Raw genomic sequence first — 57,671 nt, forward strand, 5'->3', positions numbered from 1 at the left:
CCTTCAGGAAAGGCGATGTAATAATTCATCCGGGCGGAGGCGGACAGTACGGCTGGCTAGAACTGCCTGAACACCTGAAAAAGAATAAGGCTGAGCCTGCCAGAAAAACCGGCGAGGAAAAGAAAAAGGATTCGAAGGTGATAAAAAAGGAGAAAAAAAAGCCCGGATCTCAGATTTCTTTCTCTGACCTCGAGCAAAAAAAAGCGGTGGAGACATTAAAGACTGATGTTGAAAAGGCCGAAAAAGCAGGAACAAAAAAAACAGAGGAAGAGAGCTCAGAAAAAACTGCGGGTCAGAAATCTCTTTTTGATTTTTAAGATCCTGAATCCCATTGAGAATAAAATATATAAGATAGAAAGTATATTCACTTAACTCTGCACCAAAAACGCCGGGCATTGCCCGGAAACTTCCTTATTACATAATAATATAATTACATAAGACGTCCGTTCAATACTTAAAACGAAGCAACCTAAAATAAAATATAGAAAGTAATTATCAAAGTGCCCAGGTCGTCTAGCGGTAGGGCGACGGTCTCGAAAACCGTTTCTCCTTGGGGGATCGCAGGTTCGAATCCTGCCCTGGGCGTAACAACTAACCGAAAACTGTTTGAAATCTATTTAGAAACATAACTGCTTAAAATATATTTTTTACTGACAGTTACAAAATGCCTTATGAGCTTTATTTATTCCACACGGTCCTAGGCTTCAGAGTCCGTAAAAGGAGTTTTTTTCTCCTGACATTCTTCTGGAAAAATTAACATTATTCCAGTTATATTCGAGTCCTTTCGGAAATAAATATATGGATTTTCACAGGATTTGTCTCATAACTCTTTTTTTGAGGACGCCGACTGTTTAATCAAAGTTGCGCTGGCGCACCCCGCAGCAAGCTAGCGGAGTATTCGACTGAAATAAATTCATTACATACCTGCAGCTTCTTTTTTCAAAGTTCAGATACTCCGGAATGTACAGTCCTGTGAGCAACCAGCCAAAGAGAGGTATTAGCACACAGCCCGGAAAATTAAATTTATAAGCATAGTTTAAATCCTAAGCTTAGAGCATAAACAAAAAACCAATTACTGTTTAAATTAATTAACTAAAACAATACAAAAAAGTTTTAAAATTTAAAGGAAAAGTTTATATATAAAAAGAATAATTACAGAACAACAAGTTATATAACTTGCAAAAACAAAAAAAGTAAAAAAACTAAAACATAAGCCACCAAATAGATCTAAAACCCCTCGATGATTGAGAGAAAAATTTACTTATACTCTCAATCACGATTTTTTATAATATACATATTTAAAATATATAATAACTTAATTGGAAAAAAACCGAGTTTTTTCACAGAAAATAAATTAAAGTTATCATTTCTGAAGGCTAATGAATTAGATAATTTTGAACAATAAAAACTGGATTACTTAAAAATGTAAGGAACTAGTTCATAAAAAAATAAAGTGTTATAACTATGGAAGATTAGGAGAAACATTTGCTGGACTCAGAAGTCATATGGACAGAGTACCGGAAACTGGAAACTGAATTCCTGGATTGTTTGCAGTACGTGCCTTTAATAGAAGACCATTACAACGTATGGTCACAAATGCTTGGCGATATTTTGTTGAAAACAGGGAACTTATTAGATTTATTTTTTGGAAAATTGATATTTGACCCGGTATTTGATGATGTTGAAAGCATTAGAAAGGAGAGAGAAAAGATCAAACTAAATAAACTCCAGTGCGGTATAATTAATTATTACTATGCTTTCAATGAATATTATCGTCTGTATGATAGAGAAATATACATTCTGAACCCCCAAAAAGCTGAAAACGCTATTAAAAAAATCATCCCATTTTCGGACTGGCTACCGGAAAAGCTGATCTCTAAAAATAATCAGCTTGAGTGGTGGGATGCATACACTAAAATAAAGTGTAACCGCTTTACAAATAAAAGGGAAGCAACCCTGAAAGTAACACTTGAGGCACTTTCGGCTTTGTTCGTTCTGCTTTCTTTATATCCAGACACAAAGAAACTGTTAGTATATAAGAGCATTATAAAAAGCAGATATACCGGAGATCATATCAATGTCCTTATAAAAGGAAGTATAAAAAAGAACAAGGGCCTGAAGGAGCATGAAATTATCCTTGTCGAAACACCTCTTTTTGGATATGTTTTTGAGGGTTCGGACAGTAATCGCCAAAAAGAAACCTGTTACTTTGATCATCAATTGGCTGGTATATGTGTGTGAACTCCAAAAAAAGAACGTTTGCAAGTGTGTGAGATCTTTATAACCAATCAAATGTAACCGTATCTCACCGGCATTTTATTTACTTTCTTTTATTTAATACTGAATTCCCTTTTCTCTCTTTTGCAAACTCTATAGTGAATTATAGTGAATAGATGGTTGTCAGGATCTCTTTTTTTCAAAACGTACTCAATATGCAAAGTCAGATTTTGGTTTCAGATATTCTGAGCGTTAAAAATAATAAATATGACCTGGTAATAGGGTAAAAAAAGATTTCAAACTAAGGGGAGATAAATATGAGTTCCAAAGACAACCTTAAAGCTGCATTTACCGGCGAATCGATGGCAAACAGGACATACCTTGCCTTTGCGAAAAAAGCAGACGAAGAAGGATATCCTCAGATAGCCAAACTCTTTAGAGCCGCTGCTGCCGCGGAAACAGTCCATGCTCTCAATCACCTTCAGCGTATGGGAGGGATTGGAACTACAATGGACAACCTGAAAGATGCCATTGACGGGGAAACATACGAATTCACTAAAATGTACCCAGAATTTATAGAAGAAGCAAAGACGGAAGAGGACAAAAGGGCTCTCTGGAGCTTTGAGGTGGCAAATAAAGTAGAAAGGATCCACGCAATGCTATACGAAAAAGCACTGGAAGAAATCGGAAATAACAAAGAAGTTGATTATTACGTATGCTCTGTCTGCGGACATACTATAGAAGGCGAGCCTGAAGGTAACTGTCCGATCTGTGGGGCAGCCGCATCCAAGTTCAACAAAATCGACTGAAAACTGCGACAGGACAGCGGCTTCTTTGGCGGTCAGCATAATAAAGAGAGCTAACGGATAAGAAAAAGCTCTCTATCTACTTTTTACTGCCAAATGACTCTTTTTTTCTGCACAAAAGCAGACTGAAACCCATTAATGACCTTGTCTTGTTGTTTTGTTTTCATGAGAACATCAAGCAAATTACAGATTTAAACAAATTACAAATTGGTTGTTCAAGTTCTCTGGTTATCTGGTTTTTGTGTAGTTCTACTTTCCTAATCTCACAGAGCCATACAAATATCTTTATTTGTAAAACCCAGATAATAGAAGGAAATTGAAAAGGGAGCCCTGAATTCATTGAAACTGAACAAAAAATTGATGAAATATTTTGACCGCAGAAGAACAGGCAAATGGACAGGTGAGGTAAGTACGTATGATTTCACAGTCCGCCTTCTCGGCTTTATCTCCTTTGCAATCCTTGTGATCTTAATACTTGCGGGGATAATCTATTTCCTTTTAATGTACTGAAAAAGGAATAATGACTTTATAAAAATAATAAAGTTTTAAAATTTTTATTCAGAAACACTCTTTTCTGCCGTTAACTATTTAAGAGAGAAGGGCTATTTCACTATCCTTGTAAAGGGGCTGTGGCCTAGCCCGGCATGGCGATGGGCTCCAGCGGATAAATGATGAACAACGGGTCTACCGAGTCTTTCCCGACGGGGCAGGACAATGAGGAACCGTTGGAGCACTGATAGATGCTCACCAGAGAACTGTTAAAGCAGTTGTTCGGAGATACCCGTCGATCGTGAGTTCGAATCTCACCAGCCCCACGTTTTTATTCTTTTTCTTTAATTTTGATATTCACTTTTTGAAATATTCATTTCCTAACCTGTTATATATTTGGAGAAACCGAGTAGGGAAACCTGTAGTTTAGGGAATAATTACTTTCACAAAGCTCCCCCAATGATTATTACCTCCAAAGTATAATCTTCTTCTAAGATCCGATTTTTTATATTCATTTAAAAGACCGAGGTTCTTCTTTGAAGCGAGAAAAAGAAGAAATTGCAGTCCTTGTCAGAGCTACTCCGGAGAAAAGCAAAAGAAACGGGGATGGATATGCTGTTGGAGTGACCGGTATCAACAAACATGGAGAACTCCTCAGGCTTTATCCTTTCAGGTTCAGGTACGGTGAAGGGCTGGTAGACTTCAGGAGAAATGACCTGCTTGAAATTACGGTTACCAGGCCCGAGAATGACCTCAGATTGGAAAGCAGGAAAGTCCTTGACTACGTCAACCTGGAAAGGCATGCAAAGGACAGAGAAATGAAAGAGCTTATCCTGCCGCTGGTGACTTCTTTAGAAAGGCTGAACATCGAAGGGACAAGCCTTGGAGTGGTAAAGCCGAAGCTTCTTAATATTGAGGTGAAGGTAAATAGTCTTGAGATTTTTGACCGGCAGCAGTACTTTGATACGATAGGGAATTTTCTGGAAAAAGGGGAAAAAGCCGGAATGCCCGTTGAGATAAAGTATACTTTCAGGTGCGAAGGAGAAGAAGCCTGCAGAGGACATAAAATAATCCTGCTTGACTGGGAACTCAATGAAACCGTACGGAATATCATAAGGAAAGAGAAGGAACCTCAGGCTGTGAAAAAGAGAATAAGAGAACAGCTCTTTGAACACTTGAAAGAAAAAGAACTCTACTTTATCATGGGGACTCATTTCACGTACGGAACCTGGTTGATCACAGGAATTTTCTATCCTGAAAAAGAAAGTGGTAATCAGAGAAGCATCTTAGATTTCAGGCAGAAGAGAACATCTGCTGAAGTGAAAAAAGAACAGCCTGCGTGATAACAGATAAAATCCAGCAGTGTAATGAACCCTGTAAATAGAGGTGATGAGTTTAAATATCAGTTACAAAAAATAAATACTCATCATTAAAAACGAAGGGGTCCTCTATAAAGAGCAAATCTAACCTTAATAACCTTAAACCTGCACGCATCAGGAAAGCCTTTTCCTGCATAATATTTTCCTTTCTGATACTTATTTTAGCTGTCAGCCCTGCATTTGCGAATGCGGCTGCTGAAGGTTCCGATACTTCAGGCCTCGGTACTACAGGTGTCCAGCAAAACAGTTCCGCAGGTGAAGAGACCGAAAACCCAGATGCAGCGGAAAAAGAGAGTTATGGGAAAATCGAGATTATAACAATCCCGAACGGTTCTGAGATCTACATAAACGAAAAGCCTCTGGGAAAGAAAACCCCGGCTCTCATAGAGAAAGTACCTCCCGGTTTTTATGAAGTAGTATTGAGGAAGGAAGGATATGAAGATGTTTTTGCGCGAGTAAGCGTTGAACCCGGTAAAACGTTTTCACTCACAAAAAAGCTCAGTATAAGCAAACGGGTGTGCAGCATTTCTTCAGTCCCTTCAGGAGCAAGTGTCTACCTTGACGGAAAATACAAAGGAGTAACTCCTGTAGTATTTCACGTAGAGGAAGGACGGCACAAACTGACCATAAAGAAATCTGGATACAGCACGGTTTCAAAAGAGATCAATGCCTCATCTGAGACAGCATCTGTAATAGAGGAAAAACTTCACTTCAGTCTCTTTACTTACTTTACTGCAACCCTGATTATGCTGGTTACGGGCATTATTTTAAAAAGAAATCCCGAAAAGCTAAAATTTAAGTTTCCAATAAAAACTCCGGAAGATGGCAGAGTACTTAAAAAGCTTCAGGAGGGAGCAGGGAAAAGAGAGGTAAAAGTGAGGGTAGAGGAAAAAACGACAAAAGAAACAGAAATAACAAAAGAAACGGAAATCGAAGAAAATAAAAAGCCAGCCAGAGGAGATGAAAAATTGGGTGAAAAAACTCCAGATACTGGTGGTCTTGTAGAATTGGAGAATCTTTCAGAGCCGGACTTTAAGTATACGGTAAAGAAGAAAAGCCAACAAAAATAAAGAAAAAGTCTGATGAAAATCTATAAAAAACCTATTAAAAAATAGGCTAGAAAAATCAATTAAAATTACTTAGAAAAATTAATAAGCAGAAAGTGACCGCTGCCTTATCCGGAAGCCCTCATCCTTCAAGTTCTTTTGCCAGAAAAGCTTCCAGCCGGTCCATGCCTTCTGCAATGTTTTCCAGGCTGTTGGCATAGGAAAAGCGCAGATAGCCTTCTGCCCCGTTTCCGAAGTCTATGCCTGGAGTTACTGCCACCCCTGCCTCGTTGAGTATACGGCGGCTCAGTTCAAGGGAGTCGCTGCCGTACTTGCGGGCGTCGGCAAGGACATAAAAAGCTCCCATTGGCTCTTTGCGGACCTCAAGCCCCATGCCGAGAAGCCTTTTTAGCATGTACTGGCGGCGAGTATTATAGGTCTGGACCATTTCAGCAACGTGTTCCTGAGAACCTTTCAGGGCTGCAATACCTGCTTCCTGCACAAAAGAGTTAGCACAGATAAAGAAGTTCTGGTGGATCTTCTGAAGCGCACGTACACATTCCGGAGGGCAGATAATATAGCCGAGCCTCCAGCCGGTCATTGCATACAGTTTGGAAAAACCGTTCAGGACGAAAGCGTTTTTAGTATATTCAAGTATACTGTGTTCTTCTCCGCTGTAGATCAGGCCCTGGTAGATCTCGTCCGAAACAATAGGAATCCCTCTTTCCTCAGCTATCGCGGCAAGCCCCTGAAGGCTTTCATGAGACATGACATGCCCTCCGGGATTTGAAGGACTGTTGATAAGGATGGCTTTCGTATTCGGGCTCAGGCACTGCCTTACAGTTTCCGGTTCAAGAGCAAAGCCGTTTGCCTCACTTGTGTAAACAAAAACAGGAGTCCCCCCCAGATGCTTTACAAAATTAGGATAGCAGGCGTAGTGAGGGTTTGACATAATTACTTCATCCCTCTTTTCAAGCAGAGCCATAAAAACCATCAAAAGACCCGGGCTTGTCCCCGAAGTAACAATGACCTGACCGGGATCCAGGTCAACTCCAAACTTCTGATAGTAAGACTCAACTATTGCCTCTCTAAGAGCAGGCAGTCCCTGGCTATGAGTATATTTTGTTAATCCCCGACCAATAGCAGCACAGGCGGCTTCACATATGTGGGGAGCAGTAGGGAAGTCAGGCTCTCCGACCTCAAGGTGGATTATATGCCTGCCCTGAGCTTCCAGAGCCTTGGCACTTTCCAGGACTTCCATCACATAGAAAGGGGGAATATCTTCTGATTTTTTTGAAAGGATACATTCGGAGTTTATCGAAAACATAAAAGACCTTCTGAAAAATGATTACTATAAAAGCCATAAGCTAAAAGCAAACAATAACACTGAATATGTACCTGAAACTGCGTATGCTTTCAATATTTAAATATTCTGTGGGAAAAACAAAAAGTCAAAACTGAGGAAATAAAAGGGAAATTAATTTCCAGAAAAAACTGGAAAGAGAAAGTAAACTCTATGGCTGGATAGTTTCTACAGAAACTTAATCTTCCGGCATAATTTTTTCAACAACTTTTACATCCGGCCCATCCCATCCCTGATTTTCAAGTGTCTTCGAAAAATCACGTTGCAGGGTCTGGAACTTTTCAACGTTTTCAGGGACAACATTAAGAAATTCATAATCGCCATAAGCTCCTGTAAAAAAGGAGGCAACCGTTTCTTCGAACTTTTCTTCTATCCTTTGTGGATACCAGAACCCGTATTGAGAAAGCAAAACAAAGTTAGGGTCAGGCACAGGAGTCTCTTCCGGATAGACATAAAGACCTATAAAAACCTCTTCTCCAGACTTCGCAAGAACAAGTTTTTTTTCAAATTCAGGCTTCTGAAGTTTGAGAAACCATTCTCCCTTTAAAAGGTCTTCAGTCTCTTTAATAACCCCATGGGCTTTCAGAATCCTTTCAGCTACCTGCTGAATCTCCAGAAGCATGCTCTTACGCTGTTCCTCAGGCATATTCAGACAGGAGACACAGAACTCTTCTGAGGGAACTCCTGATTGAATATCAGGCTTTTTTCCCTGCGTCTCCCGCTCCTCAGCCTTTTCCTCATAATTTTCAGGATTTTCCTCATCGCTCTGAATATCCTTCCTTTCCGGTCGTGTTTCGATCTCAGGACGTTCTGCCATGCTTAGCACCCCCGTTAATATATAGGACGGAGGTGTCCATAAGCATTGGGATTGATCCATAAAGGTCAGCATTCAGTTCAACCTGTAATCCTGAGTCGGATTTGTTTCAGGAACTATGCATTTCCTAACTTTTAACCAATCCTGTTTCCCTGTTTTCCTCATGAGATGAAACCTCTTTTACATCTTCGGAAGCAAGCCACCTGACTCCAAGATATACAAACGGAGTATCAAGAAGAGCGAAAATTATCTTAAGAGCCCAGAGCGGTAAAACCATATAAAAGATTGAGACTGCTCCAAGCTCGGGAGTCGCATGATAGAAAGCAATAAACGTGAAAATTATAGAGTCGAGCAGCTGGGAAACAATTGTTGAAAGGTTATTTCTGAGCCATAGATATTTCCCATTTGTTTTTTTCTTCCAGAAATTAAAAGCCCATATGTCATAGTGCTGGCTTATAGTGAAGGCGATCATGCTTGCCAGAATAATTCGTAAGGAACTTGAAAAAACGTAATTATAAGCCTCATTATGCGGATATAGGGGGGAAGGAGGCAGGCCAGTGCTTACAAATACGAAAAATGCAGCAATACAAAGTGCAAGAAAGCCTGCATGTACGAAAATTTTTGTTACTTCCTTTCCCCTAACCTCTTCGACTATGTCCGTAATAAGAAAGGTAGGCGGATATCCTAGAAGGCCGACTGAAGTCACGATTCCGAAGATCTCAATTAGCTTGCTGCCGAGAAGGTTCCCAAGGAGTAAAGAGCTGACGAACATCGTCAACAAAAGCTGAATTTTATAATCTATGGGTTTCATGGATTCTCAGGGTTTAAGTTGGGTTTGGGGTTGGTATAGGCGAATATACTATAAGCGAAATGCTTTGATTTACACGATACCGGTTCACCGGGTTTCGGAAGGCGAACTGTAAAGAACGGTTTCAGAAGCAGAAAGTTACCTGAAACGCTCTGCTCTTTTGAAAAGGTTTTGAGGCGATCGGTCTACCTCATCACATATGATCTTATGAGGAATAGAAGAGGGAAGGATAGAGCATGCCTGACTGTCCGTACCTCGCAGTCCCCAGGTATCGTCTGTGAGAAGGAAGTAGGAGTTTTCGAGTCTGACCCCTTTTGCTTTAAGGGAAGAAAGAATTTCCAGGTTTGAGAGGTCTTTTCGAATTTCCTCAGCAGCTTTTACCTGGGTGCCCGGACCTCCTTTTTTTATGGAATAAAACCGGTCATCAGAAAGGACTTTTTCCATCGTGCGAATTACCAACCTATAACAGGTTTTTTTATTTGTGGACATTTTCGGTACTTTCTCAAGATAGAAAACACTGCTTTTGTTACGGGCAATATCAGAGAGGATATCTTCCCGTCTTGAAAAGGATTCAACACGACATGTAGCTGTACTTGAGAAAAAAACAGGAAACTTTTTAGACAGGCTGTCTGCAGCTGCCTGATTCACTTTTTCGCGGGGAATGTACTCGAAGCTAACTCTGGAACCCGAAAACTCCTTTTCTACTTCCTGCACCCTTCCCTGAAAAACTTTTACGGCTTCAGTAGAATCGTTATAAACAACTATTTCTTTATCGCCTTCGGAAAAAATTCCGACAAGAGAGATAGCAAAATCAAGGGCTGAAAGTTCACAATCAAGATTATTGCGAGGATCACCAAGGACTTTGGTTGTTGATTGGTGGATCTGCATATCGTTCCTGAGCACCACGCAGCCGATGTAGGAGTCTTCACCTTCATTATAAGATGAGTCACAGTAGACTTCAAGCATTTTTTAATTCACCTGTTACCAAGAGAATAATTTACGCTAAATGATGAATATATTAAGTATTGTAATGGACTATTGATTAATAGTCTTACATAAGTACTATAACGACTGAAGGAATAAAGTTAAAAAATTTATTAAGAAACTGGAAACAACGACACTTTGTTTCGCATAAAGAACCTCATTAAATAATCTTAAACATGCCAGGCCCTTCTGGCAGTCTTCTGACAAAACCAAACTGCTCATAAAACCCGACGTTTCCTTTGCTGCCATCAAACCTACAAAAGTCCCAGGGAAAGTATGGGTAGTGAACTACCCCTCCCTGCCTGATGGCGAGGAAGGGGCTTCTTGCTTCATCCCTTGAACTACTGTTCACAAGTCCACAAGCCCATCCCCGTAGTTCCTACGGTGTCAGATAACTATAAGATTTTGATCTTGCAGAGAGAATTTTTTGATATTGATTGCAGCATTTATGTCTCTATCATGCTTTGTTTTGCAATCGGGACATACCCATTCTCTATCCTTTAATGTCAATTCTGAATTATGATAACCGCAAACATTACATATCTTAGAAGAAGGCTCAAATTTTCCGATCCTTAGAATAGTCTTTCCTAACCATTCAGCTTTATACTCTAATTTTGTTACAAAACTACTCCACGAAGCATCGGAAATAGATTGAGCCAGACAATGATTTTTTACCATACCTTTTACGTTCAGAGTTTCCAGTGCAATAGCTTGGTTCTCACTGATAAGTTTAGAAGAGATTTGGTGCTGGAAATTGTTTCTCTGATTGCTTATTTTCTCATGGATTTTAGAAAGACGTTGCCTAGCTTTGTTTCGGTTATTAGAACCTTTAACTTTCTTTGAAACTCTCTTTTGCAAACATTTCATTCTTTTAAGAGAATTTTTGAGGTATTTAGGATTCTCAACTTTTTCTCCATTAGAAAGAATTGCAAAATCTTTTATACCTACATCTATGCCTATTGTATTTGATTCTGATATTTCTTGTTTTTCAGGTGTTTCTTTTCCATCGTCAACAAGAATACTTATGAAATATTTTCCTGTACTTGATTTAGAGATAGTTGCAGTTTTCATTTCACCTTCAAATCTTCTGTGAAGAACTGCATTTACTTCTCCAATTTTGGGAAGTTTGATAATATTTCTATCAAAATTTACCGTGTAATGTTGTGGCATTTGATAGGACTGCACTGGATTTTTCTTAGATTTGAACTTTGGGAATCCAGTTTTTTCTCTAAAGAATTTTGTAAATGCTGATTCTACATTTACCAAAGAGGCGAGTAGAGCCTGTGAATTAGCTTTTTTCAACCATTCGTTAGAAGGCTTTATTTCGTGAACTAAAATCTTTTGTAAGTCGAATCTTGATATTGATTTATTTGATTGTTGATATGTTTTTATCTTCTGTTCTAAAGCCCAATTATAGACAAATCTACATGCGCCAAAATGAACTTTGATTAGTTCTTTCTGATCATTGTCTGGGTAGATTCGGTATTTATAGGCTTTTAACATAATAAATATTATATGTTTTAGAGAGATAAATAGATTTTGTTAAACTTGCTTTGTCGGGAAGTTGACGGCTTTCATCCCCCACCTGTCGCTTCGCTCCGAGGAAGGGGACTTCCCGCCTTAAAGTTAAAATAGTTCATAACTGCACACATGATATGTTTTCCAATTCCATGTCCCTGAAATTCGGGCAGTACGATAATGTCCTGGATATATAAGTAAATCCCTCGGTCCCCGATGACTCTTCCAAAGTCTATAATATTGTTTTCTGACATAACATATATGGAAAAAAGAGAGTTGTTTAAAGCGAGTCTAATAGCTTCAGAGTTTTTAGTGCCCCATCCAACTTCAGCACGAAGCTTTTGATATTCTTCAACATCAGGCACGCGCTCTAATAATATGTATTTCTCGTTAAGTTTTTCGTATATAAGAACTATTCCTTACATGTAAGCGAAAAAAACACTATCGATAAGTGAAAAGAGCAGGTTAAAGATTGGGTTTTGAGCAACTACTCCTTAAATGGATACAGGAAAAAAGGAAAAAGATGCAATCAGATAATGATTGCAGCTGTCCTTTCGTCCTTCTCTTCATCGAAATCTGTTACGAGAGCTTCTGTTGTGAGCACCATGCCTGCAATTGATGCAGCGTTCTGAAGCCCGCTCCTTACCACTTTTGTCGGGTCGATTACTCCTGCTTCGAAGAGGTCTTCAAACATGTCTCTTTTCGCATTGTACCCGAAGTGTTCACTGGATTCAGCCTTTATGGTTGCCACCACTTCAGCGCCTTCTCTGCCTGCATTTGCTGCAATCTGGCGGACAGGGTCTTCTATGGATCTCTGGACGATCTTTACACCTACCTGTCTGTCGCCTTCAAGGTTAAGAGAATCAAGGACTGCAGCTGCACGGAAGAGACTTATTCCTCCTCCTGTAACCACCCCTTCCTCAACTGCAGCTTTTGTTGCGTTCAGGGCATCATCGATTCTCATTTTCTTTTCCTTGAGCTCGGTTTCGGTTGCAGCTCCCACCTTGATTACCGCAACGCCACCTCCAAGCTTTGCCTGGCGCTTTTTGAGTTCGGTCTTCCTGTAATCGGCTTCGGCAATATTGACCTGGGCTTCGATAATCCTGACTCTTTCATCGATGTCTGCTTTGTCGCCCCTGCCCTCAACAATAATTGTCTTGTGATTGTCAACCGTGACTTTCCTGGCACTTCCTAGCATGTAATCGCTGAACTCTTCAAGCTTCATGCCCTTTTCTTCACTGATAACCTGCCCGCCGGTAAGGACAGCAATGTCCTCAAGCATCTCCTTTCTCTCGTTTCCGAATCCGGGAGCTTTCACAGCGCAGACCCTGAGGGCTCCGCGAATAATGTTAAGAATAAGGGCTGCCTGGGCATCCCCATCAACATCTTCAGCAATAATAAGGAGGGAACGGCCTTCAGAAGCGACTTTCTCAAGCACAGGCACTATCTGCTTCATGCTGTTAATTTTTTTGTCAGTAATCAGGATATAGGGGTCTTCAAATTCACAAATCATTTTTTCGGTATCGAGAGCCATATAAGGGGAAACAAATCCGCGGTCGAACTGCATACCCTCAACAACATCGAGGCTGGTTTCCATAGTCTTTGAATCTTCAACTGTGATTACTCCGTTGTAGCCGACCCTTTCCATAGCATCGGCGATCAGGTTGCCTATTTCTTCGTCATTGTTTGCAGAGATAGTAGCTACCTGAATGATTTTATCCTTGCCCTTTACCTCCACACTCTTGCCCTTGAGATACCCTACAACTTTTTCCGTGGCAATCTCAATCCCTTTCTTAACTTCTATGGGGTTTGCTCCGGCACTGATGTTTTTCAGGCCTTCCCGGATCATGCTCTGGGCAAGAAGGGTAGCTGTTGTTGTCCCGTCCCCCGTGTTATCCTGGGTTTTGGAAGCGACCTCCTTGACGAGTTTGGCTCCCATATTTTCGAACTTGTCATGGAGCTCTATTTCTTTTGCAATGGTGACACCGTCATTTGTGACCACAGGCTTTGTACTTTTATCCAGAACGACATAACGGCCCTTGGGTCCCAGGGTGATCTTAACGGTATTTGCGACTTTATCCACACCGCTTAAGAGTGATTTTCTCGCACTCTCATCAAACATTATCTGCTTTGAAGCCATCTGTATTCACCTGAATTAAGATCAAATTTACCGAATTAAATCGATTTATCGAAGTCATTATTTGCCTGAATTCATTTTGCCTGACATTGATCTGAGTCATGATTTACTGATTTTCGTGATTGTCTGATATGAGATTCAGAAAATGGCTCATTCAATGTTATTCTTCAACAACTGTTGCCAGGATATCTTTGAAGTCAACAAAAACGTATTTTTCATCGTCGATTTCAATCTCATCGGCCTGGTATCCTCCGTAAATTACATGGTCACCCTTCTTCAGGGGGAGTTCTTTCCCATCTTCAAAGGTCCCCACAGCGATAACAATTCCTTCTTTCTTTTCCTGTCTTGCAGATTCCGGGATATATATCCCACCTTTAGTGACTTCTTCTTTCTTCTGGTGCTTGAGTAATACACGTTCGCCAATAGGTTTGACAATCATTTTTTGTTCCTCCTATATGTAAGCGACCTTAATATTAGCTGAAGATTAACCGGCTGTTATAGGCCAGTATGAATAGGTGAATTATTGAGCTATTTAGCGCCCAACTATCTGCATATAATGCAAAACTTATATTTAAAAATTACCAGCAAAGTTGAGGTCATTTATCAATAAAATAAGTATTATCGCAATAAAATAGATATGATATCTACAAATCTAAATAAAGTTTATATATCTGAATATCTAAAAGAATAAACAGATGGTTCAGCAAATTATCCTCAGAAGCCTTGAAAAACCCCGTATTAAAAGCCTTGAAGAAGACCTTATATGGTTCTGTGACAGCTTTGGCTTTTCTTCGGGCAGGGATATCGAAAACACAGCCAACAGGATAATTTTCAGCCTTATTGAAAAGCTCTCAAATGACATGGAAAGTTCATCAGAAGCTCTGGCTGAAGACCTGGATATGAAAATCTCAAGAATCAACCATCATCTCCGGAACCTTAATGAGTCCGGGCTCCTGTACAGAAAAAAACGCCTGATTTATTTGAGAGGAGGCAGCCTTAAAGCTGCAGTAAGGGAGATGAGGAAGGATTCGGAAAGAATACTGGATGAGCTGGAAAACATAGCTGAAGAAATAGATTTGATGATGGGCCTTAAAAACAGGTAAAAAAACAGAGACATGAGAAGTACTTAAAACAGGATATGGAAAATGCCTAAGAAAGCAAGACATAGAGTACTTAAAAAGTAAAATCTATTAAAAACTATAAAAAATATTAAAAAACTTACATATGGATAATAAACCGAAACAACGGACTCAAACCGGAAAAGAATTCAATAATTACCTCTATTCATTTTCAGTAATGAATAAAGTCTCCATAATTCCCTGTTCTGATTATTCCAACGCAAAAGAAGCAATAGCCCGGGCTATTGACCTGCTCGGAGGTCTTGAAAACGTAATTGATCCGGGAGATAGCGTACTTCTAAAGCCAAATATCCTTGCAGCAAGCCCGCCGGAAACTGCCACAACTACCCATCCGACTGTGGTAGCAGCAATGTGTGAATTCGTGACCAGTGCAGGAGGAAAGCCAGTGGTCGGAGACGGAGCAGGAATCTCAAGACCTGGAGCTACTGCAAAAGCCCTGAAAGTCTCGGAAATAGAAGAGGCTGCCTTAAAAGCAGGAGCAAGGGTTGTGAATTTTGAGACTGCGGGTTTCACCCTTGTAGAAGTTCCAGAACCTCTTCAGTTCCGAAAACTATACATTGCGAATCCTGTCCTTGAGGCCGATGTGGTAATATCTCTTCCGAAACTGAAAACTCATGAGCTTACATATTATACAGGCGCGGTCAAGAACTTCTTCGGAACTCTTCCTCTTAAGTGCCGAAAAGAGACTCACCTTCTTGGAAAACGAGACCTCTTTGGCGAAGCTGTCGCTGATGTATATTCGATTATCAGGCCTGATTTTGCGGTTATGGACGGGATTGTTGGCATGGAAGGAAACGGCCCTTCCCATGGAAAGCCCGTAAACTCAGGAGTAATTTTGGCAAGCCGGGATTGTGTTTCCCTGGATATTGTTGCGGCAGAAATGATAGGCTTTGATCCCCTGAAAATTCCTACGACCGCAGGTGCCCTTAAGAAAGGCTTTGGAAACCAGTGTCCTGTTGTGGTAGGAACACCGTTGAAAGAGGTAAAAAAGAAATTCAAACCATCAAGCGGAGGAGTCAGCACAGCCCCGCCTTTCCTGAAACGCAGCCTCGGAAAATACTATACTATTTACCCCCGAATTAACCAAAGAAAATGTACTCACTGTGCAGCATGCTACAACAATTGCTCTCCTCGTGCCGTGGAGATGCTTGAAGACGGGAGTTTCAGGGTCAATCAGGAGAAATGCATTTTATGCTACTGCTGTCGTGAACTCTGCCCAAATGATGCGGTCGAAATCAAAAAATCACTGCTTGCATCCCTTTTGACAGCAAGAAAATAAATTAATTTATAATATCTGGGCAAGAAAAATAAAGAATCGGAATAAAGAGACCTAAGTAATTAAGAAATTTAAAAACAAGAGCCTAAAATATTTTTACTTTTTGAGACCATTTCAAGAACAAACTCATACTCTACAGTAAAATCAGTTTAGTTCAGGAAGACATGTGATGCCTCCCTGAAATTTTAATTACTGATATTTACGTTCCCGTCTCTCTGCGATCGTACGCTCTCTTTCTAGCCGTTCCCGCTCTTCGTTATCTGTCTCTTTTTCCTCCATCCGTTCAAATCTTTCTTTATCCTGCTCTGCCATTTTCTCTTCTGCGGTTTTTAACTGCGCGCCTCTCTCTCTTTCTGTCCGGGCCATCCTTTCTGATTCTGCCCTGGGCATTCCTCCGGTTGTTTCAGCCGTTCCTCCCTGCCAGTAAGGCTGGTATCCATAGTAAGTATATGTCCTTGAGAGTTCATCGCGGGTTAAGGGCCACCTGTCCTTATCGAAACCTTCTGCGTTTTCCAGGACATCTTTGGAAATGTCAAGGGTGAAGGCGTGCTCATGCACATTACATTTAAGGGAATTCCAGGGAATAGCAAACAGCTTATCGCTCATACCCATGAATCCGCCAAAAGACAGGACTGCATATGCGACCCTGCCGTTGTCGAGATCGATCATTAACTCTTCAATCCTTCCAAGGTCTTCTCCAGCTGTATTGACAACTCTGTCCGACTTTATTGTGCTTGCTGACAAAAAGTCTGGCATCTCCCTGGTCTCCACCCGTGTCTCTACTTCGGTTCTCTCTCTTTCCAGCTGAGCCAGTCTCTCTCTCTCTTCCTGTGCCCGTCTCTCCACTTCGGTTCTTTCTCTCTCAAGTTGAGCCAACCTCTCCCTCTCAGCTTCTGCCTGTCTTCTTGCCTCGGTACACTCTCTCTCCAGTTGAGCCAGTCTGTCCCTGCGGGTTTCTTCCTGTGTATGTACTTCTCTCAGCTCTGCCTCGAGCCGGGTTACTCTTTCTGTCTCTTCCTGCCTCCTTGCCTCTTGGAGCTCTCTCTCCAGTTGAGCCAGCCTCTGCCTTTCGGCCTCTGCCTGTCTTTCTACCTCAATACGGTCTCTCTCCAGCTGAGCCAGCCTCTCTCTCTCATTTTGTGCCTGACGCTCTCTTTCCATCCGTTCTTTCTCTAGCTGCGACAGCTTCTCTTCCTGTTCACCTCTTAGCCCTTCCAGCCTTTCTCTTTCCTGCCGCGCCCTTATCTCTTCATCAGTTTCTACTACTTCCGTTCTCTCTCTTTCTGTCCAGACGACCTTTTTTGTTTCTGCCTCTCTAGTTTCTGTCTCTCTAAGCACTCCTCCCGAAACCGCGGCTTTCTCCATCTTTCTTGTCGAAACTTCTGGTTGTTCTGCTGTTACAATCTCCCAGTAAGGCTGGTATCCATAGTTAGTATAGGTCCTGGAGAGCGTCTCACGGTGTAAGGGCCAGTTGTCCTTATCAAAACCTTCTTCTTTATCGAGGGTCTCTTTAGGAACATCGAGTAGGAACTTGTGTTCATGAACCCTCAGTTGAAGAGCCTGCCATGGAACTGCAAATAATTTGTTGCCTATACCCAGGAACCCACCATGTGAGACTACGGCATATGCTACCTTTCCATCCTGGAGATCAATCATTAACTCTTCAATCTTCCCAACGTCATTTCCAGCTCTATTGACAACCTTGTCCCCTGTTATAGTGCCTGCTGACAGAAAGTCAGGATTTTCCCTGCTTGACGTCCTTTCCATCCTCGCTGCTCTTTCAGTCCTGGTTTCTCCGGGAACTCCGGTTTGTCCCGTTACTTCAGTTTGCCAGTAAGGCTGGTAACCATAGTAAGAGTAGGTTCTGGAGAGTTCCTCACGGGTAGTTAGAGGCCAGTTATCTTTGTCAAAACCCTCTGCATTCTCAAGAGTTTCTTTAGGAACATCGAGTAAGAATTCGTGATCGTGCAATCTCAGTTGAAGAGCCTTCCAGGGTATAGCAAACAGTTTATCGCCCATACCCAGGAATCCGCCAAAAGAGAGCACAGCATATCCTACTCTTCCATCCCGGAGATCGATCATTAGTTCTTCAATCTTCCCAATGTCTTCTCCAGCTCTATTGACAACCTTATCCCCTTTCAGTGTGCTTGCTGACAAAAAATCTGGATTTTCTCGACTTACCATACTTTCAACTCCTTGAGTTCTGAAAATATATATTTTAAAGCCTGCACCCCCAGGCAAAACTTCAAAACGTTTTCTCCAATTAAGTTTTTCTCAACCGCCTGATTTGCCAGTAAGGTTGATGCCTTTACCTGTTTTCGAAATTAAGAAAGGTTAAATGTTACCTGGTCGATTTTCAATCCTTTCTTTTTCTCTTTGCCAGTAAGGCTGGTATCCATAGTAACCGTATACAGTAGAAAGCCACTCACGGTTAGTTATGGGCCAGTTATCCTTATCAAAACCCTCTGCATTTTTCAGAGTTTCTTTGGGAATATCAAGTAAGAATTTGTGCTCGTGAACTCTCAGTTGAAGAGCTTTCCAGGGAATAGCAAATAATTTATCGCCCATACCCAGGAACCCGCCAAAAGACAGGACTGTATATGCTATTCTTCCATCCTGGAGGTCAATCATTAACTCTTCAATCTTCCCTAGATCCTCTCCGGCCCTATTGACAACCTTGTCCCCTTTTATAGTGCTTGCTGACAAAAATTCAGGGTTTTCTCTACCTGCTGTACTTTCTGTCCTGACCATTCTTTCAGACCCGATGGTTTCTCCAGGCAATCCGATTTGTTCTGTTACTCCAGTCTGCCAGTAAGGCTGGTAACCATAGTAAGTGTAGGTTCTGGAGAGTTCCTCACGAGTAGTTAGAGGCCAGTGATCTTTGTCAAAACCTTTTGCGTTCTCAAGAGTTTCTTTAGGAATATCGAGTACAAAGGCGTGATCGTGCACTCTCAGATTCAGGGCCTGCCACGGAATGGCAAATAATTTGTCGCCCATACCCAGGAATCCGCCAAAAGAGAGCACAGCATATCCTACTCTTCCGTCCTGAATGTCAATCATTAACTCTTCAATCTTCCCAAGGTCTTCTCCAGCTGTATTGATGACCTTATCCCCTTTTATCGTGCCTGCTGACAAAAAATCTGGATTCTCTCGATTTGCCATACTTTCAACTCCCTAAGCTTAGAAGATATGTAGTTTAAAGTCTGCATCCCCCAAGGTACAGCTTTAAAACCTCTTCCCCATTGATTATTATTTTTTTAATGTTACTTAAAACTACCGGAGTCATTAAAAATATTATTTTATGTTATCAAGAGAAAAAGAGATAGATAAAATTTAGTAAGAATTTTGAGAAAAAAAGCTATTTTTTTTGTAAATGTTATCCTTTAGATCCAGAGGTAGAGGATTGAAAAACAGGCATCAAATATACCGATAAATAAGCTACTGCAGGTCAAAGTTCTCAGGAACAGGAAAATAAAAGGAGTGAAGCGGTACAAAACTTATTGGTCAAGTATAAAGACCAAACTTTTATTTAGTTCTTAAATTCTCTTAAGAACTTTTTGGAACAGAAATGAAAAAAATGGGCAGGTAATGAAAAAGAATTGGCAATTACATTATAACACTTTCCTTTTTATCTTTTTGAAAGATCTTATAACCCAGAAAGCTGAAAATATATGTTAAAAAGATCTTTGCCCAGACAAATTACCCTGTGCTCGTAAGTGAAGAAGGTGATGAGGTGCTCTATACCTATGTCGATACTGAGTATGCCCCGGAAAAATGCTCTCTTTGTAATGGAACCGGGCTTTCTGAAGGTGGAATCTGTGAAGCCTGTGGAGGACAGGGGAACGTTCTCGTTGCCCAGCCTGCAATAATATGCCCGCTCTGTAACGGATCAGGGAACCTTGAAACAGGAACCTGCAGGGCCTGTGGTGGAAGCGGATGGGCTCTTTTCTGAAGAAAACCAGGAAACGTTTTAAGACTTATGAATAGAAACCTGGAGCCAAACTGTGATTGTTCAGTAACAATTTATCAGGGGACTGCCTTTAGTTCTCCAGATGACTCTTTTTTTCTTTTTGCTTTGCCAGAATATCTTTCTTTTTCTCTTCAGGCAGGCAGTCAAAACAGGTTTCGTATCTTGAAGACTTATACTTTTTTCTGCAAACCGGACAGATATCCATGCCTCTCAAACTTGCAAAATGGCAGCGTTTGCAGAGCACAATCGCATGTTCCAGAGATGCGCATTCCTCCTCTGCTTTTTTGATTTCCTCTTCAATGAGTTCTTCAATCCCGTTTTCCTCAAGCCATTCATGATAAAGCGTTTTAAAGTTTCCTTCGCCTGTATCCTCTACAAGCTGTTCTATAAACTGCTCTTCAAGATCAGTATGGTCAGGCTCGGTTTTATGTATTGTCGAGGCTTTATGCCAGGAAGGATGGCTTTTATGGCGGTGTTTGCCTGTCAGGGTGTACTCAAACTTTTGGTATTTCTGCCTGTATACTTCTCTGAATCTGGCATAAGCGAGATTGTAAGTTCCTGAACGAATTTCTGCCGGAGAAAAAGCTCCGGGAGTATGAACACACAGACGATCAGAAGAGCCGCACCAGGAGCATGTCTTACCTTTAATAAACTTAGCCCTTTTTTCTTTCCATTCCTTAGATGTTCGCTTCATTGGGATACCTGGAATACCGTAATCGCAATAAAAGGTGTTTAAAATCGGATCTGTGGTATTTCGAACTAAAGATCCTTTGACCCTATTTCAGATTCTGGAGAGTTCTCTGACTATCAGAACCGGAGTCCGGATAATCCATTGAGCAGACTTTCTCTGATCTCCCTACATAATATTCAAAAAGTTCTCTACCCCAAGCAAGGCTGCTAGGTTCGAAACTGAGCAGGTATTGCCCTTCGAATTTCCCCTTTTTATTGAAAAAACCGAAAAACAACGCATTTTCCGAAATAGCAATCAATGCAGGAATTTCAAGTGGGGACCCTGAATACACAAAAATAGAGGCATTTTCATTCATCAGGATTCTCTCTCCCGCATAACGGAAATCCCCTGCAAACCTGTCAAATGAATCTTTGCTAAGGAGAAGCTGAATATTAAAACCTTTTTCTGCGAATTTTAGAGAAAAAGACGGAATCTGAGGGTGAAAATAAGAGAAAAGAAGCATAACCTTTGAAGACCCGATAAAACGATTAACCAGTTCGGGAAATATATCAAACCCTTGAGCAAGCCCGGGTTCGATAAGCTGACTTTTTTTAAGATCTCCTATCCTTTTTAACAGGTGAAAAGGGATAGAATCCAGTTTCCTGTGACTCCAGAAGTAATCATTGTCCTCAAACATGCTGGCTGCATCCAACAAGGGTCTGGCTTTTTTGACCAGTATGTCACCTATTATGGAAAGATAATATACATCTTCTTTCTGAACAATTAACCCTTCTTCTTTCAATTTTTTGATCTGAGGAAGCAGAGAGATTCTGGAGATCTGAAGCAGATCAAGGATTTCATCAATATTCCTGGGCCCTTCTGCCAGCAGTAACAACAAATTTTTCCTTTTTTCGGAAAACAAAAGGAGATTGACAAGTTGTAGCTTCATCTGGTTTATGCCTTCTAATGTAAATCAGCATCAATTGGTAGACACAATAGTATAAAGATCTCAAATAAATATAACATTGGTATAATCATTAGTGTACAGATATAAATGTTATCTTGAGTCTGAAGATCAGAAAAAGATCAAGAAGTTAGGTAAAAAAGAGAATATGTCTACTACAAGTCATCATCAGCCAGCTCAAATCGGAACGAAAAAGACATATTTAAAAAATACTATATTAAAGTAAAAACTTTAATTCAAAATTAACCCGAAAAGTAGAACTTTGGGGAGAAGGAGGATATTCTCATTAATAAAACATTTCCTGTACTACTTATACTGGTATTAACTTTTATAGCCGGATGTGCCGAGAAGCAAACAGGTATCCTGGAGAATCAAACAGATATCTCAGAGAATGCGACCATAACCCACAGGACATACGGAGCTTTCACACTCCCGGAAATGCAGCTGCAGGAATTAACAGTAAACAGCACGACGGTTGTGTTTACAACATCGGATAACGACGGAAATTTCAAGAAAACATACGAAAAGCCTTTCAACGAAACTGCCTTCAGAGAACTTATCGATTTATTTGAAGAAAATGGGTTCCTTCAGATGGAAGAAAGCTATGTTCCGCAGGAAGGGCAGCCTATAGTTACAGATGTTGGTACACTCGAAATTAGCCTGCTAGAGGAAACCCGTACAAAGACCGTAACTGTAGATCCTTATTATTCCGAATATATGCCCGAAGGTCTTCAGGAAATAGATGCCACACTGGTTGAACTGAGGGGTTACGCCCTGTCCACATCTCCTGAAGAAGCTGAAAGGATAGCCGAGACCTGGATAGAAACCTCACCCACTTACAGTTTTGATGGTTTTGACCTCAAACTAGAAAGCCATGAGGTAATCGAGACATTCCCAGAGCAGCATATACTTAATTACACTTTTACTAGCAGGCACGGTGGCTACGGAAACCGGACAGACCAGATTGTAACCGAAGTTCTCACACCTCACAGCATAGAAGTCATTGTTTCCGAAGGAGCAGTAAGATCTGCTGTAATCGATGGAGAATGGGATGAAATTGCCCAGCGACCCCTTGAAGAAGATCCTGATACTGCCGACAATACTACAGGAGTTTCAGGAGCTGAAGGAGATCTTGTAGAAATGAAGTATCCGGTATCCGAAGAGAAAACACCCTGGGACAGCTGGTATAAAGAGGGAAACATCCAGTTTATTAAAGCTCCCACGCAGGCAGAACTGATAGTCGCTTATTACGGAACCGTGTACGATATAGAGGTTTCCGATACCCAAACGGTTGAAGACTGTGATCCTGGCTATCCGTGCGGTGAGTTTTACATAGTAAAAGTAAAAGAAAACGATTCCGCAGAGATGAGAGACCTGGGATGGACAGTCTTCAGGAATGATTAAGTCCTGAAGAAAAAAGGTCCTGAATAAAAAGAAAGTATTGGAAAAGAAAACCGAGAAAAAAAGCACCCTGGTTATTCGGGGTGCTTTTCCATTCAATTTTCATTTATCAGGTTTTCCTGTTAGACTCTCTATTCGTGCCTTTTACATTTGACTTTTCGTATGCAGGCTTTTCCTATAGGACTTTTTCCACCGGACTTATTTTGTTCAGGCAAAGTAAAAAACTCTACTCAAATTCGAAAAGAAAGTCAGTCGTCACTGCTGCTGCCGGTGGCTCTTGGAGTCCTCGGAACAGGAGGATAAGAGCACCTTGAGAGAGCTCCATAGACAAACTGGGTGGGAGCCATCCAGACTATTCCCGTACCTTCAAAAGTCTGAAGAGCTCCATCGCCACTTGTAAGGTTCCCGACAAGACTCTTGGCAGACCTCTCAACCGTAAAGTTAAGGGAAGCCGACCTCAGGAACACAAAATTACCATCCACCTGCAATCTCTCGTTATTAAGTTCATACTTCAGAACCTCTGAAGGAGGCACAGGAACTGCAAGGACACATAGTCCTGTCCCGCTAATTTTTGTCTGGAACCAGCCTTCTCCCCCAAACAATCCGGAGGAGAGGTTTTTCTGGGATGAAACCTCCACATTGATCCCGTTTTCACAGCAATAGAACATTCCCTTATCTACAATAATCGCATCATTGTTCAGCTCCAGGAGTATGTAGTGACTGAAGCCCGGTTCAAGGAAAATCTCTCCTGTACCCGAATAAGTAGGAGTAAATGCAGACTCGTTGGTAAGCTTATTTTTAATTAATTTTTTCGCAAGTCCCCCGACTCCCCCAGTCTCACATGAAGCACAAATATTCCCCTTGTGGAAGTACAGAGCTCCTCTTTCGGTAGTTACCGCACTGTTTGTAAGAGTGATTTTTACCTGCTTGAGGCTCATGCCTGCTTTCTCAAGATAATAAAGATTTTCCGCAAGGCAGACATCCCTGAGTCCACGCAGTGTTTTATACTCAAGGATCTCTACCTTTATTCCGTTTTTCTCAATGCATTCCAGAACATTGATGTTATCATAGAATTTTTGCTCGATTATAGGCTCTCCACCTTTGAATTTACTTAAAGATAGTCTTACGGATTGTGCTTAACTCCAGAGAATATTTGCTGGATTTAGCTTCCGATTTAAGTAAATATATTAATAGAAGTATTATAATATTTTTGTACAGTATTCGCTTTGTGTTGTCGGAACAGGAGAATTAGCGAACAGACACAATCGAAGGAATGCATTTAAATTGGAAGCTCTCCGGCCAGTAAATTGAATAAAAAAGAAGTCGGAGCCGGTAATAAAGTCACATTAGATCTTAACTTCCACCGCCTCCCTTCATAAGTGTCCCCAGCAGTTCTTTTGCATTACTTTCCAGTTCTTTTACATCGCTTTCCAGTTTTTTTACATCACTTTTTCACTCATCAGAGAGTTGCTATTCCCTGCTGTCAAACATCAAATTACGAGACTCCCGTTATCAGGAGAAGAGACCTCAAGGAGTTCACTGAGTTCACGAACTGTTTCTTGACTCACTTCTCCGCCAAGAATCCATGCAAAATTGAACACCTGATGGCTGGGGTAAATTGGTTCTGGTTGAATGATCTGCAGGTAAGAGCGTGCAGACTCGGGCAGTTCACCATTGGGCTCTGTCAGGATAAGGAACCCATGTTTTCCCATATGGGACAGCACTCCGCTTGGAACTGTTATCCTCCAGTCGGGAGTTCCCAGAAGAAGATTGTGCCCGGGCTCCGCATAGCCCCATCCGACGCTGCGAGGTCTGTAACCTACAAGCCAAGAAGTCCGATGCCCGCTGTCCTTATATCCAGCCCACCTTACTGCCATTTCCTGGGGTGTGCTTCCAGGGATACGCTGGACATGCCCGTACTGCGAAAGCTCTGCCATTATCTCGTGATCGACAACTGAAGAAGGAGCAAACACGTATATGTAAGGATAATACGGCCAGCGTCTTTCAAGCATCCTTCTTGTTTCTTCAGGCACTCCTTCGGGAGTTACGTAAGCCATGGCATCTCCCATATGAGCATTCCAGTTGGAAGCAGGATATGCGTACTCAAGGGCATCTGTGGAAGCTATGAAGACAATCTGCCTGTGATTAGATTCCAGCACAGAGATATACTCGTCCAGGACTTCTGCATAACTGATAGGGTCCGATGCATATATTCGGCGGGTTTTCAGTTTTAGTTTCTCAACCTCATCGACTACACTCTGGTCAATATCCCCGGCAAGGTAAACCTGCACGTTACCGTCCATCATGACCCCCTCAGGCCTTAACCTCTCGAGCTCTTTCCGGGTTGCCTCGGGAAGTACGGTACCATTTTCAGTAATAAACAACATGGGTGCGTTTACCGGAAAATGCTGGAGGCGTGTTGTAACGAGTGCGGTTGCAGGGTCATCGTCCCTCACAAGAACAACTGCGCCAGGTCTGTCCTTATCCTGGGCAGCAGGATAGATTGCCTGGGAATAAGCAGTAGCCGTTTCAATATAAGTCTCACCTGAAAGCCTGGCAGTGGTGCCCGTTAACCCTAACAGTTCATCGTTTTTCATTGTGCTTGCATCAAGAGGTTTTCCCTGGGGTTCCCACATTGAGATATATCCGAGGATAAAAAGAACCGAAAGAGCAGTTACTGCAAGAAAAGTATACGCAGGCTTTATCACATCTCTCCCTCCTTCCATCCGGCTTTAACCATAATGTAGTTAGGAACAAGGGCAGCGAAAAGGCCTGCAGCTGCGGAAATCCATAAAGGAGTCACCCAGAGCCATAGGTCTTCGTTGGTCATCCAGTCCCTCCACTGCATAACGTACCATGCGGTTACGTACATCCCTATGGAAGCACTGACCATGGAAAGGACAACTATGGGAAAAGCCTGCTTTACTCCTTCCCAGTACTTTTTCTGATGCATATCCCCCATCATCGGCCCCATATAAAACAAAGAGGAGACAATAATGGCAGGGATAACCATTATCAGCCACATTATGGTAGTCATGGGAGAACCTAGCCAGTATAGCCATGTAAACTCAAAACTCAGTGAAAGCGGCATGCCAAAAAACTCAAACAGATACATGGAGGCTATCATGAGTGCCATCCCGATTCCCGTGCTCATAATCGTACCCGATAAAGCTCTCGCCCATGGAGGACGGCGGAATTTCACCATATTGTCCATGTACATAACAGGTCTTTCGTGATAAGCCAGAAGGAAAGCCAGAATTCCGACAGGTCCGAAAACCAGCATTGCCATAGGCCAGTAAATCCTAGGATAAAAAGAGCTGTATGGCAGACGCTTCGGCATAATAAAGAGGGCCCAGATAGCTCCGAAAAAGCCTATGAAAAACCAGGACCATCCAAGGAAAGCAAGTCCGCTTACTCCGGTCATCTGGTCTTTAAAAGAGTGGACTTCCAGTGCAAGGTCAGCTCTCGCCTGGGTATTATAACTCACACTTTCCGGACCTCCTACAACCCTTACGTTCATGAAAGGACCGTCAGAAGGAAAGGCAAAGTAATCAGGAGAAAGCCTCCAGAAGTACTGGTCAACTTCGTCATTCAGATCTTCACTTTCGGTATAAAGTAATGGCCCGTAGTTGCTCTGGTAAGCTATAGGCAGACCTGCTGCTGCAAACTCCGGGGTCTCAGGGTTTGCAAGTGCAAAATTATAGTATGCATCGAAATGGAAATCTTCATCAATACCCCATCCGAAATCACCCCAGCGGCTCCTTGCCCACACAAGAGCGTGCAGGTAAATGTTTTCGTCTGCGACACGGTTTACTTCTCCGAAAGCCTCCAGTTCTTCAAGAAACCTATCCGAAAGGAGACTCTCAGGGGCGGCCACAAAAAAAGTCTTTTCTTCTCCGTTTTCAAGTAAAGTTTGCAAACTCTGAGGAACGGACCCCTCTTCAACAGGAACTACAGGTACCCTGAAATACGCTGCAGCATATGCTGCAGGCAGAGCATAGGCAGGTTCTTCTGCCGAAACGATCACAATTACGGGTCTATCTCCCAGAAGGGAGAGGGATTCCTCGACAAGGGCTTCCAGGTCAACCTCACCGCCCTCCTCCGCACCGTAAACAAGTATCTGGCCTCTTGAAGCAGCCACCGGTGCCATCACTGCGGCTGCAATCGGGTCAGCAGGCACTTCAAGAGGTTCAGCTGCATACATATCAACCATTGAATTTCCAACCTGAACAGGCGTATCACCGGGTACTCTCTGTACATTTTTCATAGTATACCCTATACGTGAGTCCTGGTCGGACCCGTTTCCGTAAGCAGCTGAAAGAATCCAGATATATCCGGTAGCACTGAGGATTATTGCAGCAGTCAGGACTGCAATTCCCCATGTAAACCATTTTTTCAGGTTCATTCCGGCTCCGGCTTCTTGAGTACCTTCACTCCGGTGAAGCGGGTCTGCAGAAGCCAGAGAGGCAAATACCGAACCGAGGCTTGCCCCGAAAATAATAAGGAAAATAGTAACAGAACCGTAAGGCGCTGCAAAAAGAGGTTCAAGTCTGGGTAATGTAAGAGTTCCGTTTTCCGCAAAATAACCCACCAGCCCGAAAACAAGCCCTCCCAGAAGAGCTCCGATTAAAGTGATAAGAAGTGATTTTGAAGTAAAAATCCTGCTTTTCCCAAGATTTTTTGAGCTGTCATCTCCATTATTGTTACTATCTTCAGTTATGTTAACCCCCCCGGATTATCAGCTTCTTGACTATGATGTTTTCAATACAAGCATGTCTACAAATAACGGTTTATTAATAATTAGATTTAGATATTATAAATATCCGGGCGTTTTAAAAATAATAAATAAGCTACAATACTATAACTGGTAAAAAATAAGTTAAATTAAAGAAAAATACAAAAGAGGATAAGATGAGTCTATCATTTTCGGCCAAAGTACAAAAGTCCCGTTCCTATCCAGAAAGACATGATAATAGTTGTCAGAATAAGCACGTAAATCGGACCAAGATTGAGGATTAAGGGGACTGACATAGCTGTAAACAGTCCTCCTCCTACAATTGGCTCAAACATTAGCTGCTTATACCCAAAGCTCTCAAGTGCGGGAGATTTGCTATGGGGATCCGCAATTTTCATCAGCAGGAGTCCGCTTGCAGTCATACCCATGGACTGCCCGAAATCTCCTATTCCTCTTTCAAACCAGTATGAGGGTATCATTCTGGGAGCGAGCAAAAGAAAAGCTGCTACGTTCCAGACAATACCAACAATGCTCAGTATAATAAATGGCTCCAGGTTGCTTCCTATGACATCAAGAGAGAGAGTTGCAATAGCACTAGCTATGAGGATATCCAGGGAAAGACCCTGTATCCTCATCACCAGGTTTCTATCAAGTGTTTTATATTTGTCAAACCTGTCAAGAAACAGCTCGAGAATAATCCCGCCAATCATTGCAAGAGGAAAAAGAGGGACATGTTCAAGGAGATATACGCCTGTCATTCTTCCCCATGTCAGTTCCTCTATAAGCTGGAGGGCCTGAAGAATAATATAGCCTACTCCTATAGCCACTCCGACATAGGCAAAATGGAGGGAGAAAGGTTCAATAGATTCGGGTCTTGTTGTGATTTTGCCTGCTGACTCCCTTGCATCGAAACCAACTATTCCTGCCCGCTCACTTTTATCAAGCGAGATTTCGCCAGGGCTCTGCAAAATAGCTGTTTTTCCTGTCTTTGCGCCATAGTTTAGAAGTACAATTCCGAGAATTACACTGAAGAGCAGACCTATGGTAGCAAGGCCGAGTGACAGGTCTGCTCCCTCATGGAACCCGACCTCTTCAAAAGTGGAAGCCAGGCCTGCTGCAGTCCCGTGGCCTCCTTCAAATCCGATCTCAATAAGTGAACCTGCCATCGGGTCGATACCAAAGAAAGGCGTCAATATAAGAACGGTTATCAGTATCCCGAAAACATACTGCCCCCAGGCCACTGTCTGCCCAAATGCTACCTGGGGTCCGGCTATATGCCAGATTTCTCTAACTCCAGGAAGTTTTTTCCCAAGAAAGAGTGTTGCAAAAATAACATTTATGAAAAGTCCGGGAAGAGTAGCCCAGACAGCCAGCATATCTTCAGGAAATATCCCGCCTGCAAGAAGGGAAAGTACGGTATCCTCATGTTCTGACCATTCAACCAGGTTACCAAGGACCTGCGGCCCGAAAACGAGCCCCAGAAATCCGCCGATTAAAGAGCTGGGAATAAAGAGCTTCTGAAGATAAGAAGTAGTTACCCTTATCCATTTTCCAAGGAGCAGAAGTAGCCCCAGAACTAGAAAACTCATCCCTACCGCGGAGGGTGTCATCTCGATTTGTCTCCATGTCCGTTATTAGGGTATTCATAAAAATGTTTACACCGGTTCACTAAAGTTCTTTTATTTTACAAATTATATATAGTTTATATCTAAACGAAAACTGCAACATTTCAATATAATTTAGAAAAGTTTAAGAAAAAAGTGTGTCCAGGAACTCCTAATCCCTGTACCCGAGCTATAATGATATTACTTTCCCTGGATTTTTCAGCCTTACTTTCCTTCGTTGTTGAACCGAATAGTGAACTCAGTTCCCTGATCCCTGTTAAGTTCAATACAGCCGTCTATCTGTTCAACAAGAATAGTTATAAGCTGAAGTCCGAGAGAATCAGTGGTCTGGAAATCCATTTCTTCAGGGATTCCTTTTCCGTTATCTGCAACGATCAGTATATAATGGAACCTATTATTCTCCAGACAGTCCGGGTCCGAACCTGAAATTTCATCCTTTGGGGCAGGATTTTCTCCATTCATTTCTCCGTTTCTCAGGCTTATGCGGATTTCTCCGTCACTTTTACCTGAAAAAGCATGTTTCAGGGAGTTTGAAACCATTTCATTGACAATAATTCCGAGGGGGATTGCAGTATCCATGCCAAGCCAGACATCTTCAAGCTCAAGTTTAAGGTTTATTCCATCTTTACCTACACGGTAGGAACTGAAAAGATCTGCAGTCAGTTTCTGCAGATAATCTGCGAAATCAAGGGTATCAAGGCTTTTTCCTCCGTGAAGTTCTTCATGGATCATTGCTATGGATGTTACACGGTTCTGGCTTTCCCTGAAAGCTTCAATCACTTCTTTGTCTTCGAATTTTTCCGCCTGCAGGCTGAGCAGGGATGAGATAACCTGAAGGTTATTCTTTATCCTGTGATGAACCTCTTTTACCCGAATCCGGTCTATTTTCTCGAGAGCTTCTTCAGCCATTTTACGTTCAGTGATATCATAAACCAGGCCCTGGAAATTTCCTGAATCTCCAGACCTATCCTGAATCTTCCGGGTAATTTCCCTGACCCATTTTATCTCTCCGTTTTTTTTGCGGATTCGAAATTCATTCTCAACTACAAATTTAGGATTTGATTTTAATTTCCGCTGGTTTTCAAGAATTGAAAGCTGATCTTCAGGTACGATTATTTCCAGAAAATTCATTTTTCCGGACAGAAGCTCTTCCTTTCCGTATCCTGTCATTTCTTCTACAGGCCCCTGTATGAATACCGGTAAGAAATTCTCGTCAAGCTGGAACCCGATCCCTGGAAAATGCTGTGAAAACGAATGGTAACCTTCCTGATCTTTATCCTCAGAAGGGCTTTTGTTTTTCTGCTCAGAATCCCTGTTTACTCCAATCATCCTGCATATGTGGTTATACTCGTCCCCGAGGAAAATTGCTTTTTGCCTGAAGTCTTCTTCCCTGTGTTTTAGTTCCCTGAAAAGCAGACTGCAAGGCTCTTCAAATCCGAGGTATACAACAGCTTCGTATATCAGGTAAAAAGACAGTAATTTAAAATAGTGGCCTATGAGGTTTGGAAATTCATCTACATGAGCATACAGGGCAAAAGAAAGTTCTCCGAAGATCGTAAGGATTATAGAAGCTGCAAGCAGTCTGAAAACTTTATCTTCAAATCGGTCCCGATTTATATACAGAAGAAACAGGGAGCAGAGAAGTATGAAGGAGATTAAGTATTCGCTCAGGATTTTGAAAAGAGTAAGCCCCGAACCCTCAATATAAACAACCGGAAAATTCTTGAAAACAAAGATTGAGAGCAGGCAGGAAATAGTGATCACTGAATATACGAGAAATACTTTCCAGGCAAATGCAGAGTCCTCAAGAGATTCTCTGTACCTGTTTTCAGCCTCTTTCATTCCGGGTCCTCTGTTGCTTATCAGGAACAGCGGGGCAATTAAGAAGGAAATGGCTTCTAGGTATCTTGCAACTAACCAGAGCCGGATAGTAAGATTAATTCCAGGAACCCTGAAAACTTCCATTCCTCTGAATGTAAGGGCATGCAGAAAGTCAATGCTGCCGATGAAAAAAAAAGCGACCCCTATGAGTATAAGGTATCTGTTTTCCAGACGAGCTCTTGATTTCCATACTATCAAAAATATTACGTATGCAACGTAGACACTGAACAATTCTACCAGAGTATGGAAGAGAAGGTAATTACCAAGGCTGATTAAGTAGAGCAGACCTGTTATTGCTATCCAGACCGCTGCCTCATAAAAACTTACTTTAAATGTATTTCCGTTAATGTATGATATATACAATTGCCCCCCGTAAAATGTACTTTCTGGAAGTGTTGATTGCTTTATATAAAACTGCATTGAATTGTACCTGTGAAGTACCGGAGGGTTGTAAAGCCCTGATTTTTCGCATTGCGGTACAAAATTGGAAGAGAAAAGAATAATAACAGCAGAGCAAGAAGAAGCCCGGAGACTCTGTGTCCCTTCTACCGGATTCCCCAATACAGCAGTCCCGAAGATATACTCTCCTAAATATACTGGTCCAGAGCAGGATCAGTGATCTCCAGGCAGTTCTTTACTTATTTCATACCCTCTAACTTCCTAACTTCACGAATATAATATTATATCATTGGCTATTTTAAATTAATTACTTAAAAGATTCTTTCCAATTAAAAAATAGTTTCACATAAAAAATTTCAAAATAAGCATAAAATTAAGTATGAATTTACGTCCTGCTGAAAGTAATTGAGTATTTCCTGCCCATTCAGATTTCCGTTCAGGTTTCTTCATTTTAAACTCCATTTTTTCTACATTTTAAGCCTCATTTATTCTCGGGATTGTTAAACCAGATAGTGAACTCCGTTCCATTATCTCTTTTAAGTTCAACATAACCGTCTATCTGTTCAACAAGGATATTTATGAGCTGAAGACCAAGGGATTCAGGGTTCCGGAAGTCCAGTTCTTCAGGAAAACCTATTCCGTCATCCGCTACTGTAAGTATGTAATGGAAATCTTTTCCATCCTGAAAGCTGCAACCTTTGCCTGGACTGTCCGGTTCTGGAGTATAGTCTTCAGTCGGATGCAAACTGATTCGGATTTCACCTTTTCTGCCTGAAGGGAAAGCATGCTTAAGAGAATTTGAGACGAGCTCATTAACAATAATTCCAAGAGGGACTGCAGTGTCCATTCCAAGATAAACCTGTTCAATATCCAGATTGAGGTTGACACTTTCGGTTTCCACGAGATATGAACTGAACAGATCAAGGATTAGTTTTCGAAGGTAGACCGAAAAATCAATCGTATCCATACCTTTGCCTTCATAGAGTTCTTCGTGGATTAAAGCCATTGAAACAACGCGGTTCTGGCTTTCCCTGAAGGCTTCAAGTGTTCTTTCGTCACTGAACTTTTCAGCCTCAAGACTCAGGAGAGAAGAGATAACCTGTAAATTATTTTTTATGCGGTGATGAATTTCCTTTATCCGGGCTTCCTGTATTTTCGTCAGAGTCTCTTCTGCAGTTTTACGCCTGGTAATATCACGAATAAGGCTCTGAGTCTGGCCTGCTGTTCCAGAATGCTCTGGAAGTTTCTGGAGAATTTCTCTTATCCATTTAGTTTCTCCATTTTTTCTGCGTATTCTATATTCAATTTCTCTGGAGAGATCCGGATTAGATACTGCTGTTTTTATATTGTCAAAGAATAGGGGCAGGTCTTCAGGGAGAATTATTTCCGTCCATTTAACCCTGCGGGAAAGAAAATCTTCTTTACTGTATCCTGTGATCTCTTCAACAGACCCGTCCATAAGTATGGGTTCAAAACTCTGGTTAAGCCGAAAAACAAGGAGTCCCTCTATGTTTTGTACAAATGAATGGTAATCTATCTCATCTATCGGGACCTCTTCCACAGATGATTTGATTTCAAAATTGTTTTCCTTTAAACCAAGTAGTCTGTAAAGATGACCCTGATCATCCTTGAGAAAAATTGTTTCCTGCCTCAAAGCCTCTTCCCTGTGCTTAAGTTCCCTGAAAAGAAGGCTGAAAGGATCTTCAAACCCTGTTTCAACTATTGCTTTATAGATCAGGTAGAAAGATAGAACTTTGAAGTAGTGACCTATCAGATTAAAAAATCCACTTACACCTTCAGAGGCCCATAAGCTCAACTCCCCCAGGACTGTCAGAATAATAGATGCTGCAAGCAGTTTAAAAACATTGTTTTCAAATCTGTCTTTGTTTACATAGAGAGCTATCAGTGAACAAAAAAGAATAAGAGAGATGATATATTCACTTATCGTCTTAAAAGGAGTGAATCCAGAGCTTTCAATATAGGCGACAGGGAAATTTCTGAAAACAAGAATAGAGGACAGGCAAATAAGAGTGATTCCTGCGTACGCCAGAAAAATTTCTCGGGCAAACCTGGCTCTCTCGGTATGTATATTACTCTTTATCAGAAATTTCATACTTATGTCTGTTAAAAGCAACGAGGCTAGCAGAAAAGATATACTCTCCATATACCTTGCCACAATCCAGAACTGAGCGTGTATGTTTGAATTAAACTCAGGAAATACACCCATTCCTTCGTAAGAAAGTGTATATAATAGGTCAAGACCCCCGATAAAAAAATAAGCTATTCCCAGAAGCAGAAGATACTGGTTTTCCAGGCAGTCTCTTGATTTCCATACAACAAGGAATATCACGTAGGCGACATACACACTGAAAAGCTCTACCAGAATCTTGAAGAGCAGGTAGTTGTTAAGGCTGATAATATAGAGTACACTGAGTATGGCTACCCATAGTACCACTTCATAGAGCTCGGCTAATGCCCTCTTCCCTTCAAAATTTGCCATACGCCCCTGCTCCTGCTGCGTCTATACAGTAAGAATAGGTCACCCAGTATAAGAATTATATCAAATTTTTCTTTAGATTAATATCTACGGGAGATTTAAGTAATTTTATAATAATCTATACATTTAAGAGTTTGAAGAATACTATAGATTAACGAAGCCTATTATAAGAATTAATCCGATTCAATATGGGGTTGAAGGGAATGATGGCAATTTTTAGAGATCGAGTAGATGCAGGAAAAAGGTTGGCAAAAGAACTTTCAAAATACTCAAACCGTCCAGACGTACTGATACTGGCACTTCCGCGGGGAGGAGTCCCGGTAGCTTTTGAAGTTGCAAAAGAACTGAATGTAAAAATGGATGTATTCATAGTACGGAAACTCGGAGTTCCTGGCAACGAAGAACTGGCAATGGGAGCAATCGCATCTGATGACATTCGTGTCCTGAATGAAGATATCGTAAGGTCCTATCAGATACCGGACAGGGTAATTGCTACAGTGGCTGCAAACGAACTAAGGGAACTTGAACGCCGTGAGCGCAAATATCGTGGAGACCATCCAAAACCGGACATAAGCGGTAAGATCGTAATCCTGATAGACGACGGGCTTGCAACCGGAGCAACAATGCATGCAGCAGTTGAAGCCATTAAAACTAAACATCCGGCTAAACTGATCGTTGCAGTTCCCACGGCTTCCCCGGATATGTGCGAGTTCTTCAAAGACATAGTGGATGAAATGATCTGTGCTACCACGCCTGAGCCATTTTATGCAGTAGGAGCCTGGTATGGAGATTTCAGCCAGACCACGGATGAAGAAGTCTGCGAAATACTGAACAAGGCAAAGAATCTTCCATCAGAGTAGGTTCGCGTAGACATGAAAACCGGCTTACTGCAAGGTCACAGGCAGAACTGCTATTCATAGTTAATTCAGACGTAAGTTTGCTATTTATGCATCTTATACCGTAACTTCTAAAGTAAGTTTTTTGGGGGATAATATGGAAGAATCATTAAGAATGGGAAGAGAGAGTATAGAAGTCCAGATTCCGATTGACTCGATCTATCTTGAAGGAAACCTGGATATTCCTGGAGGAGCCAGCGGAATTGTCGTATTCGTGCATGGAAGTGGAAGTAGCCGCCACAGTCCGCGTAACCAGTACGTCGCAAAGGAAATGCAGAGAAAAGGTCTTGGAACTCTTTTATTTGACCTTCTAACAGTCGAAGAAGAGAGAGTAGACATGGTGACGCGCCATCTACGTTTTGATATTGACCTGCTTTCAAAACGTCTCATCGATGTCACTGGGTGGCTTTTAAACAGACAGGACACTAAAGACCTGAATATAGGTTATTTTGGTGCCAGTACAGGGGCTGCAGCCGCACTCATAGCTGCAAAAGAGCATGCAGATACTGTAAAAGCTGTTGTTTCGAGAGGAGGAAGACCGGACCTTGCCGAAAGTGCTCTGATGTATGTAAAGGCACCGACATTGCTTATCGTAGGCGGGGAAGACACTCAGGTAATAGACCTCAACCAATGGGCTTTAGACAGGATGGTCATACCGGAAAAGGAACTCAAGATTGTTCCGGGCGCTACCCATCTTTTTGAAGAGCCTGGAACATTAGAAGAAGTTTCCAGATTAGCCGGGGAGTGGTTTAAAAGATATCTTTCGGAAGAGTAAGAAAATTACTACTCAGAATTATACATCTGAGAATTAGCAGAAGAGAGCATCTAACAATATAAATAGTTCATGAACTTCTGAAAGAGAACCTTTATATCTGTTAATCACTTACGTAGGTTTTCCTATCTAACGTATATAATAGGAGTATCAATTCTAAATTTATTTTTAATTAAATCGCGGCTTTTCTGAGAAATTATGAGAGGAACTGATAGTGCGGATGATAAAATTCTCTCTCGCTCCAAGGAGACTGAAGATACACGATATTCCCAGGCAATTCACGTGACAAAGGCCGGGATGGCTTCAAACATTTTGCTGACATGTTTGAAGTTTTTTGCAGGGATAATGGGCAATAGTTCGGCAATGATTGCTGATGCCGCTCATTCCACATCGGACTTCATGACTGATATCGCAGTAATAGCAGGCTTGAAAGTTGCAAGAAAACCCGGAGACAGCACGCATAATTACGGGCATGGGAAAGTCGAGACTCTATCTGCTGCGTTAATAGGACTGGTACTAATTATTGTGGCTTTCGGAATATTCTGGGGCGGACTCCAGAAGGTTATTGCTTTTTTCCAGGGAGAAGTACTGCCAGTTCCCGGCAGAATCGCTCTTGTTGCAGCAGTCCTTTCAATTGTGATAAAAGAATGGCTGTACCGTTATACAATGATATATGCACGGAAACTCAGGAGTGATGCCCTTACTGCAAACGCCTGGCACCATCGGTCTGATGCTTTCTCTTCCATAGGGACAATGATAGGAATCGGGAGCGCAATCCTTCTTGGAGGCAGGTGGGTAGTACTTGATCCTGTAGCTGCAATTATATTGAGTTTCTTCATTTTCAAAGTGGCATTCGATATTTCATACAAAAACCTTAACGAATTACTGGAAGCGTCACTCGATTCGGCAACCTATAAAAACATTGAAGAGACCCTGATGTCCATAGATGGCGTTCTCGGTTTCCATGAATTAAAGACCCGTAAAATAGGTAATGCAATGGCTGCAGATGTACACATCGAGGTAGACAGAAACCTGAACATCGTAGATGCACACGAAATTTCAGTGCAGGTTGAAGACAGGTTAAAGGAAGTCTGTGGCAAAAACGGTTACTTTTCAATTCATGTAGAACCCTGTTCTGACCCTGAATATTCGGAATACGAAGGGAAAAACAAAAAACAGGAACTCTCCTGAAACAGGATGTTCCTTTTAAACTATATGTTACCTTATTATAAGCCACCCTCAACTTTCTTTTTATTGTTTTAAAAAGAGAACATATAACCTGCAAATAATTCTTGATTTTGTGATGGATTTCTTTTATACGGGCTTCCTCAGTTTTTTGAAGAGCCTCCTCTGCCTTTTTACGTTCGGAAATATCATGAACAAATTTCTGAAACTGCCAGGAAGTTCTTGATTCTTCCGAAAAATCTTCTCAACAGCTCTACTTATAAAAAGTATATATAAAAATTGATCCTGTTTGTTTATCAAATCGGCAACCTATAAGGCCCTTGATATTTTGTAGCAGTGAAAAGTAGGCTCTTTCAGGCAAAGTCAAAAATTCTAAAGCCAGACAACAAATATAAGTTTATAAAAGTGCTTTGTTTTCCAAAAAAGTTAGAGTTTTAGGCAACTGTAGATTAAATGTGACAGACAGCAAAAATCAGAAATCTTCTCCTTTATTGATTCGTATTATGAATTCCGTTCCATTATCCTTCTTAAGTTCAAGATCTCCATCCAGCTGGTTTACCAGAGTACTTACCAGTTGAAGACCAAGTGTATCAGGATTTTCGACATCGACACTTTCTGAAATACCTATTCCGTTATCGGAAACAGCAACATAAATACCTTGAGATTCAAATGCTTTGTTTTTAAATCCTTTATCTTTAGCTCTATCAAACATGATTTCGTTTTTTACCGTTTTATTTAGCCTCATACGAATTTCCCCTTTCCTCTGTCCGGGAAATGCGTGTTTTAAGGAATTGGAAACAAGTTCATTGATAATGATTCCCAGGGGAATTGCGGTGTCCACATTAAGAAAAACATCTTCCTGCAGATCTGTTTTCAGGTCTACGCCTGGGTGATCAAGCCTGTAAGTCTGAAAAAGGTTTTCACTCAGTTTCTGAATGTATGCTGCAAAATTCAGGGTCTCTGCGCCCTTTTCCTGATAAAGTTCTTCATGGATAAGAGCCATGGATATAATTCGGTTCTGGCTCTCCCTGAAAGCTTCTCTAACCTTCTCATCTTCGAAATTTTCAGCCTGGAGACTGAGCAGGGATGAGATGACCTGCAAATTGTTTTTGATCCTGTGGTGGATTTCTTTGATGCGGGCTTCTTTCATCTCAGCAAGGGCTTCTTCAGCTTCTTTTTTTTCGGTAATGTCATAAACCGCTCCCTGGTATTTATCTGGCTTTCCATCTTTTCCGGGAATCTTCTGATATAATTCATTTACCCATACTGATTTTCCGCTTTTGTGTATTATTCTGTACTCAAACTCAGTATCGTGAGCACGAGGAGAATTTTTAATCCACATTACCTGTTTAAGTACGGCAGGCAGGTCTTCGGGATGAACTATATCCATCCACCAGACTCGTGTGGACATGAAATCCTCTTCGCTGTATCCGGTTAGTTCTTCAACAGCCCCGTGAGTGAATTCAGGAATAAGGTTTTCATCAAGCTGGAACGCAATTCCTTTGAAGTTCTGTGTAAATGAACGATATTTTTCCTCACTTATCTCCAGCCTTTCCTGGGCAAGCTTTCTTTCAGTAATGTCTTTTATTACTCCAAGGAGTTTGTAAGGCTTGCCGGTTTCGTCCAGAAGGCAGACTCCATTATCCTCAGCACAAAAATAAGTTCCGTCTTTTTTCCTGAACCTGAACTCTATCCTGTACTTTCCTCCCCGCTTCCAGGCTCTTTCAAGCTCTTCAGTCGTGTGCTTCAGATCTTCAGGATGAATATATCCTATCCAGACATTTTTAGGAGTTTCGTAGAAATTCTGAGGAAGATAGCCAGTAACTTTTTCGACCGCACCTTGAAGGTAGCCCCTGTTACTTCTAAAATCGTAATCATATACTATCTGTTCTGTCTGTTCCATAACAATTCGGTACTTCTCTTCATTTTTTTCTAATTGATTGCGGACAAGTTTTTGTTCCGTAATATCCTTCACCACTCCAAGAACCCTATGAGATACTCCATCATGGTTTAGTAGATAAGTTCCCGTATCTTCAACGTCAATGTAAGCTCCGTCCTTTCTTTTGAGCCTGTACTCAACACGATCTCTTCCACCTGTTCTTCTGGCCTGCATGAATTTTTCTAGCACGTATTTCCTATCATCAGGATGAATATGCCTGACCCAGTCATCCAGGTCAAACTTCTTTACTTCGCCTATACCATACCCGAAAACCTCTTCAACAGCCCCTGCCAGAGAAAGTTTATTATTGTCAAGATCGTTATCGTATACGAGCTGCCCTGTCTGTTCGGTAACGATTCTATATCGCTCCTCATTCTCCTCAAGAGCTTTTTCTGACATTCTAAGCTCAGTAATATCCTGGAGGACCGTAACAAGCCCCATGACTTCTCCATTTTCATCCCTAAAGGTCGACCTGTTCACAAGAAATATTCCGCTGGTGCCATCCGCAAATGTCACTTCCTGCTCGTGAGTTTTGTTCCCTCCGGATTTCAGAATATGTTTATCCAGTTTATCCCACTCTTTACAAATATCAGTAAAACACTTTCCGCTTACCATAGACCTTTCAGGAAATGTCTCTACAAATATTGTACAGACTTCAGGTAAAGTGTGCCCAATGACTTTTTCCTCAGGAAGACCGAAGAGACGCCTGGAGAAACTTTCATTGATTCCAAGATATACCCCGTTTTTATCTTTATAAGAAATCGGATTAACCATTGTGTTAATCATACTTTTAAGAAACTGAGAGTCGACCTGAGCTACCGGTTCTTCTTTTGGTCCTTTGTTGACATTTGCGGGAACCGAACTGCAGAATACGTCACTTGTAACCTGTAATTTTTTGATTCCCCTGCCTACCAATCCATGAGACTGCTGCTGGTTATTTGTCATAGAATTGACCCTTCTCCCACTTATTAAGTTCCTGCTGTTAAGCAAACGGATAAAACCCCGAAATTTTCCCTATTAAATTATCCGGTAAACTCCAGAAATCTTGCCAGCAATAGATTAGATTTTCAGACCTTTGCATAAAACAAAGTTACATGTTCAATATACGTTCAATTAATTCTATGTTTTTTATAAATTTATATGTATACATTATGTTACCCCGTTATCAGATCACTAACTTATAGATTAAATTGCAATCCGGAAGACTAAGCAACGCAGAGTTCAAGAAAAAGTAGCTTAGTTTCAGAAATTAAATGATCAAAAGGATAGGGTTAAGGGAACAGAGACCTAAGGGACCCGGTTTACAAGAGATAAAAGTCAGAAATACTGGCTGTTAGAGCTATTAATAACTTAAATAGATAGACAAATATTAAATTGGGGAAAACTTATGACAAACAAGATAAAAATAGGGGAAACAATCCAGGACTTTAGGTTAAGGGATCAGAAGAGGGAAGAAGTGCATCTTTATGACCAGAAAGGAAAAAAAGTCCTCCTGTCATTTCACCCGCTTGCCTGGACACAGGTCTGCGCACAGCAGATGAAATCACTTGAAGAAAATCATGAGCTTTTTGCCGGACTGAATACAGTACCCTTTGGTATAAGCGTAGATCCCATGCCTTCAAAAAAAGCCTGGGCAAGGGAGCTTGGAGTTACCTATATCAAATTTCTTTCGGATTTCTGGCCGCATGGAGAAGTTGCCAGAACTTACGGAATATTCAAGGAAAAAGAAGGCGTCTCTGAAAGGGCGAATATAATTATTGACGAAAACCAGAAAGTGATATATTTCAAGAAATATCCGGGGCACGAGCTTCCGGATATAAAAGAGATCATAGATGTTCTGAAAAAACATCAGTAAGTAGATAAAAGAATTTTTGATTTCATAGCAACGACTCCGTGAACTCAATACTTTTTAAACAGATCTTCGTTTATAAAAATAGATTTGGGAACTAAAGTGACCTAGACTACACGTAAATATTGAACATAATTAGAAAGATAGCTTCCACTTCTAGTAATTAATTTTTTTAAAGTTTTAAGTGATGTAAGAGGATAATATTTTTGAGTTTCTGTAATAAAATTTGCTTTTTAATTTTAGTCTAGAACTGAAAGTTAATTGTTGCATTTGTATTATGTAAGGATGCAAAGATATATGAAGATACAAAGATATATTAAAATGCGAGAATATTTTTTTAATAAAGTTGACGGTGAATAAGACCATATAACAAAATTCATAAATTTAATCTTTAAAAAGAGGAAACAGAAAGATATCTTCAAAATAAGAAAAATATGCATTCTGCAGTGCCAAGGGTTTAGTCAGGGCATATTTCCTGCCAAAAAGGGTAGGATTTGACCAATGGCTCCAAAATTAACTAGACATCACATGAAAATTACTTAGAGAGATTATATGAAGATTGATAAACATTTTATATGGTTTCTTGCTCTTTTTGTTCCATTCGCTATGATAGTTACTGTTGTGCCCACAGTAGCTGCCGAAGACACCTCAAACATGAAAAAAATAATACTCCAGATGACCATAACATTAGAAAACAGTGATACTCAGCTACATTTTAATTATGCCGAAAACCTTGGGGACGGGCGTGGTATTACACTTGGATGTATAGGGTTCTGCACCGGGACTTATGATGGAAACATTCTAATAAAACACTACACAGAACTGAATCCTGATAATGCCCTGGCAAAACACATACCTGCTCTGAATAAAATCGACGCTGGTTCTCACAATGCAGCAGGTGGAGACGGAAATCCAAGCACGGCAGGTCTTGATGGTTTCATTAAAGATGTACAGAACTGTGATGACCCTCTTTTCAAGAAAGCTCAGATTGATAAGCTTGACGAGCTGTACTATAATCCTGCAATGAAAATTGCAGATTCCATAGGCGCCAAAAATGCACTTACTAAAGCTTTTATCTATGATATGTGTGTCAGGCATGGAGTTGACGGGGCAGAAAGAATTGTAAAGAATGCAGGCACAAACCCAAAACAGGGAGCTGATGAGAACACATACCTTCAGAAACTAATTTCACTCAGGGATGAAAAATTAAAGCAGGAGGGACTTGGGGACGTAAACAGAAATCAGGGATATAAAAATGTCCTGAACAGCGGAAATGTTAATCTTAACACACCATTTACGTTCGTTGCTTATGGAGAATCTTTCACTATTGATGGTAACTTAAATCTATAAATGAATTCTAGCAAAAAATTACTGAAGATGTAAACGATTCCAGTAGTGCTGTAATAAATAATAAGTATTAAGATCTAACCGGGTTAAACTTGATTGACTTACTCTTTTTTAGAGTATTTAGCCATAAATGACTTCTGCTGCCATCAGTCTTTTAACCATATTGGTGAGATAGTCATATCTTACAACGTACCTCTTTTTACTGGATTCAGATAGCAGCTTTAATTAAACTTTGAGTCTCTTCTTCTTATAAACATCAGTATTGTACTAACTTTTGAAAGACTATTGCATAGGCAAGAACTCTTATGTTTATTCAAGAATTTTTATTGTTATTAAATAACAATAAAGTTGCGCTGGCGCACCCTGCTGCAAACAAAGGGGGTATGTTCCGCGCCAGCGCTCAAAAAAGGATTAGGAACTATTGTTTGTACGAAAGATATTTATAAAGGAAAACTCTCTTTACATTGATGAATTTTTCTAAAGTTTTAATCAATACCGGGATATCTCTGCGTTTCTACAATATGTTTTGATACTTAAATCAGTTTAAAATCAGAAATTAATTGAAGCAATTATGTTATATGAGAAAGCAGCGATGTTTTCCTATTTTTTAGAAAAGTTCGAGAAAAATAAGGTAACAGAATAAAATGCATAAGTTCACGCCGTTAACAGGAAAAAACAAAAATAATCTAGGCAATAGGAAAATACGCATTCTGTAGTTTCAGAAGTTTGATCCGGGTATATTTCCGTAGCTAAAATGGGTTGGATTTGATCAATAATTCTCAAATCAACTAACATCGGAAGGTTATTTGGAGAAAAATAGTATGAAAATTGATAAACATTTAATATGGTTTCTTGCTCTACTTGCCCTACTTGCCCTATTTGTTGTGATGATTACTTTTATACCCACAGAAACTACCGATCATCCATCAAATATGAAAAATGTAATACTCCAGATGACCTCGACACTGGAAAACAGCGATACTCAGCTACAATTTAATTATGCTGAAAACCTGGGAGATGAGCGTGGTATTACGTTTGGATGTGTTGGGTTCTGCACCGGGACTTACGATGGGAACATCCTTATAAAACACTATACAGAACTAAATCCTGATAATACTCTGGCAAAATACATACCTGTCCTGGATAAAATAGATACTGATTCTCACGACGTAGCAGATGGAGACGGAAATCCAAGCACAGAAGGTCTTGATGGTTTCATAGAAGATGTACAGAACTGTGATGACCCTCTTTTCAAGAAAGCTCAGATGGACAAAGTGGATGAATTCTATTATAATCCTGCAATGGAAATTGCAGATTCTATTGGCGCAAAAAATGCACTTACTAAAGCTTTTATATATGATATGTGTGTCAGGCATGGAGTGGACCAGACAGAAGGCATCATAAAGGATGCTGGCACAACCCCAAAACAGGGAGCCGATGAGAACACATATCTCTGGGAATTAATTTCACTCAGGGATGAAAAATTAAAACAGGAAAATATCGGAGACGTAAACAGAAACCAGGGATATAAAAATATCCTGAACAGCGGAAATGTTGATCTAAAGACTCCATTTACGTTCGTTGCGTATGGAGACCACTTCACTATTGATGGAAACTTAAATCTATAAATGAATTCTAGCAAAAAACTACTGAAGATGTAAACGATTCCAGTAGTGCTGTAATAAATAATAAGTATTAAGATCTAACCAGGTTAAATTTGACTGACTTGCTCTTTTTTAGAGTATTTAGCCATAAGTAACCTCTACTGCCATAGTTCTTTAAACAAATTAGCGAGATAGTCTCATCTTATAATATAGTCCTGAAAAACTTCTGATTTTCCGTTTTACCAGATAACAGGTGTTTTTATTCATATTACTTTTATTTTTCTGGAGTAGGGCACTCTCAACTCCGAAAAGAATTAGCAGTCAAAAAATAAATTGACATCATAAGATTTAATCTGTCTCAGGGCATCAATTTTTCTGGACAAACTTCCCAATATCTGCCTATTCTTGCTGAAGTTTGTACCTTTGAGTCTCTTTCTATAATAAACATCAACATTTTACTCTTTTTTGGAAGACTATTACACGGATAAGACATCATATATTTATTTAAGAATTTTTATCGTTATTTAATAGAATAAATGAAAAAAGTGAAGAATCTGGAATATTTAATATTTGCTTCATAAGTTTACATCCAAAAATCGAGAACGTAAGAGCTTATAGAAACTAGAAAAGAGTCAAGAACTATTTATTTGTACGAAAGATATTTATAAAGAAAAAATCTCTTTACATTGATGAATTTTTCTAAAGTTTTAATCAATACCTGGATGTATCTCTGCGTTTCTATGATACGTTTTGACACTTAATTTTAGTTTAAAAGTATAAGTTAATTGCTTCAATAATGTTATATGATAACGCAAAGATATTTTCCTGTTTTTTAGAAAAGTTCGAGAGAAATAAGGCAATAGAATGAATTGCATAAATTTAAGCCGTTAACATAAAAAAAACAAAAATGCTCTCGGCAATAAGAAATATGCATTCTGTAGTTTCAGGGGTTTGATCCGGGTATATTTTCGTGGCTAAAATGGGTTGGATTTGATCAATAGCTCCAAAATCAACTGAATATCGGAAAAATTATTTGGAGAAAAACAATATGAAAATTGATAAACATTTAATATGGCTCCTAGCTCTATTTGTTTTGATGGTTACTGTTATACCCACAGCAGCTGCCGAAGACACATCAAACGTGAAAAAAGTAATACTTCAGATGACCACAACGTTAGAAAACAGTGATACTCAGCTACATTTTAATTATGCCGAAAACCTGGGAGACGGACGTGGTATTACATTTGGTTGTATAGGGTTCTGCACCGGGACTTATGATGGAAACATTCTAATAAAACACTACACAGAACTGAATCCTGATAATACCCTGGCAAAATACATACCTGCTCTGAATAAAATCGACGCTGGTTCTCACAATGCAGCAGGTGGAGACGGAAATCCAAACGTAGAAGGATTATCCGGATTTATAAAAGACGTTCAGTCGTGCAATGATCCTCTTTTCAAGACAGCTCAGATGGACAAACTGAATGAGCTCTATTATAATCCTGCAATGAAAATTGCAGATTCTATAGGTGCAAAAAATGCACTTACTAAAGCTTTCATCTATGATATGTGCGTCAGGCATGGAGTTGACGGGGCAGAAAGAATCATAAAGAATGCAGGCACAACCCCAAAACAGGGAGCCGATGAGAATACATATCTTCAGAAACTAATTTCACTCAGGGACGCAAAATTAAAACAGGAAGGTGCAGGGGACGTAAACAGAGATCAAGGATACAAAAACGTCCTCAACAGCGGAAATGTTAACCTTAACACCCCATTTAAGTTCGTTGCATATGGAGAATCCTTCACTATTGACGGTAACTTGGATCTTGGTGAACAGCAGCAAGAAACCACAGATGAAGAAGAGGACAATTCCAGTGACGATGTAATAGATGAAACAGATGAAGAAGAGGACAATTCAACTGATGATGTAACAGATGAAACTGAGGATGAGAACAATTCCGGGGATAAAACAAAGAATAGATACTCAGACAGAAATTACAAACATTCATATAAGGATTATGGAGACTCAAACAAGAATTATAGATATTCGGAAAAGACCTATAAAAAAACAACTAGTACATGCGCAAAAAGACACTAATCCTCAAATCATTGATGTTTCCAAATTTATAGTCAATGAATAAGTGAAATCCCCCTCCTATTTTCAGAAGTAGGAAGGGGACTTCATAACTTAGAATTAAATAGGTGCTTGCTGTTGAATGCGAAATCAGAGAATCTGAAGAGGTAAACTTTGATTGCTTACTCTTTTCTATACTATTTAGCCATAAGTGACTTATGCTGTCATTAATGCCATTTAACCAAAATTAGTGAGATAGTCATGCCTTGCAGTGTACCTCTTTTTTTCAGATTCAGATGTCGCTTATAATCAAAATGTGTCCTAAAAAATTGGGTTAATATCAACTTTTCTATTGGAATCTATTGCCGGAGTAGTGCACAGCCAGTTCCTAAAGGGGCTCGCAGTCAAAAGATAAATCGATACCATAAGATTGCATCTATTTCAAGACATTAATTTTCTCAGACCAACTTTCCAATCCCTTCCAGTCATAGCTGAACCTTGCACCTGCGAAACTCTTTTCTCATAAACATTAGTATGTACCTATTTTTGCAGAGGATTATTACACAGGCAAGGCCGCTTATGCCTCCTTTGAGAACGTTTCGTTTCATTCATCAGAACACATGAAAAGTGTAAAGCTCTGCAATATTCAATATTCAACATTTAACTCTTAAGTTTTTGCGTTATAAAATTAAGTACTTAAAGACCTGCATAAGCTGGCAGAAAATGAAATTATTAAAGCTCATCCTAAAAATTCAGAACTGTTTCTGGAATTTGATCTTCGGAGTAATAACTCAAGTTCAGAAGCATGAGAAAATTGTGTAAAAATAAATGGGAAGTAAAATTGACTAATAATTTTTTAATTTTGTGACGAATTACCCCATAATTTACGACTATATTTATTATCAATCTTATTATATATAAACAAATTCATAAATTTAGATAACTAAGAACTATAAATATAAAGAAAAATATTTATAAAGTTATGTTCAATTTCTATTCATGAATTTTTCTAGAGTTTTAGATCATATAGAGAATATATTTTGCGTTTCTATAGCATGTTTTTACTTTTGACCTTAGTTAAAAACCGCAAGTTAACTGCTGTAAATATGATATGAAAACGCAAAGATAATTTATCAAATTTTTAGAAAAGTTCGAGATAAACCAGATCGGAGATTAGAATTCATAAACTTAACCTGTAGAAATAAAAAAAACAAAAATGTCCTTGACAATACGAAAATAGGCATTCTGTAGTACTGGAGTTTTAATCCGGGTATATTTCAGAGCCAAAAAGAATTGGATTCGATCAATGGATCCCAAATTAACTAAACATCGGAAAAAATTAGTTGGAGAGACAGTATGAAAGTTAATAAATACTTAACATTTTTCCTAGCTCTATTTGTTTTGATGGTTACTGTTACGCCCACTGGAGCTGCCGAGAATACCTCAAACGTGAAAAAAGTAATACTTCAGATGACCACAACGTTAGAAAACAGTGATACTCAGCTACATTTTAATTATGCCGAAAACCTGGGAGACGGACGTGGTATTACATTTGGTTGTATAGGGTTCTGCACCGGGACTTATGATGGAAACATTCTAATAAAACATTACACAGAACTGAATCCTGATAATACCCTGGCAAAATACATACCTGCTCTGAATAAAATCGACGCTGGTTCTCACAATGCAGCAGGTGGAGACGGAAATCCAAACGTAGAAGGATTATCCGGATTTATAAAAGACGTTCAGTCGTGCAATGATCCTCTTTTCAAGACAGCTCAGATTGATAAGCTTGACGAGCTGTACTATAATCCTGCAATGAAAATTGCAGATTCCATAGGCGCCAAAAATGCACTTACTAAAGCTTTCATCTATGATATGTGCGTCAGGCATGGAGTTGACGGGGCAGAAAGAATCATAAAGAATGCAGGCACAACCCCAAAACAGGGAGCCGATGAAAACGCATATCTTCAGAAATTAATTTCGCTCAGGGATTCAAAATTAAAGCAGGAGGGACTTGGGGACGTAAACAGAGATCAGGGATATAAAAACGTCCTCAACAGTGGAAATGTTAATCTTCAGACTCCCTTTAAGTTCGTTGCATATGGAGAATCTTTCACTATTGACGGTAGCTTGGATCTTGGTGAACAGCAGCAAGAAACTACAGATGAAGAAGAGGACAATTCCAGTGAGGATGTAATAATAGAAGCTGGCAACCGTTTGCGTGAGGCTTCTCCTGATATTGTCTACAAGAGTTCATCCTTTATTGACGTGGGTGGAATGAACAGTGTCAGATATAGAGACATAATGTTATTTAACCTGAGTGAATACACCAATGCATCCCAGATTGGAAATGCAACCCTTTCTCTCTACTGGTATTATCCTGAAGGAAGTACCAGACCTCAGGATACTATAGTTGAAGTTTACAGACCAGCTTCTTCCTGGAACGCAAATTACGTAAGCTGGAACAAAAGGGACAAAAACGTTGCGTGGAATAACGCAGGAGGAGACTGGTATGACAAAAACGGCATCTTGCAGGGCAGCACTCCATATGCTACATTTACCATAAAAGGCAGTAGTATTCCTGACAACAGGTACTATCAGCTGAATGTAACAGACCTTGTAAAAGAATATGTTAGCGGCAAGTACGAAAACACGGGATTCCTGATAAAAGCGCGTAGTGAGAGTAATAACTATATTGCATTCTACAGCAGTGACTGGACAAATGAAAACCAAAAACCAAAGCTTAACGTGACAGAGGAAGCAGCTTCAGTAATTGTGCCTGAACCTGATGTAAATGCAACTGTTACCGATGTAAAGGATAACCGTCTCAGGGAAGCATCTCCCGAGATAGTTTATCAGGACAGTTCCTTTATTGATGTTGGAGGAATAAGCGATGTCGGCAGATACAGAGACGTTATGTGGTTTAATCTGAGTGAGCATAATAGTTCTGAAGTCAGTAATGCAACCCTTTCCCTTTACTGGTATTACCCTGAAGGAAGCTCAAGGGCACAGGATACTATAATTGAAGTTTACAGGCCTGCTTCATCCTGGAATCCGGCCTATGTAAGCTGGAACAAAAAGGATAAAGGCATTGCATGGAATAACGCAGGAGGAGACTGGTACGATAAAAACGGAGTTGCACAGGGCAGTACTCCTTATGCCATACTCGTCATTAAAGGCAGTGAACTTCCTGACAACAGGTACCATCAGCTGGATGTAACCAATCTAGTAAAAGAATACGCCAGCGGGAAATACGAGAACACTGGATTCCTGATAAAAGCGCGTACAGAGAGTAGTAACTATATAGCTTTCTACAGCAGTGACTGGACAAATGAAAACCAGAAACCAAAGCTTAACGTGACAAAGAAAGTATCTGTAACTCCAACTGTAAATGCAACTCTCACAGGTGCAACGGACAACCGTTTACGTGAGGCTTCTCCCGACATTGTCTACAAGAGTTCATCCTTTATTGACGCAGGTGGAATGAACAATGTCAGATACAGAGACATGATGTGGTTTAACCTGAGTGAGTACACCGGTTCTACCGAAGTTAGTAATGCAATCCTTTCCCTTTACTGGTATTATCCTGCAGGAACCTCAAGACCGAATGACACCATAATAGAGATTTACAGGCCTGCTTCTTCCTGGAACGCAAACTACGTAAGCTGGAATAAGCGGGACAAAAACGTTGCCTGGAAAAATTCCGGAGGAGACTGGTACGATAAAAATGGCGTTTCTCAGGGTAGCATTCCGTATGCTACAATAACTATCAAGGGAAGTAGTCTTCCTGACAACAAGTACCACCAGCTGAATGTAACAGACCTTGTAAAAGAATATGTTAGTGGAAAGTATGAAAACACAGGATTCCTAATAAAAGCACGCACAGAAAGCAATAACTATGTTGCATTCTACAGCAATGACTGCGGAAACGAAAGTCAGGTGCCAAAACTTCAACTGGTATACAGCTAAAGGCTCAGATGTCCTTTAAGGAAGTACTCCGAAACGCTGGCTGCAGAAAAGATTAATTCTCCAATGCTTGCTTTTCGGAAAAACCCTTTTAGTTTTTGATAATATAACCTATTTGGCTTATTCTTTTCCAGAATATTACCCATAGTAACTTCTGCGGCTATTAATGTTATTTAATCAAAATTAGTGAGTAGCCTCTACCTCCAAAACACCTATTTTTTTAGGATTAGGGTGTCATTTAAAATCAATCAATTCTAAAAAATTGATTTATAATTTTGCTTTTTTGTTCCCAGAGTTGCCTCAATCAGTGCCTGATACCAGAAACTTTTTCAAAAAATCCTGAAATAGATATTCGGCCCGACGTCAAATTCATGAAGATTTTGGAGGACTTCTGTGAAATAAGCAAAAATAATTCCCAGCGAAATAGCGAATTTTAAAAACTTTAATAAGTTTTTACATTAATTTCATGCAATCGCTACCTTATTAAGAATCAATTTATCCGATTTTATTTGTGGAATCAAATGGACTTTTACGACGCTCTTAAGGTAAAGCACGCTCAACCTACTAACCTTTTTTAAGACCATCTTAAGCTCATTTACGGAAACAGTTTATTATTAATATACTCAGAATTATAAATAAATATGGAAAGATAGATTCCACTAAAGATAAAAAAATTGATACAATAATAAAGTCATTAAAAGGTATAGAAAATAAATTACGTGAACTGGTATAAATAATATACAGATTATAAATAAATAATAGGATGAATGTAGCAATAAATAATTTTGCGTAACTCGATTTTTTCATAGAATATCTAGGTTTTCTCTTCATTCTACATAATAAATATAAAATAAATAATATTATTAAAACAACAATTACAATGTAAAAAATGGGTATTTCATAAAATGTTTTAGCGTGGAATACTTCTATCATTTATTTGAACCTCAATATTAAAAATTTGAATATTCAGACATTCCTGTTAATATCTGAATATCAAAAGACCTATATGTCTAAAAATGCCGAATTAAGCGTAAACATCGCATGTTGTAATACCATGACCTTCTTGTGATGTACAGCCAAGAGGCAATACTGAATAGTGTTCAGTTACTAAATTTGCGTAGTTCCGCAAAAATCGACTTTTACATACGCTGGAGATATGACAGACGAATATGCTAATCTGTAAATGCCAAACCTTGAATTTATATCACGAGGCTGGACTATCGCTTTTGCTTCTTGTGGAGTCTTCCAACTTATTTTTTGTTTTTGAAGGTTTTTGACAATATCTTTTGGAAGCGTTTCTAGATATCCAGGGCCTACTTCCTCCATGAATTCAGCAATAGTCATATATTTCCCCAGAATGAAGCTATAAGTGTACTGTTATCTGTGGAGAAATAGAAAGACTTTGCTTTATTATTCTTTGTCGCTGTATTGACATTTCCACTTGCTGTTGCTAAGGAATTAGCAAAATTGCCAAAATGAATATTCCGATTACAAGATTTTTACTTATTCTCATTTACCTAACTTATATATATTTTTACTAGGAAGGTAATATCAAGCAAGCTTAAATATATGCAAAGCTAATCCGATAATGCTTCTTAGGCAGATATTATGGAGTTCAGGTGATTCTGGAAAAATCTTTTTTGAACTCTATAAATTCCTCTTACTTAACTCTTTATAAGTTTTGTGTCCACAGTCTCGAACTATGCGATTTTCAGATTCAAAATGAACCTGAAATTATTCTTCGATCTTTGTCAGTTGGATGATTTGGCCAATAACTTTATGTGTGAACATATTGCCTTAGCTCATATTCAAATATATAAAAAATAACTGATACAATTTTACAGTCAAATAATTCGATATTTAGAGAAATCTATATTAAATCTAGACATATGCATTAATTAATCGTAATATACTGATGAATAAATTCACGTATAAGGCATTCTCCAATGAATTACAAGCTCCGAGTTGAGAGATCATCCCGTTCTAGGACTATCAATAACACCATTTTTTATGAGTCTATTAATTATGAGTTTAGACTGAAAATAGTCGTAATACTTTCCATATAATCAGCAAAATGTCAAAACTCTGTCACTAAAAAAGTTGAGATATCACAACTAAGAAGTTTTTCCTTTAAAACATTAGGAAAAAATAGTTGAGCTTTTGAAGTGAGGAGGATTGATTGATTATACCTTGAAACACCGAAGATTCAAATTATAAACGCTTGACTATCAGAGACGATAAAACTCCTAGAATGACTATTATTGAAGTAAATCCAGGCGTTTGGTGTGTTGATGTTTCACGATCTGTGCCCTCTTTATCTTCATCAGATGATTTTGCTTGTTCCCCTTTATCAAAAATTATCTCTTCGCCTTTATCAGGTGATTCTACCATTTCCTCTTCACCTAAAATGATCTCTTCACTTTCATCAGGAGAATCTGACGGTTCAGCTTCATCTAAGGTTATTGTTGTAGACTTCATAAAAACGACTGGTACTTCACTTATTCCTTCTTGTTCACAGTGATCATTTATTATTAAATATATTTCATCAAAGAAAGAATCATTAACACTTTCCGGAGATTTTTCATCGATAAACACATTTAGATATCCCGCAAAGAAATAACCAAACCCAATCAATGGTACACCATTGGATTTCATGTAAGGCTGAAGTTCATCCCTGAAACTATGGATACATTTCTCTGCTTTTTTTTCCCATTCAGCTTTTTCAGCAGCATTGGTAATTACAGGCATTGTCCCCCGAGTAGTTATGAACCAGCGTTCATTTTTAATTTTCTCAAAAATCTCAGGGTCGTAATTAAATGCAGGGAGCTCGTCATCATATTCTGAATCATTTAATTGTTCGTCATCTGCATTTGCAGAAACAGTTAATGTATAAAGAAATAACGTAAATATTAACAATAACATAGGTATCGAGACTCTGCCAGTTTTACTTTTCTTGAGCAGTTTACCAGCTCCGAAAATATATTTTATCCAAGAATAGTACGGTTTCCAAATTTGTTGAATTGCTGCCAATAGTTTCCTGACGATTATCCAACTTATATTCACAAGTCATTAATTCGATGAGAATATATAATCTATCTAGGCATAACTAAAACCTTAAGGGATAAACCAATTCAGTGATTTTTTCTTCGATATCAATAGATCCAAACTTTTTGGTATACCGTCAATATCTGGCAGAATTTCTGATATGAAACAATGTTATGTGTGAACTATACTCACAGAGATACTGTGTGGTTCTGGAATGAGATAATACACGATAGCAATTATAGCAATCAAGATTGCAACAAAAAGTATCAATATAGTACTCTTTTTGGAAAATTTCATATTTTTTATTTTTAAGGATTTCTACAGAGCCGATTATCCTTTGTCTCAGAGATAATATCCTGAAAGCCTGTAAGCTCTAACTTATGTGAATTCAAATCCTGTATTAGTTCTTCCTAAATTTCCACCCTCCATAAAGACAGGTCAAGCCACCCAATAAACTGAAGCCTGGAGTAGAGCTAATTTCACTTGATTTACCCCCATTATCAGATTCAGAATTACTATTATTAGACTTATTAAGTTCTGCAGTGTTTTCGTCTTTAGATGCTGATAAATTTGTCTCTTCAGATGCCTCTATATCTTCAGTCTCGATTTCATTAACAAATACTCCCTCGTCAAAAATGACAGGAACATCATTTACATTTTGTTTTCTTGCTTCTTCATTAATGATCTGGTAAATCTCTTTAACTATAGTATTCTTTTCTTCATCAGGCAAAGTTTCATTAATTCCGACTTCTAATCTAGTGAGCTCTATTCCGTATATTATTACCTGTCCTCTTTCCATATATGGATTGATTTCATCCTGGGTGCTACCAGCAATTGCAGACAGCTTATCCGCCCAGGCAATTATCTCATTCTGGTCTTTTAATAGAGGAATTTTCCCATAAGCTGCAATATTTTTATACAATGGTATCGTCGGCTTTTTCTTCATAAATTCTTCAAGAGCATGCATCTCTGATTCAGAAAGATTATTTGTACTTCCTCCAAACTCGTGAATAATACCCTGTTCTATATCCAATATAATTTCTCGATTTCCGTAAGTTCCATATCCAAACTCCACAGGAATATTTTGTATACCCATTTCTTTTGCAGAATTGTCTACTGAAGTGTATACTTCATTCATTAACGTCTCATCAACATTACCATACTTGAACAAAATCACAAAGTATCCCTTGGTATTAATTCCGCAGGAAATTACCTCTCCATGAGGATACATATATTTGGAAGCAAGAGTGTCTTTTAACTTATTACTGAGCTCTTCAAGGGTTGAATTCCAATTTTCTTTTTGTTCTTCAGTTTCCAGTATAGGAAGTTCTCCGTGTCTGGTAATTACAGTATTCCCTTGTGAGCTCATACCAAAAAAGTAATTATAATAGTCATAATCCACATTACTCACTTCTGAATACAAGTAATCACCCGACCTAACTGACTCATTATCATCATAATTAATTCCAAAGGCAGTGCCAATGGTGCAACAAAATATCAAAAGAAACTCTATTAAATATATAAAACCAGACTTTGAGATTGTCATATATATCCCTTGAAAAATACTATATAGCTTGTGAAGTTGAATTAATGATCATAACAATAAAATTTAAACTATCTAAGTGATTAACTTAACCATAACATCCATTAAACTTGATTTTAAACCTCAAATGCCGTGAGCTCTAAAATTTTTACTAAATTATTAAAAAAGAAAAGGCTAATTTAAGTGCCTTTTCAAGCTGTGAGTGGGGTAACACCTAAATCGGATATTACTCCTGAATTTGGCGAGAACCACCTAGAACTGTAAAAAGTGCCCTTATGAACCCCTACCAGTCTATATTCATTGGTAGTAGGTATTACTCTGTAGACTGGAGCTCCACTATCTCCGGGCTGGGAAATATAATTGGCCTTTACCATATTAATATATGTCATTTGCCCATCGGTTAAGTTTTGAAAACCCACTACATTTCCACTTTTTACGCCTGAGGTAGTCCCAGACATATATACTCCCCAACCACTCCATGAATTAGATGGGGCTGAAGATACATAACTGTTGACATTTTTAGTTACTCCGCTACCAACATGAATTTTTGCAGCCACATTGCTATAGGGGACGAAGCATGCATCTGCATAATGACCACTGATTTTGCTAACACTCCCTGCCGCATCAGATGTTGGCTGATACATATCATAGCCTACGTAAGTTCCAAGGTGTTGTACAGTTACATATCCTTTAGTTCCAGAACCAGTTTGAGCAGCATACCCTATTGTTCCACAGGCACCAGTTTCACCGGTAACCTTTATAGCGCCAATTATTGGACGATAATAGCTATCATAACCACTCACTTCATCCTGGATAAAATCGCTTTTACCGAATACAACAGGAGCTTCCTTTATAGATACTTCACTTGCTCTTTTACTTATTACATTGTATATTTCATTAATTTGGGAATCTGTAACATTCATACCTTCATAAAACACAACCTCAAAATAGCCGTTAATATCAAAACCATAACCAATTACTGGACCTTTTGGATATACATATGGCTCCATACATCCCCTAGTTTAAGTCTAGCCTTATCAAGCTTACCAAGCCAGTTTCGTCTTTCTGCTTGAGTAGTATACTGTGGGATTTGTCCCTTTGTCGTCAAGACTTTGGAATCTTCTTTCAAAGAATCTAAAGTTTGGGGACCAAAATCAGGTATCTGCATGTCATTTAGTCCTGGTTCATTTATTCCCGAAACTTCACCTTCTGATGAGACGACCGTCAAATCGTCTGCAGACGCCGAAGCTACAAATACTACTTCGATAAGTAGCATTGCCAAAACAAATATACCTGTTCCAATTTTATTACGATTCATATTCTTTCTCCTGTTTAGCACCCAGGAGGCAGAATCAGGTAAGCTAAGCCTTAAATATACGCAAAGCTAACTTTATTGTGCCTCTTAGGGCAGATATTATAGAGTTTGCGGGATCTTGGGAAATCTTCAAACTCTATAAACTACTTTTTATCAACTCCTTATAAGTTTTCTGTGTAATTCTCAAATTATGCGATTTTCAGATTCAAAATGAACCTGAAATTATTCTTCGATCTTTGTTAGTTGGATGATTTGGCCAATAATTTTATGTATGAGCATATTGCTCTAACTCATATTCAAGTATATATATATAAAAAATAACTGGTAAGATTTTGCAGTCACATAAATCGATAATTTAGTTAGTCCATGTGAAGCCTAGACTGATATGTTCTTTAATAGTAATATACTAGCAAATAAATACACATGTTGAAGTTATTCTTCGATGAATTATATGTTTCAAGTTAAGAAATCGTCTCACTCAGGTTCTCAATCTATAACGCCTTTTCTTATGAGCCCACAAATTATTTTATAAATTATAAGTTTAGCCTAAAAATAGACATTGGGTTTTCCATATGGTCAGCAAAATGTCAAAACTTTATCATTAGAAACAGCTGAGATATCATAACCTCAGAAGCTTTTCCTTTAAAACATTAGGAAAAAATAGTTGAGCTTCTGAAGTGAGGAGTATTTAATGGCTTATTGGAATCAAAATATTGGAAGAAGGTACTGATGATACTTCCATTGTCTCACAGTTCCAGAAAGTAGGCTTTGAACCAAAAAAACCGATAGCCGCCGGAGGGATTTGAACCCTCGACCTGCTGATTACGAATCAGCCGCTATACCGCTAAGCCACGACGGCACATGGATTGAAGAATAAGCAGACTTAAAAGAGCGATTAAGAATTTAACTATTTCGCTCGTAAGAGTTATCTCTTTCCTTCAAAATGAATAATAAGAGGAAGAAAAACAAAAGCTATTGGTTACTTTTTAACTCTTTTGGTTTATTTAAACTTAATTTCAACTATTATTTTCCTCTTTTTTTAAAGTACCGGAGGTAAAACCATACGAATATAAGAACAATAAGAATTGAAACGCCTAACATGATATAGGCAAATGTGGACATCTGAAACCAGCTCCCTGTACGTATATAATTAAAGAATTACAATTTAATTAAAGAATTACAATTATAAAATATAATATATTTGCCCGCAAATCAGGCAGCTATTAAGCATTTTATTGAAATTGACATGCAAATGTTTAAGCATTTCTTTTATGTACGGCTCTTAATTCCAGTCCTGCAATTCTTTCTTTCCCGCCTTCAAGGAATTCTTTACTGGTACATTATCCCGGATGCCCATGAGTGCCGGCGCACAAGCGGACTCATACTTCGAAACTCAGGAAGCCGACAGCAGGCAAGATTTCAGAGAATCTTTGCCTCGATGCATATATTGTACTGGTGAGGAGCATATGAGCGGACTACCCTTTTCTCCAGAACTTCAATCTTCCTTCCTACTTTTTCCGCAGCTTCTCGGATGAGTTCGATAGAACTTTCGAAGAGATCATCTTCAGGGGTTATTCCGTAGTAGTGGATAATTCCACCTGGCTTTGTAAGGAGGACAGCAGAGTCAAGGAACTCGTGGGCGCTGTGGGGGAGGTTCATGATCACGTGGTCGGCAATTCCTGCAAACCTTTTTGCCTCTTCCCTGGCATCGCCTTTTATTGCTTCAATGTTTTTTACGGAGTTAAGGGAGATATTTTCTTTCAGGTAATACACTGCATCAGGGTTTTTATCGATTGCTATAACTTTTGCAGGCTTTTTACTTTTTGCAAGCAGGATACTGTAAGGACCTACTCCGGCAAACATATCGACAACAGTATCACCATCTTTAACCCAGGAAAGGATTCTTGAGCGCTCAGTAGAAAGGCGAGGAGTGAAATAAGCCCTTGCAAGGTCAACTTTGTAGCGACAGCCGTATTCTCTATGTATAGTTTCGGTCCTGGGCTCGCCTG

At 39.6% G+C, this 57,671-nt stretch carries 44 protein-coding genes and 3 tRNA genes (2 of these 47 only partly in view); 20 read left to right on the forward strand and 27 right to left on the reverse strand.

The window, feature by feature from the left end:
- The 8 genes from MSHOH_RS19080 to MSHOH_RS19105 form a co-directional block, all read left to right on the forward strand.
- On the forward strand, positions 1 to 317 hold the 3' portion of the coding sequence (locus MSHOH_RS19080; protein WP_048142092.1) for an endonuclease Q family protein. 1,087 nt of this gene lie to the left of the window's left edge; the window shows 317 of its 1,404 coding nt (coding positions 1,088-1,404); its start codon lies beyond the left edge, outside the window; its stop codon occupies positions 315 to 317.
- Between the two features lie 185 nt (positions 318 to 502).
- Positions 503 to 585, forward strand: a tRNA-Ser gene (locus MSHOH_RS19085).
- A 972-nt stretch (positions 586 to 1,557) separates the two neighbouring features.
- Positions 1,558 to 2,241 (forward strand): hypothetical protein, encoded by a 684-nt coding sequence (locus MSHOH_RS19090; RefSeq protein WP_162197661.1) that lies wholly within the window; start codon positions 1,558 to 1,560, stop codon positions 2,239 to 2,241.
- 293 nt (positions 2,242 to 2,534) lie between these two features.
- Entirely contained in the window at positions 2,535 to 3,026 is a 492-nt protein-coding gene (locus tag MSHOH_RS19095) for a rubrerythrin family protein (RefSeq protein ID WP_048142095.1), read from the forward strand.
- A gap of 357 nt (positions 3,027 to 3,383) precedes the next feature.
- On the forward strand, positions 3,384 to 3,533 hold the full coding sequence (locus MSHOH_RS24100; protein WP_162197662.1) for a hypothetical protein: 150 nt from the start codon (positions 3,384 to 3,386) through the stop codon (positions 3,531 to 3,533).
- Between the two features lie 113 nt (positions 3,534 to 3,646).
- A tRNA-Trp gene (locus tag MSHOH_RS24105) sits at positions 3,647 to 3,838 on the forward strand.
- Between the two features lie 210 nt (positions 3,839 to 4,048).
- Positions 4,049 to 4,855, forward strand: a complete 807-nt coding sequence (locus MSHOH_RS19100) for a hypothetical protein (RefSeq protein ID WP_048142096.1) — start codon at positions 4,049 to 4,051, stop codon at positions 4,853 to 4,855.
- Between the two features lie 347 nt (positions 4,856 to 5,202).
- The gene (locus tag MSHOH_RS19105; protein WP_275425595.1) at positions 5,203 to 5,961 is read left to right on the forward strand and encodes a PEGA domain-containing protein; all 759 of its coding nucleotides are present in this window, start codon (positions 5,203 to 5,205) and stop codon (positions 5,959 to 5,961) included.
- Between the two features lie 118 nt (positions 5,962 to 6,079).
- Here MSHOH_RS19105 and MSHOH_RS19110 read toward each other — a convergent pair whose 3' ends face one another.
- From MSHOH_RS19110 to groES, 9 genes are all read right to left on the reverse strand, one after another.
- Positions 6,080 to 7,264, reverse strand: coding sequence for a pyridoxal phosphate-dependent aminotransferase (locus MSHOH_RS19110; RefSeq protein WP_048142098.1), 1,185 nt, complete (start codon positions 7,262 to 7,264; stop codon positions 6,080 to 6,082).
- 214 nt (positions 7,265 to 7,478) lie between these two features.
- A complete protein-coding gene (locus MSHOH_RS19115; RefSeq protein WP_048142100.1) occupies positions 7,479 to 8,117 on the reverse strand; it encodes a hypothetical protein in 639 nt (212 codons plus the stop codon).
- Between the two features lie 124 nt (positions 8,118 to 8,241).
- A complete protein-coding gene (locus MSHOH_RS19120) occupies positions 8,242 to 8,925 on the reverse strand; it encodes a queuosine precursor transporter (protein WP_048142103.1) in 684 nt (227 codons plus the stop codon).
- Between the two features lie 135 nt (positions 8,926 to 9,060).
- Positions 9,061 to 9,888 carry a ribonuclease H family protein gene (locus tag MSHOH_RS19125; RefSeq protein WP_048142105.1) on the reverse strand — a complete coding sequence of 276 codons (828 nt, stop codon included), beginning with the start codon at positions 9,886 to 9,888 and terminating at the stop codon, positions 9,061 to 9,063.
- Between the two features lie 178 nt (positions 9,889 to 10,066).
- Positions 10,067 to 10,258: a hypothetical protein gene (locus MSHOH_RS19130; RefSeq protein ID WP_048142106.1), complete on the reverse strand. Its 192-nt coding sequence runs from the start codon at positions 10,256 to 10,258 to the stop codon at positions 10,067 to 10,069.
- 35 nt (positions 10,259 to 10,293) lie between these two features.
- A complete protein-coding gene (gene tnpB / locus MSHOH_RS19135) occupies positions 10,294 to 11,409 on the reverse strand; it encodes an IS200/IS605 family element RNA-guided endonuclease TnpB (protein ID WP_048142107.1) in 1,116 nt (371 codons plus the stop codon).
- 71 nt (positions 11,410 to 11,480) lie between these two features.
- Positions 11,481 to 11,789 (reverse strand): GNAT family N-acetyltransferase, encoded by a 309-nt coding sequence (locus tag MSHOH_RS19140; protein ID WP_052730937.1) that lies wholly within the window; start codon positions 11,787 to 11,789, stop codon positions 11,481 to 11,483.
- A gap of 164 nt (positions 11,790 to 11,953) precedes the next feature.
- Entirely contained in the window at positions 11,954 to 13,564 is a 1,611-nt protein-coding gene (gene groL, locus MSHOH_RS19145; RefSeq protein ID WP_048142108.1) for a chaperonin GroEL, read from the reverse strand.
- 157 nt (positions 13,565 to 13,721) lie between these two features.
- Complete coding sequence (gene groES / locus MSHOH_RS19150; RefSeq protein WP_048142109.1) at positions 13,722 to 14,000, reverse strand: co-chaperone GroES; 279 nt, start codon at positions 13,998 to 14,000, stop codon at positions 13,722 to 13,724.
- Between the two features lie 256 nt (positions 14,001 to 14,256).
- Here groES and MSHOH_RS19155 point away from each other — a divergent pair, with 256 nt between their 5' ends.
- Together MSHOH_RS19155 and MSHOH_RS19160 are read left to right on the forward strand one after the other, a co-directional pair.
- Positions 14,257 to 14,664: an ArsR family transcriptional regulator gene (locus MSHOH_RS19155; protein WP_048142110.1), complete on the forward strand. Its 408-nt coding sequence runs from the start codon at positions 14,257 to 14,259 to the stop codon at positions 14,662 to 14,664.
- A gap of 193 nt (positions 14,665 to 14,857) precedes the next feature.
- Positions 14,858 to 15,979, forward strand: coding sequence for a DUF362 domain-containing protein (locus MSHOH_RS19160; RefSeq protein WP_048142111.1), 1,122 nt, complete (start codon positions 14,858 to 14,860; stop codon positions 15,977 to 15,979).
- Positions 15,980 to 16,165: 186 nt separating this feature from the next.
- On the opposite strand, the gene MSHOH_RS19165 is transcribed toward MSHOH_RS19160, so the two are convergent.
- Both MSHOH_RS19165 and MSHOH_RS19170 read right to left on the reverse strand, forming a co-directional pair.
- Complete coding sequence (locus tag MSHOH_RS19165) at positions 16,166 to 18,160, reverse strand: PRC-barrel domain-containing protein (RefSeq protein WP_048143647.1); 1,995 nt, start codon at positions 18,158 to 18,160, stop codon at positions 16,166 to 16,168.
- A gap of 150 nt (positions 18,161 to 18,310) precedes the next feature.
- Complete coding sequence (locus MSHOH_RS19170; RefSeq protein WP_048142112.1) at positions 18,311 to 19,138, reverse strand: PRC-barrel domain-containing protein; 828 nt, start codon at positions 19,136 to 19,138, stop codon at positions 18,311 to 18,313.
- Positions 19,139 to 19,682: 544 nt separating this feature from the next.
- On the opposite strand from MSHOH_RS19170, the gene MSHOH_RS19175 reads away from it, so the two are divergent.
- Positions 19,683 to 19,928, forward strand: a complete 246-nt coding sequence (locus MSHOH_RS19175) for a transcriptional regulator (protein ID WP_239451062.1) — start codon at positions 19,683 to 19,685, stop codon at positions 19,926 to 19,928.
- 88 nt (positions 19,929 to 20,016) lie between these two features.
- Here the strand turns inward: MSHOH_RS19175 and MSHOH_RS19180 are convergent, their stop codons facing one another.
- Positions 20,017 to 20,640, reverse strand: coding sequence for a hypothetical protein (locus MSHOH_RS19180; RefSeq protein WP_048142113.1), 624 nt, complete (start codon positions 20,638 to 20,640; stop codon positions 20,017 to 20,019).
- Between the two features lie 82 nt (positions 20,641 to 20,722).
- Positions 20,723 to 21,565: a helix-turn-helix transcriptional regulator gene (locus tag MSHOH_RS19185; protein WP_048142115.1), complete on the reverse strand. Its 843-nt coding sequence runs from the start codon at positions 21,563 to 21,565 to the stop codon at positions 20,723 to 20,725.
- Positions 21,566 to 22,018: 453 nt separating this feature from the next.
- On the opposite strand from MSHOH_RS19185, the gene MSHOH_RS19190 reads away from it, so the two are divergent.
- Positions 22,019 to 22,984, forward strand: coding sequence for a hypothetical protein (locus MSHOH_RS19190; RefSeq protein ID WP_239451063.1), 966 nt, complete (start codon positions 22,019 to 22,021; stop codon positions 22,982 to 22,984).
- Positions 22,985 to 23,229: 245 nt separating this feature from the next.
- Here MSHOH_RS19190 and MSHOH_RS19195 read toward each other — a convergent pair whose 3' ends face one another.
- The 6 genes from MSHOH_RS19195 to MSHOH_RS19220 all read right to left on the reverse strand — a co-directional run bounded on the left by MSHOH_RS19195 (position 23,230) and on the right by MSHOH_RS19220 (position 34,121).
- Positions 23,230 to 23,919: an AIM24 family protein gene (locus tag MSHOH_RS19195; RefSeq protein WP_239451064.1), complete on the reverse strand. Its 690-nt coding sequence runs from the start codon at positions 23,917 to 23,919 to the stop codon at positions 23,230 to 23,232.
- 552 nt (positions 23,920 to 24,471) lie between these two features.
- Positions 24,472 to 25,689 carry a cell wall-binding repeat-containing protein gene (locus MSHOH_RS19200; protein WP_239451065.1) on the reverse strand — a complete coding sequence of 406 codons (1,218 nt, stop codon included), beginning with the start codon at positions 25,687 to 25,689 and terminating at the stop codon, positions 24,472 to 24,474.
- A complete protein-coding gene (locus MSHOH_RS19205; protein ID WP_239451066.1) occupies positions 25,686 to 27,572 on the reverse strand; it encodes a DUF4396 domain-containing protein in 1,887 nt (628 codons plus the stop codon). The genes MSHOH_RS19200 and MSHOH_RS19205 overlap by 4 nt, the downstream gene beginning before the upstream one ends.
- A 329-nt stretch (positions 27,573 to 27,901) precedes the next feature.
- Positions 27,902 to 29,326, reverse strand: a complete 1,425-nt coding sequence (locus MSHOH_RS19210) for a sodium/glutamate symporter (RefSeq protein ID WP_048142118.1) — start codon at positions 29,324 to 29,326, stop codon at positions 27,902 to 27,904.
- A 219-nt stretch (positions 29,327 to 29,545) separates the two neighbouring features.
- Entirely contained in the window at positions 29,546 to 31,585 is a 2,040-nt protein-coding gene (locus MSHOH_RS19215; protein ID WP_048143651.1) for an MASE3 domain-containing protein, read from the reverse strand.
- Between the two features lie 517 nt (positions 31,586 to 32,102).
- A complete protein-coding gene (locus MSHOH_RS19220) occupies positions 32,103 to 34,121 on the reverse strand; it encodes an MASE3 domain-containing protein (RefSeq protein ID WP_048142120.1) in 2,019 nt (672 codons plus the stop codon).
- Between the two features lie 203 nt (positions 34,122 to 34,324).
- Here MSHOH_RS19220 and MSHOH_RS19225 point away from each other — a divergent pair, with 203 nt between their 5' ends.
- From MSHOH_RS19225 to MSHOH_RS19235, 3 genes are all read left to right on the forward strand, one after another.
- Positions 34,325 to 34,978, forward strand: coding sequence for a phosphoribosyltransferase (locus MSHOH_RS19225; protein ID WP_204245351.1), 654 nt, complete (start codon positions 34,325 to 34,327; stop codon positions 34,976 to 34,978).
- A 133-nt stretch (positions 34,979 to 35,111) separates the two neighbouring features.
- The gene (locus MSHOH_RS19230) at positions 35,112 to 35,789 is read left to right on the forward strand and encodes a dienelactone hydrolase family protein (RefSeq protein WP_048142123.1); all 678 of its coding nucleotides are present in this window, start codon (positions 35,112 to 35,114) and stop codon (positions 35,787 to 35,789) included.
- A 195-nt stretch (positions 35,790 to 35,984) separates the two neighbouring features.
- The gene (locus MSHOH_RS19235) at positions 35,985 to 36,977 is read left to right on the forward strand and encodes a cation diffusion facilitator family transporter (protein ID WP_048142125.1); all 993 of its coding nucleotides are present in this window, start codon (positions 35,985 to 35,987) and stop codon (positions 36,975 to 36,977) included.
- Positions 36,978 to 37,443: 466 nt separating this feature from the next.
- On the opposite strand, the gene MSHOH_RS23235 is transcribed toward MSHOH_RS19235, so the two are convergent.
- Positions 37,444 to 39,855: a PAS domain-containing protein gene (locus MSHOH_RS23235; RefSeq protein ID WP_082089425.1), complete on the reverse strand. Its 2,412-nt coding sequence runs from the start codon at positions 39,853 to 39,855 to the stop codon at positions 37,444 to 37,446.
- Between the two features lie 442 nt (positions 39,856 to 40,297).
- Between MSHOH_RS23235 and MSHOH_RS19245 the strand changes: the two genes are divergently transcribed.
- The 5 genes from MSHOH_RS19245 (at position 40,298) to MSHOH_RS19265 (ending at position 49,762) form a co-directional block, all read left to right on the forward strand.
- On the forward strand, positions 40,298 to 40,765 hold the full coding sequence (locus MSHOH_RS19245; RefSeq protein ID WP_048142127.1) for a peroxiredoxin: 468 nt from the start codon (positions 40,298 to 40,300) through the stop codon (positions 40,763 to 40,765).
- Between the two features lie 546 nt (positions 40,766 to 41,311).
- Positions 41,312 to 42,109 (forward strand): chitosanase, encoded by a 798-nt coding sequence (locus MSHOH_RS19250; protein WP_052730938.1) that lies wholly within the window; start codon positions 41,312 to 41,314, stop codon positions 42,107 to 42,109.
- 818 nt (positions 42,110 to 42,927) lie between these two features.
- Positions 42,928 to 43,734 carry a chitosanase gene (locus MSHOH_RS19255; protein ID WP_052730939.1) on the forward strand — a complete coding sequence of 269 codons (807 nt, stop codon included), beginning with the start codon at positions 42,928 to 42,930 and terminating at the stop codon, positions 43,732 to 43,734.
- 1,024 nt (positions 43,735 to 44,758) lie between these two features.
- Entirely contained in the window at positions 44,759 to 45,814 is a 1,056-nt protein-coding gene (locus MSHOH_RS19260) for a chitosanase (protein WP_082089426.1), read from the forward strand.
- Between the two features lie 1,332 nt (positions 45,815 to 47,146).
- On the forward strand, positions 47,147 to 49,762 hold the full coding sequence (locus tag MSHOH_RS19265) for a disaggregatase related repeat-containing protein (RefSeq protein WP_082089427.1): 2,616 nt from the start codon (positions 47,147 to 47,149) through the stop codon (positions 49,760 to 49,762).
- Positions 49,763 to 50,866: 1,104 nt separating this feature from the next.
- Here MSHOH_RS19265 and MSHOH_RS19270 read toward each other — a convergent pair.
- The 7 genes from MSHOH_RS19270 to MSHOH_RS19300 all read right to left on the reverse strand — a co-directional run.
- A complete protein-coding gene (locus MSHOH_RS19270; RefSeq protein WP_048142128.1) occupies positions 50,867 to 51,103 on the reverse strand; it encodes a hypothetical protein in 237 nt (78 codons plus the stop codon).
- Between the two features lie 867 nt (positions 51,104 to 51,970).
- Positions 51,971 to 52,789: a hypothetical protein gene (locus MSHOH_RS19275; RefSeq protein WP_052730940.1), complete on the reverse strand. Its 819-nt coding sequence runs from the start codon at positions 52,787 to 52,789 to the stop codon at positions 51,971 to 51,973.
- Between the two features lie 415 nt (positions 52,790 to 53,204).
- Positions 53,205 to 54,350, reverse strand: coding sequence for a hypothetical protein (locus MSHOH_RS19280; protein ID WP_239451067.1), 1,146 nt, complete (start codon positions 54,348 to 54,350; stop codon positions 53,205 to 53,207).
- Positions 54,351 to 54,538: 188 nt separating this feature from the next.
- Positions 54,539 to 55,357, reverse strand: a complete 819-nt coding sequence (locus MSHOH_RS19285; protein WP_048142129.1) for a chymotrypsin family serine protease — start codon at positions 55,355 to 55,357, stop codon at positions 54,539 to 54,541.
- Positions 55,324 to 55,665: a hypothetical protein gene (locus tag MSHOH_RS19290; protein ID WP_048142130.1), complete on the reverse strand. Its 342-nt coding sequence runs from the start codon at positions 55,663 to 55,665 to the stop codon at positions 55,324 to 55,326. Before MSHOH_RS19290 ends, MSHOH_RS19285 begins: the two co-directional genes overlap by 34 nt.
- Positions 55,666 to 56,449: 784 nt before the next feature.
- Positions 56,450 to 56,521 (reverse strand) — tRNA-Thr (locus MSHOH_RS19295).
- Between the two features lie 560 nt (positions 56,522 to 57,081).
- A protein-coding gene (locus MSHOH_RS19300; RefSeq protein WP_048142131.1) for a class I SAM-dependent methyltransferase crosses the window boundary here: on the reverse strand, positions 57,082 to 57,671 show its 3' portion. The gene runs 421 nt beyond the window's last position; 590 of the gene's 1,011 nt are visible here — the last part of the coding sequence; its start codon lies off the right edge, out of view; the stop codon is at positions 57,082 to 57,084.

It is taken from the genome of Methanosarcina horonobensis HB-1 = JCM 15518, from assembly GCF_000970285.1.
GTDB classification, from domain to species: Archaea; Halobacteriota; Methanosarcinia; order Methanosarcinales; family Methanosarcinaceae; genus Methanosarcina; species Methanosarcina horonobensis.

What these genes read in the sequence shown, in the direction of transcription:
- MSHOH_RS19095 (WP_048142095.1), top strand. Translation starts at nt 2,535, where the DNA reads ATGAGTTCCAAAGACAACCTTAAAGCTGCATTTACCGGCGAATCGATG.
- MSHOH_RS24100 (WP_162197662.1), top strand. Translation starts at nt 3,384, where the DNA reads ATGAAATATTTTGACCGCAGAAGAACAGGCAAATGGACAGGTGAGGTA.
- MSHOH_RS19110 (WP_048142098.1), bottom strand. Translation starts at nt 7,264, where the DNA reads ATGTTTTCGATAAACTCCGAATGTATCCTTTCAAAAAAATCAGAAGAT.
- MSHOH_RS19115 (WP_048142100.1), bottom strand. Translation starts at nt 8,117, where the DNA reads ATGGCAGAACGTCCTGAGATCGAAACACGACCGGAAAGGAAGGATATT.
- MSHOH_RS19120 (WP_048142103.1), bottom strand. Translation starts at nt 8,925, where the DNA reads ATGAAACCCATAGATTATAAAATTCAGCTTTTGTTGACGATGTTCGTC.
- MSHOH_RS19125 (WP_048142105.1), bottom strand. Translation starts at nt 9,888, where the DNA reads ATGCTTGAAGTCTACTGTGACTCATCTTATAATGAAGGTGAAGACTCC.
- tnpB (WP_048142107.1), bottom strand. Translation starts at nt 11,409, where the DNA reads ATGTTAAAAGCCTATAAATACCGAATCTACCCAGACAATGATCAGAAA.
- groL (WP_048142108.1), bottom strand. Translation starts at nt 13,564, where the DNA reads ATGGCTTCAAAGCAGATAATGTTTGATGAGAGTGCGAGAAAATCACTC.
- groES (WP_048142109.1), bottom strand. Translation starts at nt 14,000, where the DNA reads ATGATTGTCAAACCTATTGGCGAACGTGTATTACTCAAGCACCAGAAG.
- MSHOH_RS19155 (WP_048142110.1), top strand. Translation starts at nt 14,257, where the DNA reads ATGGTTCAGCAAATTATCCTCAGAAGCCTTGAAAAACCCCGTATTAAA.
- MSHOH_RS19160 (WP_048142111.1), top strand. Translation starts at nt 14,858, where the DNA reads ATGAATAAAGTCTCCATAATTCCCTGTTCTGATTATTCCAACGCAAAA.
- MSHOH_RS19165 (WP_048143647.1), bottom strand. Translation starts at nt 18,160, where the DNA reads ATGGTAAGTCGAGAAAATCCAGATTTTTTGTCAGCAAGCACACTGAAA.
- MSHOH_RS19170 (WP_048142112.1), bottom strand. Translation starts at nt 19,138, where the DNA reads ATGGCAAATCGAGAGAATCCAGATTTTTTGTCAGCAGGCACGATAAAA.
- MSHOH_RS19180 (WP_048142113.1), bottom strand. Translation starts at nt 20,640, where the DNA reads ATGAAGCGAACATCTAAGGAATGGAAAGAAAAAAGGGCTAAGTTTATT.
- MSHOH_RS19185 (WP_048142115.1), bottom strand. Translation starts at nt 21,565, where the DNA reads ATGAAGCTACAACTTGTCAATCTCCTTTTGTTTTCCGAAAAAAGGAAA.
- MSHOH_RS19190 (WP_239451063.1), top strand. Translation starts at nt 22,019, where the DNA reads ATGCAGCTGCAGGAATTAACAGTAAACAGCACGACGGTTGTGTTTACA.
- MSHOH_RS19195 (WP_239451064.1), bottom strand. Translation starts at nt 23,919, where the DNA reads ATGAGCCTCAAGCAGGTAAAAATCACTCTTACAAACAGTGCGGTAACT.
- MSHOH_RS19210 (WP_048142118.1), bottom strand. Translation starts at nt 29,326, where the DNA reads ATGACACCCTCCGCGGTAGGGATGAGTTTTCTAGTTCTGGGGCTACTT.
- MSHOH_RS19220 (WP_048142120.1), bottom strand. Translation starts at nt 34,121, where the DNA reads ATGGCAAATTTTGAAGGGAAGAGGGCATTAGCCGAGCTCTATGAAGTG.
- MSHOH_RS19225 (WP_204245351.1), top strand. Translation starts at nt 34,325, where the DNA reads ATGGCAATTTTTAGAGATCGAGTAGATGCAGGAAAAAGGTTGGCAAAA.
- MSHOH_RS19230 (WP_048142123.1), top strand. Translation starts at nt 35,112, where the DNA reads ATGGAAGAATCATTAAGAATGGGAAGAGAGAGTATAGAAGTCCAGATT.
- MSHOH_RS19235 (WP_048142125.1), top strand. Translation starts at nt 35,985, where the DNA reads ATGAGAGGAACTGATAGTGCGGATGATAAAATTCTCTCTCGCTCCAAG.
- MSHOH_RS23235 (WP_082089425.1), bottom strand. Translation starts at nt 39,855, where the DNA reads ATGACAAATAACCAGCAGCAGTCTCATGGATTGGTAGGCAGGGGAATC.
- MSHOH_RS19245 (WP_048142127.1), top strand. Translation starts at nt 40,298, where the DNA reads ATGACAAACAAGATAAAAATAGGGGAAACAATCCAGGACTTTAGGTTA.
- MSHOH_RS19250 (WP_052730938.1), top strand. Translation starts at nt 41,312, where the DNA reads ATGAAGATTGATAAACATTTTATATGGTTTCTTGCTCTTTTTGTTCCA.
- MSHOH_RS19255 (WP_052730939.1), top strand. Translation starts at nt 42,928, where the DNA reads ATGAAAATTGATAAACATTTAATATGGTTTCTTGCTCTACTTGCCCTA.
- MSHOH_RS19260 (WP_082089426.1), top strand. Translation starts at nt 44,759, where the DNA reads ATGAAAATTGATAAACATTTAATATGGCTCCTAGCTCTATTTGTTTTG.
- MSHOH_RS19265 (WP_082089427.1), top strand. Translation starts at nt 47,147, where the DNA reads ATGAAAGTTAATAAATACTTAACATTTTTCCTAGCTCTATTTGTTTTG.
- MSHOH_RS19270 (WP_048142128.1), bottom strand. Translation starts at nt 51,103, where the DNA reads ATGACTATTGCTGAATTCATGGAGGAAGTAGGCCCTGGATATCTAGAA.
- MSHOH_RS19280 (WP_239451067.1), bottom strand. Translation starts at nt 54,350, where the DNA reads ATGACAATCTCAAAGTCTGGTTTTATATATTTAATAGAGTTTCTTTTG.
- MSHOH_RS19285 (WP_048142129.1), bottom strand. Translation starts at nt 55,357, where the DNA reads ATGGAGCCATATGTATATCCAAAAGGTCCAGTAATTGGTTATGGTTTT.
- MSHOH_RS19290 (WP_048142130.1), bottom strand. Translation starts at nt 55,665, where the DNA reads ATGAATCGTAATAAAATTGGAACAGGTATATTTGTTTTGGCAATGCTA.